We start from the raw sequence: 57,671 nt of genomic DNA on the forward strand, positions 1-57,671 counted from the left end.
CAGGCGCTGAACCTCACCCGTCCACTTACGGACGTCTGTGTTGCGCAGGGAGAGCGTCGCCATGCCCGCAAGCGAAGCGATGATAACAATCACCACCAGCAACTCGATCAGGGTAAACCCCCGTTGATGGCGGGCCGGGACGCGCATGTTTGCAATAAATCCTGAAATTACAGCTCAGCTGCGAAAAGATCCGCAGATTCGCCCTCACCGCCCGGCTTACCGTCAGCACCGAGGCTGAACAGGTCGTAGGCACCGGCACTGCCCGGGCTGATGTACTGGTACTCGTTACCCCAGGGATCTTTGGGGGCTTTTTTCAGGTAGGGTTCCACCCAGTTTTTCGCCTCAGGAAAACCGGACGGCTTGCTTACCAGTGCTTCCAGGCCCTGGTCAGAACTCGGATAAACGAAATTGTCCATGCGGTACATGTCCAGCGCGGTTGAGATAGCCCGCAAATCCACGGTCGCCGCTTTGATGCGCGCCTCGCCGGTACGCCCCATGATGTTCGGCACTACCAATGCTCCCAGCACACCGAGAATCACGATAACCACCATGATTTCGATCAGGGTAAAACCCTTCTGTGTACGCAAATTGCTCATTTCTCACCTCGCGTTTACAAATCTTGAAAACCCGCCCTACTTCAGGGACAGGTCATACCACTAATTGGTTCATGCTCATGATCGGCATCATGATGGCCATAACAATAAACAGCACTATGCCCGCCATTAACAGCAGCATGATCGGCTCAAACAGGCTGACAAATGCCGTCACCGCCCCTTGTAGGTCGCGCTCCTGGTTTTCTGCCGCGCGCACCAGCATTTGGTCCAGTGTGCCAGAGGACTCACCACTGGCAATCATGTAAGTCATCATCGGCGGGAAGTATTCGACGTCTTCCAGCGCCTTTCTCAGGCTGCCGCCTTCCCGCACAAACTTCTGCGCCACGAGCAGGCGCTCTTTCAGGTAGTCGTTCCCCATTACCCCGCTGGCAATGCCCATGGCCTGGACCAGCGGCACACTGCTGCCGGTCAGGATGGCGAGGGTACCCACATAGCGTGCGCTCTGCCCGCCACGCACCAGCCAGCCAATCACCGGCATTTCCAACAGGCGGTGATGGTAGCGGTAGCGGAAGCCGGGGCGGCGCAGCAACAACAGCCAGCCGACCACCAGCAAGACGATCGCCGGCGGAATCATCCAGCCCCAGGCGGAAATAAAGTCACTGATAGAGACCAGAATTCGTGTCGCCATCGGCAGAGTCTGCCCGGTACCGGTGAAGACCTCAATCACGTCAGGCACGACGTAAACCATGAGTCCGGTCACTACCAAAATGCAGATCACCACCAGCACGATGGGATAGATCAGTGCCAGCTGTACCTTCTGCCGAAACTGCTGCTGGCTCTCGGTGTAGTCCGCCAGCCGCTCCAGCACTCCGTCCAGATGGCCGGAGTGTTCGCCGGCCTCGACGGTGGCGCGGTAGAGCTTGGGAAATGCCCGCGGGAAGCTCCCCAGCGCTTGCGCCAGGCTGTGCCCTTCCAGCACTTTTGCGCGGATCGCCAGCACAATACGCCGTACCTTCTGGTTGCGGGTCTGGTTGGCAATCGCACTGAGGGTTTCTTCGAGGGGAATACCGGCGCGCAACAGCGTTGCGATCTGGCGAGTAAGAAGCGCCAGCGGCTTGATGCCGAGACCTGGACTGCCGCCAAACAGGCTGCCTGCCGCCTGTCCACTCGCCTCACCAGACGCCGCCGCCACTTCCAGCGGAATCAGCCCCTTGGCGCGTAGCTGCTGACGTGCCGCCTTCGCACTGTCGGCCTCGAGGGTGCCGCGATTCTTACGGCCACCACTGTTGAGCGCTGTGTACTCGAATGCACCCATATCAGGACTCCTGGGTTACCCGCAGCACTTCTTCCAGTGATGTTACGCCAGCCAGTACCTTGGCCATGCCATCTTCGCGAATACTCGGGCCCAGCTTGCGCGCTTCCTGTACCAGTGCGCTCTCAGAATCGCGATCGTGAATCATCTGGCGCAGTTTCTCGTTGACCGGCACCAACTCATAAATACCGACGCGGCCGAGATACCCACTGTTATTACATTTGTCGCACCCACCGGGGCGATAAATCGTTGCGCCGGCGCCCTCTGCGAGCCCGAGCACCTTGCACTCAAACGCATCCGCTTCGTGGGGCTGGCGACATTCTGGACACAGCACCCGCACCAGACGTTGCGCGAGTACACCGATCACGCTGGAGGACAGCAGGAACGGCTCGATCCCCATGTCCACAAGGCGGGTCACCGCGCCCAATGCCGTATTCGTGTGCAGGGTGGAAAGCACCAGGTGACCGGTCAAACTGGCCTGAATGGCGATCTGCATGGTCTCCAGGTCGCGAATCTCGCCCACCATCACCACATCCGGGTCCTGGCGGAGGATGGCGCGCAGACCGCGCGCAAAGGTCATATCGGCCTTGATATTGACCTGGGTCTGGCCAACGCCTTCCAGGTTGTACTCCACCGGATCCTCTACGGTGAGAATGTTCTTCTCGCGGTGGTTGATACTGGCGAGGCCCGCATACAGCGTGGTGGTTTTACCAGAACCCGTAGGGCCGGTAACCAGCAGGATGCCATGGGGGCGACTGAGCAGCTCGGTGATGACTTCAAGATCGCGCTCCGCCATACCCAGGTGGCGCATATCCATCTTGCCCGCCTGCTTGTCCAGCAGGCGCATCACCACGCGTTCGCCCGCAGAAGACGGCATGGTAGATACCCGCACGTCCACTTCACGGCCGCCCATCAGCAGCGAGATACGGCCGTCCTGCGGGATGCGTTTTTCGGCGATATCGAGCTTCGCCATCACCTTGATACGCGACACCAGCAGCGGCGCCAGGGCGCGACGGGGCTGCAACACTTCGCGCAACACGCCGTCCACCCGGAAACGCACTACAAGACGCTTCTCAAATGTTTCGATATGAATATCCGACGCACCCTGCTTCAGGGACTCGGCAAAAATCGCGTTAATCAGCTTAACGATGGGAGCATCGTCTTCCTGCTCGAGCAGGTCCTCGGTCTCTGGGAGCGAATCCGCGACGGCGGCGAGATCGAGGTCGTCTCCCAGGCTCTCGACATCGGAGAGGTTGCCCCCTTCCCGATTTTCGTACTCGCGCTGCAACGATTGCTGGAAAGTGTCGAGATCGACCGACGCCACACCCAGAGGGACTTCGCACAGGCGCTGCACTTCCGCCAGCACCGACGGGTTGAGAGGCGCAACATACTGGCATACCGGCGCACCTTCTACCTCGGCCAGCAACACCTGATGCCGTTTGGCAAAGGCGTATGGCAGGCGCTTAAGGGCGAGCTCCGTCATCACTTGGTGTCCTCAGGCTCCAGAGGAAATTCTTCTTGTACGTCTTGGTTTGTCGCCGCCGGCGGCAGCAAGTCAGGCAACACGTCGCCGCGGTTCCAGTCCCAAATACGGCTGGTACGGTCGCGCAGGTACAGCTGCTTTTCCTGCATGTCGCGGTAGCGGCGACGCGTCTCCTCGTAACCGGCAATCTGGTTGCTGAGAATCTTCGGACGGATAAACACCATCAGATTGGTCTTGTTGACTTCCTTAGCGGAGTTGCGGAACAAGCGCCCCAGGCCCGGAATATCGCCCAGCAACGGGACTTTCTGGTTTATCTCGGTGACCTTGTCTTCGATCAGGCCGCCCAGAACCAAAATGGCACCATCGTCGATCAGTACCTTGGTGCGGATTTCACGTTTACTGGTGACCAGGTCCACCGCTGGGCCGGTCACGGGCAATACGTTCTCGACCTTCTGTTCGATTTCCAGGGTGACCGAGTTGTTGTTGTTCACCCGCGGGATAACCTTCAGCTCGGTACCGACGTCTTCACGGGAAACGGTGTTAAACGGATCGGTGCCACTGCCTTCACGCAGCTGCTGCCCGGTGACAAACGGTACGTTCTGGCCCACCAGAATTTCCGCTTCTTCGTTGTCGAGCGCCATCACGGTTGGCGTCGACAAGATATTGGCGTTATTGGAAGACGCCAGGGCATTCAGCGCGACGCGCACATCGGTGCCGCTAAGAAAACCCAAATTAAAACCTGAGCGTATTAAATTTGCTGGGTCTAACGAGCGAGGATTCACCTCTACTCTGTCAACAATAACTCCGTTAGGATCAGTATTGTTAGGATCTGATGGAACTATGGCAACGTCATTTTCAAAGCCAGCAAATACATTGCCTTCATCACTGGCGATCCACTTGATACCCAGTTCGTTATCGGTGCCTTCAGTCACCTCGACGATGATCGCTTCGATCAGTACCTGCGCCCGGCGCACGTCCAGCTTGGCGATCACACCGCGCATGGTTTCCAGCAGTGAGGGCGGCGCGGTAAGAATCAGCGCATTCAGCTCTTCGTTGACCTGAATACTGACTTCAACATTGGCGATCTGCTGGTCTTTCTCCGTTTTCTGGATACTGCCACTCATGCCCTCAAGAATGGGCTTCAGTTCGGCCGCGCTGGCGTATTGCACATACACCACCGCGGTGTTGCCATCGCCGGAAAGCGGCTGGTCCAGGCGATGGATTACCTTTTTCAACTGGCTGCGGGTTACCGGGTCCCCGGTGAGCAGAATACTGTTGGAGCGCTCGTCGACAGCGATACGCAGAGGCTGGATATCGTTACCCGCCTGCTTGCCACCACCCTGCAGCAACTCGGTCATCACCTGCTTCACTTCCTTGGCGGACGCGAACTCAAGCGGCACCAGTTCGATATCGATGGCACCGGCGCGATCCAGCTGGCGGATTAAACGGACAATTTGCTCGATGTTGGCCGCGCGATCCGCGACGATAAGGGTATTGGTATCCGCGTAAGCGGCGAGATGACCAGTTTGCGGAATCAGCGGGCGCAACATTGCGATCAGCTGCGCCGCGGAAATGTTCTCTACCCGTACCGTGCGCACCACCAGTGCCTCACCGGGTGCCCGGCTGCCCTCGTCGACAACGGGAATGGCTTGCTGCTTGGCCAGGGAATCCGGCACCACTTTCCAGGCATCGCCCTGCTCGATCAGGCTAAAGCCATTCACCTGCAGCACCGACATAAATACATCAAACGCCTGCTGGTGGGTCATCGGGTCACCGGCGACCACCGTCACTTTCCCTTTTACGTTCTGGTGAACAATGATGTTCTTGCCGGTAAAGTCCGCAGCCCAATTGATCAGGTCGCGAATGTCGGCATTATCGAGCGACAGGGTCACTCTCTCCTGCATCGACTGAGCCAGCACCGAGAAAGACAGTAAAAAACCCAAGGCGACTGCAACTAGCCGTTGGTGAAACACGCTCATCATTATGATTTTGGCTCTAATTCTTTCTAATCAATAAAAGTTAGGTCTTGAACAAACTCGCAGGCCCCACAATCCCCACCTGCGCCGCCACATTCCTGGCGATTCACTATTCCTGCGATACGCTATTTCTGGCGACTCACTATTCTTGGCGATACGATCTCAACGGTTCGATTGCGCCGCTTGGCGTTCACGCGCCAATTCCCGCAGCTGCTTCAGGCGCTCGCGGATCGATTCTTGCCGGTCGCCGTCAGCGGCGCCCCGATTCGCGCCGATCACCTTCGCGGCCTGCCGCGCGTAATTCTCATACTGCTTGGGCACCGTCGGACGCCCATCTGCATCCGGGTAAGTCAGCTTTTCCATCTGGCCGTTTCTGCGCAAAATGATGTGGTCGACCTCCACCGAGTAGACTTCCGCTCCGCCCGGCAGTGACTGACCTACGTACACGCGCTCGGCCGGCTTGCCCTTTTGCGCAATCAGCGCACTCGCCTGTTCGGCGACACTGCTGCTCAAAACACCAGACAGCACCAGGTTCAGCTGCGTAATAGGAATATTGGCAAGGTCAATTTCCGGCTCCGCCGCTCGCTGGGCGGGGGCCACGCCGAAAAAGGCCGTGGGAGGTATCGAAGATGGAGTGTTGCGCGCCACAGCGCGGGTACTGCGCTCGGCCAACAGGCTGTCGGCGGCGTCACCGCCCGGCATCACCAGATCGCCATAGGCCAACATATTGGTCGTCAGCCAGGCGCCTACGACCGCAACAGTAGCCACCAGGCTGCGCTTTGCCGTGCTGGCAGCAGATCCTGGATTCTGCAGAGCAGAAGATAATGTGCGCTTGACCAAAGACATGATTGAACCCGTCTCTGCTGTACCACAAACAGCGTAATTCTCGTTATTGGGCGCCTATTCTCCGGGCTTACCCGTAGAAAGGCAATCTTCCCCATAAAACAGGTTAATAAACAACCAACCCGTGCGTACAGAAAGATGACGCAGCAGACATCTTATGCGACGCCCCAACAATCAAAAAAGGCGGCCAGAGGCCGCCCTTTCCGGAATGGAGTATATGAACCCAATATTACAATTTGGTTTCCAACTCCGGCACCGCATCAAACAAATCCGCAACCAGGCCGTAGTCGGCCACGGAGAAGATTGGCGCCTCTTCATCTTTGTTGATCGCAACGATCACCTTGGAGTCCTTCATACCCGCCAAGTGCTGGATGGCACCAGAGATACCCACGGCGATGTACAGATCCGGCGCAACGATCTTACCGGTCTGGCCAACCTGCATATCGTTCGGTACGAAGCCTGCATCCACCGCGGCGCGGGATGCACCCACCGCAGCGCCCAGCTTATCGGCAACCTTGTACAGCATTTCGAAGTTTTCACCGTTGCCCATGCCGCGACCACCAGAGATCACAACACTCGCCGCGGTCAGTTCCGGGCGATCGGACTCAGCCAGCTCTTCACCGACAAACTTGGATACATGGGCGTCGTCCACGATATCAACGGTTTCGACCGCCGCGCTGCCGCCTTCGGCCGCCACAGGGTCAAACGCAGTGGTACGCACGGATGCTACCTTGATCGCATCCGAACTCTGCACGGTCGCAATCACGTTACCGGCATAGACCGGACGCTTGAAGGTATCCGGGCTCTCCACGGCAATAATGTCGGAGATCGGCTGTACGTCCAGCAGTGCCGCGGCACGCGGCAGCATGTTCTTACCGGTGGTGGTTGCCGCCGCCAGAACGTGACTGTAATTCTTGCCCAGGTCGGCCACCAGCTTGCCGGTGTTCTCACCCAGCTGATGCTCGTAGGCCGCATTATCGGCAACCAGCACCTTGCTTACGCCGTCAACCTTGGCCGCCGCTTCCGCAACGGCACCACAGCCGCTACCAACAACCAATACGTCGATGTCACCGCCAATAGCCTTGGCTGCAGCGATGGTATTCAGAGTGGCGCCTTTCAGCTCCGCATTATCGTGTTCAGCAATTACCAGAATGCTCATCAGATTACCTTCGCCTCGCTTTTCAGTTTTTCCACCAGTTCCGCTACATCGGCAACCTTGATGCCTGCCTGGCGCTCGGCCGGCGGCTCTACTTTCAAGGTTTTGGTGCGCGGGGCGATATCCACACCCAGCTCATCAGGGGTGGTGACATCCAGCGGCTTGCGCTTGGCCTTCATAATGTTCGGCAGGGATGCGTAACGCGGCTCGTTGAGGCGCAGGTCGGTTGTTACCACCGCCGGCAGGGTCAGCTCAACGGTCTGCAGGCCACCGTCGATTTCACGGGTAACCTTTACGGACTCGCCTTCAACGTTCACTTCGGATGCGAAGGTGCCCTGCCCCATACCGGTCAGCGCAGCCAGCATCTGGCCGGTCTGGTTGTTGTCGCCATCGATGGACTGCTTACCCAGAATCACCAGCTGCGGCTCTTCCTTCTCTACGATGGCTTTCAGGCACTTGGCAACTGCCAGTGGCTGCAGCTCAGCATCGGTTTCTACCTGGATACCGCGATCGGCGCCCAGGGCCAGTGCGGTACGAATCTGTTCCTGGCACTGTTTCGGGCCCATGGAGACAACCACGATCTCGCTGGCTACGCCCTTCTCTTTCAGGCGAACCGCTTCTTCTACCGCAATCTCACAGAAGGGGTTGATGGACATCTTGACATTGGCAGTGTCCACATCAGAACCGTCCGCCTTGGGGCGAACTTTCACGTTGTAATCGACAACGCGCTTCACAGCTACAAGAACTTTCATGAAAATCCCGTCTCAGTAGTCTACATAAAAGCCGCAATCTGCCGCCTACCATGGCGCTGACCTGCGGCGTGGCTAACTCGCGTAGCCTCGCGGCTGAGTGTTTCGCGGCTCGGCCAAGCGCTCCAAGTGAGCGTCTTCGGGCCTCTGCGAGCCGACTTCGAGTTCAAACAGTTGTTTGACCGGGGCGTATGTTGGCCCTTTCACCAAGCAAAATCAATAGTTGAATAGCCAGCCTAACGGTCATTCACAAGATCAATTTCAGGCCATAAACCCTCACTATTCTAGACCGGTGAACCGGGCGAATTACGCCGCTTTTGCCAGCGGATATGAAAAGTTACGCAATTGGTGCGATTGGTCACGGACCGATATAATCGAGAAACCTAAAAGTTGCCTGTCATAATTCGGCGGGTGAATAAGTAAATCAGTTGAGGAGAGACCTGTGGAACGCGAGTCAATGGAATACGACGTAGTCATCGTCGGCGCGGGCCCTGCCGGACTGGCCGCCGCGATTAAGCTACGTCAGATCAATGAAGACATCGCCGTGTGTGTGGTTGAGAAAGGTTCCGAAGTCGGTGCGCACATCCTCTCTGGCGCCGTGTTTGAACCCACCGCCCTGAACGAACTGTTCCCCGACTGGAAAGAGCGCGGTGCGCCGCTGGAAACCCCGGTCGAAGGCGACGATATTTACGTGCTGCGCAGCCCGGAGAAATCTATCAAGGTTCCCGGCATGCTGGTGCCCAGCACCATGCACAACGAAGGCAACTACATTATTAGCCTCGGCAACCTGACCCGCTGGCTCGCCGAGCAAGCCGAAGCGCTGGGCGTGGAGATCTTCCCGGGCTTTGCCGCTGCCGAGGTCCTGTACAACGAAGACGGTTCTGTAAAAGGTATCGCAACCGGCGACATGGGCGTTGGTGCCAACGGCGAGCAAAAAGATAGCTACATGCCCGGCATGGAGCTGCATGCAAAATACACCCTGTTTGCCGAAGGCTGTCGCGGACACCTGGGCAAGCAACTGATTGCCAAATACTCACTGGACGCAGATCGCGAGCCGCAACATTACGGCATCGGCATCAAGGAAATCTGGAAAGTCGACAGCAGCAAGCACCAGCAAGGCCTGGTTGTGCACACTGCAGGCTGGCCGCTGGATGAGTCCGGTTCTTCCGGCGGTGGCTTCCTGTACCACCTGGAAGATGACCAGGTCGTGGTTGGCCTGATCACCGACCTCTCCTATAGCAACCCGCATGTGAGCCCGTTCGACGAGTTCCAGCGTTACAAGCATCACCCCGTGATCAAACAGTACCTGGAAGGCGGACAGCGCGTGGCCTACGGTGCGCGTGCCATTGTAAAAGGTGGCCTGCAGTCGCAGCCCAAGATGACCTTCCCCGGCGGCATGCTGATCGGAGACAACGCCGGCACCCTGAACTTTGCCAAGATCAAGGGTAACCACACCGCAATGAAGTCCGGCATGCTGGCCGCTGAGTCTGTGGCCGAGGCATTGGGTGCTGAACGCGGTAGCGACGAGCTGACCGATTACGCCGAGCGCTACAAAAACAGCTGGGCATGGAAAGAGCTGCACAAGCAGCGCAATTTCGGCCCAGCGCAGCACAAGTGGGGCAACATCTTCGGCGCGGCTTATGCGTTCGTGGACATCAACCTGTTCAAGGGCAAACTGCCGTGGACCCTGAGTGACAGCAAGGCGGACCACGCCCAGCTGAAACCCGCAGCAGACTGCAAAAAGATCGACTATCCGAAGCCGGATGGTGTGCTCAGCTTCGACAAACTGTCTTCGGTGTTTATCTCCAACACCAACCACGAAGAAGACCAGCCGTGCCACCTGACCCTGAAAGACAGCGACATCCCGTTGAACCACAACCTGCCGATTTACGATGAACCGGCGCAGCGCTATTGCCCTGCCGGCGTTTACGAAGTGGTAGAGGACGGTGACGGCAAGCGCTTCCAGATCAACGCACAGAACTGCGTACACTGTAAGACTTGCGACATTAAGGACCCCACCCAGAACATTGTGTGGGTGACTCCGGAAGGTGGCGGCGGCCCCAACTATCCAAACATGTAATTGCTGAGCAGTCAGTGTATGGGGCGCCCAATGGGCGCCCTTTTTTATTGCCTTGAATTTAACAGCCACCGATACGAAAAAAACCGGACACTGTTACCAGCGCCCGGCTCTTTAAGCATCCCTGTTGCTATAATACTTCCAGGTACTTTTTTGTTGTCGAAACCTTTCCGATCAGAACTTGTACTGAGCACTCAGCGCAAAAGACTGGCCGGGCTTTTCTTCGAATACGATCACACTGGCACGCTCAATTTCGATTGCCTCATCCAGCAGGTTCTGCATTTTAGCTTTGATGGTGATTTCTTCGGTCGGGTACCAAGAGTACGTCAGGTCCAGCGAGTGGAACGGCAGCTCATAGGCATCCGGGGCACCGTTACGGCCGGCAGCATACAGACGATCGCCGAACACGTTGTAACCCAGGGTTGCGGTGTGACCGCCATCTGGCGAGTCAAAGCCGACCAGCATGTTAACCACATACTCGGAAGCACCGGTCATTTCACGGATCGGATTGGTAGGCGCATCCGCTTCGGCACCGGCAACCAGCTCGGTTTCCTGGAATGTCAGGTTGCTCTGGACGAAGAAGCTGTCCATGAATTCACCCATAAAACCAAGGCCTTTCAGCGCCTCAATTTCCACACCTGTGATCTCACCAGATTCCGCATTGATAATTTCGCGCGCAACGTTGGTATCACTAGAAGCCAATTCAAAGAACTCGATCGGATCGACAATGTCTTTGTAGAATGCGGATACGGTCAGGTTGTCACCATTGTCGAAATACCACTCACCGCGTACGTCAAAGTTGGTAATCTCAGATGGGCGCGCGTCCGGGTTACCCTTCACCTGCTCGTCGGTAATCGGGTCGATGTAGATCGCCTCAGTAATTTCACGCAGGTCCGGGCGAACCGCGGTCTTACTGGCACCGAAACGCAGCTGGAAGGTCTCCGCCCACAGCGCACCCATGTAGGTCAACGATAGAGACGGATATACCGCATCGTCACTGTACGTCGAATCCCGGAGCACATCTTCATCTGCAGTGATCTGAGGGTCGTCAACGCTGTAACCATAGGGATTCCAGTCGAGTGCAACCTGGTTGTACTCTTCCCAGCGCGCGCCAGCGGAGGCGCGCCAGGTTTCACTCAGGGTCCAGTCAACCTTACCAAATACGGCATCGGTCAAGGTTGCTGCGATATAACTCTGGTTATTGGTACCAGCGCGGTCAAACGCGTAGTCATTGGCCGGGTCAGTGATTTGCGCATCGCCAAACACCTGGTCCAGGCTCCCGCCTAGTGTGGCAGGATCATCAACGTTGATCGCACCAATGCGGAATTCACTCTGCTTGTAGTAGCGCGCCTTTTCGGTACGCGCGAAGCCACCGCTCAACTCCAGTGAAGAACTGGAGAACTCCAACGGCAAGGTAGCGCTCCAACCAAAGTCTGCAACCTCATCTTCCAGCTCAGTAAAACGGAAACCGGAACTGTTTACGCCGTTGCTTACCGAAGAGCTCACTACTTCACCCAGACTGTTGGTCAGGGTGTCCGCATTGACGGTAACCTCATTCGGAATATCGGTCTGGGCCGTGGACTCGGAATAAAACCAGTCCACTTGTAGTTCTTCAGGCGCCCAGTCAAGCAGGCCACCTGGAACCATACCTTTCGTGGCGGGGCCTAGGGTGTGAGTGCCTTGCGCCTGATTCACCAGCAGATCGCGCTCTTCATATTTCAGTGCGTATTCACGGAAACCACGGCCGTCAGACAACTGGCGGTTTTCGTTGAAGTAATCGCGAATAGAAGTATCGTCATCGGTATTGCGCAGATACAAGCTGGTCAGAGTAACTTCGTGGTCGTCGCCATAGCGCACACCCAGATTGAGGTTACCGCTCAAATCTACGGAGTACGTCGAGGTGTTCTCAACATCCACAACTTCTTCCGGCAGACCATAAGAACGCTTGACGGTCTCTTCTTCACGCCAGCGATTCTTATAAGAAGCACCCGCCAGGAAACCTACTTCCAGATCATCGGTGATGTAGAAACGGTTGCCGACGCTGCCTTTGAAATCCATATCCGGATTGCTGGAGTCTTCCTCTACTGCGATGTCGCGGTTCAAGTGCAGGGCCAGCTCACGATTGAGCTGCCTTGCGGCCGCAATTGCTTCAGAGGCTGAGGCATATTCGTTGCCTTCCTGCTCCAGCACTTCGCGAATATCCTGCACACCCAGCTCACCTTTAAAGCGCTGCAGCGCTTGCTCGAGCTCGACAGGCAAGGCACGAGTGCCATCGTCGGTGCCGAAGTCGTCATCGTCACCGCCGCGGTATGACAGTACATCGCCATCGGTCTCGGTGTTGGTGCCGGTACCCAACTCAATTGAGTACGTCAAACCATCGGGGATGCCCTTGGTACGGATATTAACGTTACCACCACCAAAGGTTGCCGCCTGATCGGCAGAGTAGGACTTCTGTACCGCGAGGGAGTCCACCACGGAAGTCGGGAAGATATCCAGCGGGATTACATTACGGGTCAGATCTGGAGACGGGACAGTGGCGCCGTTCAGCGTGGTACTGGAGTAACGCTCACCCAGACCACGAACGTAGACAAACTTGTCGTTTACCAGAGACAGGCCAGCCACACGACGCAGTGCCGCAGCCACTGTAGAATCCCCTACCCGGCCAATCATTTCAGAACCGAGAATGTCGGTTACCACTTCCTCTTCCAGGCGCTCACTCACCAACATCTCTGCCGAGTCTTTCAGGCGCCCCTGAACCATGACTTCTTCAATTTGCTGAGCCTGTGGGCCAGCAATGTTATCCATTTCTACCTGCGCGAATGCGTTAGGAGCAATGACAGAGGCCGTGGCGATAGCCAAAACCAACGGCACTCTTTGAAACTTTTCGTTCTTATCCATTTCCCAGGCCTCTAATCGTTCCTGATCTCAAAATCAAACGAGGCGCCGGCTCCAGCGTGTGAAGGCGGCGCCTCTCAGTCAGAATCTATAAACCTGACCAGCTAAGCACTTACTGCTGCTCGAACCACAGCGCCTGAGCACGGCTGCCGTCGTGCAGGCCGTAAGTCCAGCCAACAGTCCAGTCGCTGTCACCAGCACTCAGAGCACCCAGGTAGGCGCGCTCGATCGGAGAGATGCCAACAGGCGCGTCGTTAACCATCATGCTGTCGGTGTCGATGGAGAATACAGACAGAGGACCTTCCAGCAGCTGCAGGCCAGTGTCGGCAGCGGCGGTCGGGTTCAGAGCGGCGCCGGCCGGCACATCGGCAAATACGTTGCCGTTCGCAACAGCCCAGGCTTCCAGTTCTTCAGCGCCAATCGGGCCACCTTTAGTCTTGTCAGCACAAGCAAAGATGTTGGAAGTGATGCTTGCTTCGGTACCAGCAGCCAGCGCAGCAGTGGTCTCGTCGCTCTCTACACGCAGACAGTAGTTACTACCTTCCACTCCATTTTCATCGGCGGCGAAGGAGCCGATAACCATAGAGTTGGTGATCGTCGGGAAGATACCTTCGCGGAAACGCCAGCCAGCGCCAGGATCGTGCGTACCTTCGCTCTGCGCGGAGATGATGCAGGTCAGACCGTCGATCACCGGACGGCTGTTCAGGCCGGCCTCGATCAGGGCGGAGTAGTCATTGGTATCTTTGTAAGAACCGATACCGTCAGACTCGATACAGTGGTTACCATCGGTTTCGCCCTGAATAACCAGTGCGTTAGTGATGGAGCCGCTCCAGCCTTCATCGATATCGATGGAGTCATCACGCACGTACATGGCCAGATAGTTTTCGAAGCTAACTGCACCACCAAACATTTCAATGCCGTCGTCGTACGTAGAGTAAACCTGCAGGTTCTTGACGATGGTGCCAGAACCAACAGAGCTGAAGGTGATGCCGTTCAGCTCGTCACCATTCGCAACTTCCGCACCGGTGTGCTTAACGCGCACATATTCCATATGGCCGGAGCTGTCACCGTTGTTGTCACCGCCGTAGTTGGACTGATCTTTACCGGCAGCGCCTTCGGCCAGTACGTGACACTCAGAGGTGTTCATTTCAGCATCGTAGGCACACTTGTTTGTGATACCGAAACCGTTGATCACCATACCACCCCACTGCTGTACGTCTTCAGGACCTACAGTGCCCTCTACGTCAGACAGAGAAGTGAAAGTAATTGGGTCTTGCGCAGTACCCACCGCAACCAGCTGGGAACCACGGTTTACAACCATGAACTTGGTGCTATCCGGGAATGCAACCGTTGCGCCGGCCTGCACAGTCAGCTGTGCGCCGTCACCGCCTTCAGCGATACCAGCAGCAGCCATGGTGGTGTCGTCGTCGTAGTTGTTACCAACGAACAGGCTACCTTCAAAAAGGTGCACACCGTTTTCCAGGGCCGGAATTACCAAGTCAACAGTCAACGGGTTGCCGGAATCGACGAACGCTGCGTTGTAGCTACAGTTACCAGTCTCAGCGTTGAATTCGCCCTGCTTAACAGAACCGGCTTTTTCATAAGAGGCACATGGGTTATCGACAACCGCGCCACCGTCACCACCGCCAGTGCTGTTATCTACGGAGTTGTCATTAGTTTCTGGAGCAATGGTAATACCGCCGCTGTCACAGCCAGCCAGAAGACCACTGATAGCAGCTGCCAGCAGCAGCTTCTTGGTTACGAGTTTCATGAATCCCCCTAACAAGGATGAAATGGATTTATCCGTAAATAATTTTTTTAACGGCCAAAGCAATTTGGACGAAGGGGAGTCTAGGAATGGAGTGTTGCGAAAATGTTACGAATGAAAGACGCGAATATGAAATCGAGAAAAATATTTCAAATATTTTGAAATATGAAATTTATGTGTCAGGGATATTTCTCCAATATTTCTAATCTATTTCAGTAAATATTATTCCGGATAAAAAATAATCGGATTTAATTTACGCGAAACATTGGATTGTATTAGTAAGAAATAAATTACAAGGCCGACGAGAGTGTGGCTGAAGATGCCCTAAGGAAGAGTTCAGTATTGGCCGAGCAAAAACTCTTCGCCGTTACTTTTTAACCAGAGCTGGCAGAGTTTGGCAGGAGGCTCATTTGGTTGACGCGGTTCCGCCCAGTCGATCAACTGATAATACACATCCCTCGACATACGCCCTTCAAGCCCATCGCGGACTTCTATATAGGGAATTGGCTGAGATGGCTCACCATAAGGCTTCAGCAGAAGCGGGTGCATTTTGTCTAACGGAAGCACATCCCCGGTATTCGTGGTGAGCAATATCTGCGCACTGTCACCTTCCCCTTCCCGCGCAGCCTGGGTAATTAAAAAAGGCACATCTTCCACCACAATGCGCCACTTCTCGACGGGTGTGACCAGAAAATAATCATCACCCTCTTTCTTGAGGATACTCGCGAACAGCTTTACCAGCGGCTTGCGCTCAATTTCTGTGCCTTCATGAATCCAGTGACCATCGGTCTTGATGATCATATCCATGTCGCCGCAGAGGTCGGGGTTCCAGGAGGATACCGGAGGGTATCCCTGGAACTCGTCCTGCAATTTCTGTAACTGCTGGAATAGTGGCTCAGCCAAAACTGCTACCCGGTGTGCCGGGCGTGTTTTGGGCAACGCCGGCGGGTTGATCCGACTCCTGGTGGCGGCGATTGGAAATGTCACCGATGTGCACACCAACATCCATGATGAACTCCATCAGTCCCTCGCGATCTTCAATAACATCAGAGAACGATTTGGAGTGATACAGTTCAACAGCGCCCTGTACCAGGGCCCAGTAGGTGGAGTAGTAAAAATACGGGGGGACTTTCTTCAGTACGCCCTGTTCCATGCGGCGCTCGAAGACGCGGTTGAGCGCCGAGGCGTTGGAATTACGCAGCGCATGGAGCTCAGCAATCATTTCGGGAGCCAGGTTCAGCGCAATAATCTTTTCTTCAAGCCGCTGAAACAGCCGGTCGCGCGCAGGATCTGCCATGCGCGACTCAAAATAAGCACGTGCCGGGGCGGTAATATCACCCTGCTCTGCAGTTGCCACGGCGCTCTTCAGGCGCTCTGTGAGGGACTTCTCGTAGTCCATCAGCAGGCGCATATAGATCTCGGTCTTAGAGATAAAGTGCTTGTATATGGTGCCTTTACCAATGTCGACGCGTTCAGCAATCTGCTCAACGGTCACCTTCTCTTCACCATGCTCGAGCAACAGCTCCAGCGCTGCGTCCAGGATACGCTGCTCGCGCGCACGGAACCGCTGAACCTTCTCTTTTGCCTTATCCATACTTCCGACCTTAACTGTCCGTAAATTTGGAGACTGAAATTGACTATCCATTCATGAATGATAGGCAATTCCCCTGCTTTGGAAAAGAAATTCGATGAAATTCGCGCCTATCACAGGATTTCGCCCCTCTCTCGCCAAGTTGGTAGAAAGAGATTCCTCAACCCGACTGACGGCAACATCAGCACTTCGGCCGGAGTTAACGGGATAACGGGGTAGCGGGATAGTAAGTCGATATAAAAAATGTAGCCGCAGCCCAAGGTCCCAGCCATACCCCGGCGGCTCGCGCATCGTATTGCTAGGCCGAATGGGAGAATGCGTAATGGCCAGGGCGCTTCGGCTTGCTATCATTCAGCGCGAACCAGACCGCGCCGCATTGGCGCTTCGTAACATTTGTTTTATTTGGGTCCCCTATGCAGGAATTTCTGAGCACGCTGCTCGACGTCGAACGATTAGATAGCAACCTATATCGCAGCCGCAGCCATGTAGAGAACTACAGAAAAGTGCTATTTGGCGGCCAAGTGCTCGGTCAGGCCCTGATGGCAGCAGCGCGGACGGTGGAAGACCGCCTGCCCCATTCTCTGCACGCCTACTTCCTGCGCCCTGGCTCCAGCGAAATGCCGGTAATCTACGATGTGGACCCCATTCGCGACGGCGGCAGCTTCACCACCCGCCGGGTGGTAGCGCGTCAGAACGGCAAAGCCATTTTCAATATGTCCTGCTCGTTTCAGATCGATGAGCCGGGATTCGATCATCAAACTGACATGCCCACCGAGGGCGTTATTCCCCCTGAAAAGCTGAAAAACACCCAGCAGCTGGCGGAAGAAGCCGGCATGAATGACCCTGCGCACAACCAGCGTCGCTACATGGTGGACTTCCGCCCGGTGGATCCAATGAGCTATTTTGGCGCCGCTGTGCGCGAGCCACGCTGTATGTTCTGGTTCAAGGTGGACAGCGAGCTTTCCGACGACCCGATCGAACACCGCAGCGCGCTGTGCTACGCCTCGGATATGGCACTGCTTGGCACCAGCCTGCAGCCGCACCCCATCAGCCTGTTTGACCCGCATATGATGCCGGCAAGCCTGGATCACGCCATGTGGTTCCACCGCCACTTCCGTGCCGACGATTGGCTGCTGTACGTGACCGACAGCCCCTCGGCGAGCGGTGCCCGCGGTTATTGCCGTGGCCAGATCTTTACCCGTGACGGCCGCCTGGTTGCGTCCACCACCCAGGAAGGCCTGATTCGCAAGATCGACCGCTAAGCCGCATCGTGCAAACCTGCCGCCCGCAGCAATCGCGGCAGGTTCGTAAATTTAATGAAATCAGTGGTTTACAGCCCGTGACCGGCTGTTATAATGCCGCCCGCTTTGCAACAAAGCGCGAGCAATTTGCTCGACCTAGTCGGTGAGTAGCGCAGCCTGGTAGCGCACTTCGTTCGGGACGAAGGGGTCGGAGGTTCGAATCCTCTCTCACCGACCATTTTCCCTCCTACCGCTTTCTCATTTTTACACTTCACTGATTGAGCCAGAATCTGCGGCACTGATACCCTTGTTTGTGGTCACAGACACCAGATTTAACCATTCGACATGGGTTTGAGTTCTACCAGTGCGTTTATTTTTACGATTCCTCCTGATTCTCGTCACCCTCTCCCCCTGGGTTACCGCCAACGCCAAGGGCGTGGATTACTACGATGTGCGCTATCAGGCAGCGCTCAAGCCTGAAACTGGCATGGCCGACGTCACCATTACTCTGTCTGGTGATGAACTGCCGAGTAAACTCACGCTGCACTTGAAGCCTGCGCGCCACCACAACATCGAGGGCGACGGTGATATCGAGATGGATGGCGACAAGGCGATCTGGACCCCCAAGGGGAAGACTTCCAGCATCCACTACCAGTTCAAGATCGATAAGAAAAAGGGTTCTGGTCATTACGATTCGCGCATCACCGATGATTGGGCGATTTTGCGCACCGACAAGTTGATCCCACCCATTTCCACCCGCGCACCGCAACGGCTGCACTCCCGCGCTACCCTGGAAATCACTACCCCGAAGAACTGGCGCAGCCTTGCGCCCTACCAAAAAGATGAAGCCGGAGTCTTTATTCTCAAAGATGACGGACGCCGTTTTATTCGCCCGAAAGGCTGGATGATTGCCGGTGACCTGGGGAGCCGACAAGAATTTATTGATGGCACCGACACCGTTGTAGCTGGCCCCCGTGGCAAGGATATCCGACGGCAAGATACGCTCGCCTTTCTCAACTGGACACTTCCGGAACTGAAAAAAGTCTTTCCATTGTTCCCGGACAAACTGCTGATTGTCATGGCGCCCGACCCCATGTGGCGTGGCGGACTTTCCGGTACCCGATCCCTGTTTATCCACTCGGACCGGCCACTCATCTCGGGGAACCGTACCAGCAGCTTGCTGCATGAGCTAATCCACGTGGGCACCGGTATTCGCGGTGACAAGGAAAGCGACTGGATTGTAGAAGGCATCGCAGAGTACTACTCGCTACAGACCCTGCGTCGCACGGGCGGTATCAGCGAGCGCCGCTACCAGGAAACCATGGAGAAACTCGCCGCCTGGGGCGAGGAATCCCCCGACCTCTTGGTGAAGCGCTCTTCTGGCCCAATCACGGCACGCGCGGCTGTTGTTATGGGGGAAATAGACCTCTACATTCAGAGCGCTAGCGATGGTGAACGCAGCTTGGACGATGTGGTAACCGCAATGGCGGCTGATCGCGGGGAAATCACCCTGGACCGGTTTCGCAAGCTCGCAGAAGAGGCCGCAGGCAGCGAAGTTCCCCAGCTAGACCGGACATTTCTTTCAGGCAAAAAAAAGCCCTGACGACGGGGGGGGGGGAGAGCGTCAGGGCCAAGACCATTAGGAGTGAAACTTGGAGGATTTCATCCTTACAACACACGGGGCACCCGTATGGAGGAAGGTGCCCGGCCGGCACTACTAAACACGACGTGGGGGGAGATGTGTGCTAGCCAGCTACTCTCAGTATTAGCCAGCCCCGCAGGATTTCCAGCATGATTCCAGATTCGTTTAGAACAAATCGCAATAGCAGTCCGCTTTTCATTCTGGCTAGTTATTATAGGAACCCGAAACATGGCATTTGCTTACTTTTCACTCACCGGTGAGAAGTTCGAGAAATTGCCTTGACTAATCCTTCGCAGGCCATAGAATAGCGCCCTCTTACACGCCCTGAGGCGCGTAAGTATCAGAAAACGCTGGGATTTTTGGCGATCATCCGCTAAACTCCGCGACGTTTTCATCGCTTGATGCGACACCTATGGCTAGGTGGCAGAGTGGTCATGCAGCGGACTGCAACTCCGTGTACGCCGGTTCGATTCCGACCCTAGCCTCCATATTTCTTGGTCAGCCTATTCAGGCTTGCCAGCATCACTGGCCAACAAACGAGCCAGCTGAGCATCCACTGGCCCGGGTGGTGGAATTGGTAGACACAAGGGATTTAAAATCCCTCGACTTCTGGTCGTGCGGGTTCAAGTCCCGCCCCGGGCACCACTCCTCCTCCCGCACCAAATTCTGAATCCTTATCTCGTTACTATCCGAGCTATTTCCCGCGCAATTTCCGGCCGTCTTTTCCGTCCCGGCTGCTACTGCCGAAACACCTCGACACAACTACACTCAAGAACAAACGGCAGAATATGAGTGTGCGCTGTGCGAAGACCTTACCAAAACCCAGATTTTCATACTCGCCTATCCGCTGTACGCGAGCCCCTTTTAAAGTTCGGCCTGCAACTGCTTTGTTTCATTTGTGTTGCTCTGCACCTGCACCCTGCTCACGGTACTGAGCCGGTAACACCCGAAAACTACATCCGTGCCGAAGTCGATTTCGCACTTGCTGACTTTCAAAAAAATGCTGGCGGCAAGGTGAATACGTTTTTCTACATCACGGAACCGACTCCTCTCGATAACCAAACTGTCGTGCGCATGAATCGCGACACGCTCTACGCCGGTGCCGTAGTTGACACCGAGGGTGGTGCCACGATCACCATTCCAGAATTTCCCGATGATCGATATTTCTCCGTGTACGTGGTCGACAATGATCACTATGCCGCTGCGGTGTATTACACCCCGGGCACTCATAAACTCCCGGAAGACACCAAGTATGCCGCGGTTATTCAGCGCATCCAGCTAAAAGATCCCAGTGACCCCAAAGATGTAGCCCTGGTAAACGCAATGCAAAAAAAGATCACGATTAACGCGACCAGCGCCGACCCATTTCCCACACCGTTGTGGGATAAAGATTCCATGCTCACCCTGCGCAAGGAGTACGAGAAAGAGTTCCAGCAATTTGATCAATACGAGCCCGACTGGATGGGACCCCGGGGAGAAGTCAATGAACAGACCCGCCATCTGGCCGTCGCTGGAGCCATATATTTGTTTCCGGAAAAAGACGCCGTATACATCAACTACACCGGCCCGCAAGACGGATCAAAGTGCTACCGGGCAAACTATGCGGTACCGGACAACAATGCCTTTTGGTCCATCACCGTGTACGGGGATGATGGATTTATGAAGTCTGGCAACAACATTATTAATGACCGCAATGTGACGCTGAATAAAGACAACACCTTTACCGCTTACTTCGGCAGTGAACAAGCTTGCGGCAACCAAGCAAACCGTGTGGATATTACTGATGGCTGGAACTTCCTGATGCGCGTCTATCGGCCTGGCCCTGCGGTATTGAAAAGGGAATACAACTTGCCACCGGTGCAGGTGGTGGAGTAGCGCATCGCAATGGCGGCATCAGTACCTGCAATATAATGCTCGAACTCATTGGCATAGCGGTCATTGCTGCAGTCTGTGTTGCGGCCTGTGTTGCGGCCTTCCGCGTCGTCGCACATCGGAGCAATGCCCAGAATCCACTCAGGCAGCCGCGAGAGGCATTGCGAGCAGTATTGGCAATGAGTGCAAAACTCGCTTGTTCTGCCCACAATATTTCCGGATTCTCCGCGACGCGGATACGCCGCGATCTATGCAAATACTCCCCCCTCTTTCGCCTTGTGACAATCCGCCACGACGGCCAGCTCACAACGGCAAGCCTCGGAAAACTCTTTACCGTGCGTGCGCGATATCGGCCGATGCTAGGCTCGGCGATATTTTCTCCCTTAAATGCCGGGTACGAACAACACCTTTCTACTTACGTGCCAGCGAATACAAATAGGCGGGACGTCAAATCACCTGGTGCCGGTATCCGGTACCAGAATAGCCAGCTGCAGCAGCTGTTATGCCAACAGGTACGGCTAGACAACCTTATGGGGCTGGACACGCGCGCAGTACTGGTAATGCGTGACTGGCGTATTCTTGGAGAAGCCTATGGCAGTGGGATTACCGCCACCACGCCACTGTTCGGCTGGTCATTAACGAAGAGCGTCATTGCCCTGCTCCTCGGCCGCATGGAAACCCTCGGCTTGATGGATAGACACGCTGGCGAGCTGTTCCCCGCTTGGTCTGGTGACGACCGCTCAGTGATTACATTGCATAACCTGCTACAAATGTGTGATGGGCTGCACTTCTGCGAAGACTATCGGCTGGGTAGCGACGTAACGCGTATGTTGTTCGGCCGCGCCCCCTGCTCCCGCTATGCGCTGGAGCGGCCCCTGCAGCATACGCCCGGCACGCAGTTCTCATACGCATCAGGGAGCACCAACCTACTGACACGCTGGATGCACGAGAGACTGGGTGGAACGGAGAAAGTTTTGCATTTTCTGCAAAAGGTATTCATAGAGCCACTCGACACACCCAGCGTATTGATCGAACTGGATGATGATGGCGTTCTGGTAGGCAGCTCCTATGGATACGGTACTGCTCGCGATTGGGCGCGTATTGGACAACTCTACGCCTCTTCCGGCGCGCTTGCCGGCACGCCTCACGAGACACCTTTTATTGATCCTCACTGGATCTCCCAGGCCGCTCAACCCAACACTAGCGACAACGACATTCGTTACGGCTACCAACTCTGGCTAAATTGCCCGGGACGCAGCCAAACGCCATGCCTACACCCACGCCTACCAGAAGACAGTCTTTTCATGCTGGGAAACCGCGAGCAGAAAGTCATGGTGTCGGCATCTCGGAATATTGTAATAGTCCGGCTCGGCTGGTCTGCAACGCCCTATCCTGTCGAAGAGCGGTTTGCAGAAATTCTCGAAGCCGTTGCGGACTAATCGCGGCCGCACACGGCTATCGGCCCTGCATCCATGACCCAGCGCCGCCTTCAACCTTTGCGAGAGTTCGCCAACATCGCCAGGATGAGCTGCGATTCATTGGGCTTTACCTGCAGACCATACTTTTCCGCAATACCCAGAAAACGGCGCAAGTAATATTCCCGGACCGGGCCGTAGGGCGGCATCCACTCATCAGGCCCCTTGTGTCCCTTGCTCTGATTGCGCCCGTCATCGACGAGCCACAGGTTATCGGGATCCTCGGCAAAAGCGCGCTTCTGCTCGCGCGACCACTGTGCCCCACCTCTTTCATGCGCCCATTTAAGCGGCACGATGTGTTCGACATCCAGGTCGGACGCCAACTCAAAAAACTGGCCGGTGTACGGGTCCATCCAGAGACCACCCTGTACCTGGCAACGGCGCGCATCGGCATACGTGATTGGAGCGAGCGAATAACGCTCAAGGAGTTCGTGACGGGTGTTCTGGCAATCGCGATCGGTATCCGACCACTTTGGGAGCCACTCTGCTCGCTTGTATTTGTTGCTTTCAGCGGCGTTAGCCCCGGAGCCAATACAGCATAGGGCAGCAACAAGGGTGACGATTGAACGTGTGTATTTTTGAGGGAAAAATAAGCGAAAAGGCACGATAACTCCATTGGCGCACAAATGCTCGAATGGAACTATCGTACCGAATTGATTGCGACCTGAAAATCCGCGTCTCTACACGAGACGCCAGATCTGTGAACGCGTTATAAATCGATTAGGAAGGGGACGAATCCTCGCCATTCAGCGCAGGCCAGGCCGCACGCAAATAGACCACCATCGTCCAAAGTGTCAGGGCAGCGGCGACATACAGCAGGATGTAGCCGATGGTTTCCATCACCGGGAACTCCTCCACATCAAAGGCCAGCAACACGATGATCGCGGCCATTTGCGCCGTGGTTTTAATCTTACCCACGTAGTTCACCGCGACGTTACCGCGCTGACCCAGTTCGGCCATCCACTCACGCAGGGCAGAAACCGCAATCTCGCGGCCGATAATAATGGCCGCGGCGATGGTAAATAGGCGGTGGTCATGCAGGTCAACCAACAGTACCAGGGCCGTCGCCACCATCAGCTTATCCGCCACTGGGTCCAGGAAGGCACCAAAGGGGGTACTCTGATTAAGCTTGCGTGCGAGATAGCCGTCAAGCCAGTCGGTCGCGGCGGCAATGGAGAAGATGAGAGCGGAGGCAACGTAGCTCCACTTGTAAGGAAGATAGAAAACCAGCACAAAAACCGGGATGAGCGCTACGCGCAGCAGGGTCAATTTGTTGGCGAGAGTCATGCTGGTCCTTTTACATTCGCTGAACACACTTCGTCGGCACTGCGTAACTTAGCAATCTAGCGGCGAAAAATAAACGCTAATGGGCGATGCGCCCCCAGTGCGGAATATTTGTACAACGCATTTATTCATTGTGGAGGGAGGAGTATATCTCTTGCGCCAGCTTCCGGCTCACTCCCTCTACGCTGGCAATCTGATTGACCGACGCCCGCAAGACCTCCTGCAGCCCCCCAAAATGATGGAGCAAAGCACGGCGGCGTGCAGGGCCGACACCGGGTATACCCTCGAGTGGTGATTCCCGGCGTTTTTTGTCGCGCCGCTGACGGTGCCCGGTAATCGCAAAGCGGTGGGCCTCGTCGCGCACTTGCTGAATCAAGTGCAGCGCCGGAGAGTCCGACTCGAGCACCAACTCGCGATTTTGCGCAACGACATGCAGAGTTTCGAAGCCCGCCTTGCGGGTTGTGCCTTTTGCGACACCGATAATCTGGACACCGAGCACACCGAGCTCATTCAATGTATCAATCGCCTGGCGAACCTGTCCTTTGCCTCCGTCCACCAGCAGAATATTTGGAAAGCGCCCCTCCCCCTTGGACAGTCGCGCATAGCGCCGCTGCAGTGCCTGCCCCATGGCTGCGTAATCGTCACCGGCGGTGATGCCGTCAATGTTGAAGCGCCGATAATCCGACTTGACCGGACCTCCGGTATCAAACACCACACAGGATGCCACCGTGGCCTCACCACTGGAATGGCTGATATCAAAGCACTCCAGCCGCTCGGGTAGCTCGCTGAGCTGCAGGATGCCCTGCAAGTCTTCAAATCGGTCCTGCAGCTTCTGCTGGGATGCCGTGCGACTTTGCAAATTCTGGCTGGCGGCCTGCTGCGCCATTTCTACCCAGGAGGCGCGATTACCCCGCAGGCGATTGAGCAGCTGTACGTCTTTCCCCGATTGCTCGGCAAGCGCATGCGCGAGCAGATCACCATCCTCCAACTGCTCGGGCATCAGTATTTCGCGTGGTATTTCCCGATTCCCCCCAAGGTAGAACTGCGGAACGAATGCCGACAACAGTTCGGAGGGCTCGAGCCCAAGCTTCTCATTGGGATAATAACTGCGGCTACCCAAGATGCGCCCCTGCCGAATAAACAACACATGCACACAACACAGGCCACCCGATGTCGCGGCGCCCAGAACATCGACATCACCACCGGCACTTTCCGCAACCTGATCCGATTGCAGCCTCCGCAAGGCGACTATCTGATCGCGCAGGCGCGCGGCTCTCTCAAACTCGAGGCTCGCCGAGGCCTTCTCCATCGCATCCGCCAACTCGCGAATGATGCTGTCACTTTTTCCGGCGAGAAACATTTGCGCGTGGCGTACATCCGCCCGATATTCCTCGGCGCCGATAAAGTCCACGCAAGGCGCGGTGCAACGCTCTATCTGGTATTGCAGGCAGGGACGTGAGCGATTCGCGAAGACGCTGTCTTCACAGGTGCGAAGCCGAAAGGTCTTTTGCAGGAAGTTGAGGCTGTCCCTGACCGAAGATGCATTGGGAAAGGGACCAAAGTAGTCGCCTTTTTTCCGTTTGGAACCACGATGAAAGGCAATACGCGGAAAGGTGTCTTTGCTGGACAGGAAGATGTACGGATAGCCCTTATCATCCTTCAGCATTACGTTATAGGGCGGACGCTGGGACTTAATCAGGCTCTGCTCAAGCACCAGTGCCTCAGTTTCACTGCGCGTAACAGTCACTTCAATGTCGGCGATCTTTTCAACCAGAGCCATGGTCTTGGCGGTCAGGCCGGTCGCACGAAAATAACTTGCCAGGCGGTTACGCAGATTCTTGGCCTTGCCCACATACAAGACCTTACCCCCGGCATCAAACATCTGATAAACACCGGGCTTGCGTGTGACCGTAGATAAAAACCGCTTACTGTCGAACATCGCAAATCATCAATTCAGAACCAAACCTGTATCAGTGCGGCGCAAACGGCACCAAAACGAAACAGGGGCCAGCAAGGGCCCCTGTTCTACATTTCTACGGAGAAACCGCTTCGCACCAGTGCTAGAGCGCCTCTTCGGGGTCCAGTACATGGTGCTTGACCGCCAGCAAGGTCAACTCGACATCCGAGTGCAGACCCAGCTTTTCAAAAATGCGGTAGCGATAGGTATTCACTGTTTTCGGGCTGACCGCAAGTGTATCGGCAATCTCGGCAACCTTGCTGCCATTGACGATCATCACCGCGGTTTGCAATTCGCGCTCAGACAGCTCATCAAAGGGCGATGAGCCGCCGCTGACACTGCGCAGCGCCAGCTTAGTGGCCATGGAGGAACTAATATACGTCTCCCCTGCCACCACAGAGCGAATTGCCCGCACCATCTCTTCCAGGTCCGCGCCCTTGGTGACGTAACCTTTGGCGCCCGCCTGAATCAAGCGGCTCGGGAACAAGTCGTCATCCAGTGCGCTAACAGCAATAACCCTGGACTCCGGAACACGGGCAATCAGTTTGCGCGTCGCCTCGAGACCACCCATGCCAGGCATGCGCACGTCCATCAGAACGACGTCAACCGGGGTTTCGCGCACGAAAGCGATGGCATCTTCACCGCTCTTGGCTTCACCGACCACTTCAATATCGGACACATCCCCCAGCATACGGGATATCCCCATACGCACGAGGTCATGATCGTCTACCACTAAGACTTTTATCAAATTAGCCCCAACCACGGATTTTCAATCAGCTTTCGCGATATTTTCCTACTGAATACAGTTCGCGTAAAACTAAATTTCTTGTTATTGCTCAGCAGGTTACTCCTGCAAAGATCCATCCACAGAGCCCATGGAAAACATACCAGACTAATGTCTTGATGCAAAGCAAGGTTTCCATAAGAAATTGAAGACAAATTCGGCGAAATTCCAACACTTATCAGAGATATGTGCCGGACATACGTGTATTTGCAAGAGATCGTTTTGCCGACAAATTGTGCAGACGGCGTGGTACGACTTCAATAGACTCGGAAGAGCTATCCGCCTCAGGGGGGCGGTGTGCTTGCTGTCCCTGCAGGCGCGAGGGGGTGTGCGTATGACGGGAGCATTATTTTTCAGCGACGTCATACTCAGCGCCGGAATCCGCCAGTACCGGCGCTTTACTCATATAAGCAGGCGGCAGGCCAAACTGCCGATCAGGGGTAAAAACGCGGCTCAGGCTCGAGTGTCACACCAAATTTGTTTTTGATATCGGCGGCGATTTCGCGGGCCAGCCCGACAACCTGCTGCCCACTGCAATGCCCGGGGTTCACCAGGACCAGGGCCTGACGGTCGTGGACACCGACACCATCGCGCTGGAAACCTCGCCAGCCGGCATTGTCGATCAGCCAACCGGCGGCTAATTTCCAGCGATCACCAGCGGCATAGGCGACGACACCGGGGTGTGACGCCTTGAGTGCCGTATATTGGGTTTCACTCACCACCGGGTTCTTGAAGAAGCTGCCGGTATTGGGAATTTCCACCGGGTTAGGGAGTTTACTGTTGCGGATCTCAATCACGGCATCGGCAATGGCCGCAGGCGTTAGCACATCCAGCGACTCACCCTTATCGGCAAAAAACTGCTGCAGCGCCGGGTAATCAACCCGCGGCTTCCAGGTGTTCGGCAAGCGCAAAACCACCTCGCAGATCAGGTAACGATCCTTACCGGCACCTTTGAAGATACTGTCACGATAACCAAACGCACAGTCATCTGCTCTAAACGTCACCAGATCGCCGCTGGAAATCTCAACTGCGGTCAACTGCTCAAAATAGTCTTTGAGCTCCACGCCATAAGCACCGATATTTTGAATAGGAGCCGCGCCGATGTTTCCCGGAATCAGCGCCAAATTCTCCAGGCCGCCAAATCCGCCCTCCACGCTGCGCATGACCAGCTGATGCCAGTTCTCGCCGGCAGCCGCAACAATGCGCACACCGTCTGCATCTTTCTCAAATTCCAGGCCACGCATACCCAAGTGCAACACCAGCCCAGGGAAGTCATCGGTAAGCACAATATTGCTGCCGCCGCCGAGGGGCAAAATGGGCAACGATCTCTCCCGGGCAAACGCAAGCGCCTCCCGCAATTCCTCAAGGGAAGTCACCGCGCAAAAGTGCTTGGCGCGCGCGGCTATCGTCATCGTATTAAATGGCTGCAGATCAATATCGGACTGAATCATGTACTACCAGTGCTTGAAGATACGCATGTGACGGATTTTACGGTCAGCGCTCCGGGAAACTCAGGCAAACTACTCACGCAAATAACTTAGGCACACTGCTCACGCAAACAGCGCACGCATTCGCACAAGGTCCTGCTCAGTATCGACGCCACCGGGTACTTCTTCGCAGGCATCGTCCACATGGATGGCATGGCCGTTGTACAGGAACCGAAGCTGTTCCAATGCTTCAAATTCCTCGATTGGTGCCATCGGCCACGCCACAAACAAGTTGAGCAAGGCTGCCCGGTAAGCATAGATGCCAATATGGCGGCGCGAATTCAGGCCTTCTGGCAAAGCGCCCTGCCCCGCGGCGAATGCGTCGCGCGGCCATGGAATTGGCGCTCGCGAAAAATATCGCGCCAGCCCCGAGCCCTCGCACACCACCTTGACGATATTGGGATTCAAAAAGTCTTCGACGGATTCAATCGGCTCCGCAAGTGTCGCCACACCGGCATCGGTATTGCGCGCCAGATTCGCAGCCACCTGGTTGATCACTGCCGGAGGGATCAGCGGCTCATCCCCCTGCACGTTCACCAGAATCCTGTCGTCGGCCAGGCCTAATTGCTGGGCCACTTCCTGCAAACGATCGGTACCCGACGCGTGCTCCGGGCTGGTCATGCAAACCTTGCCGCCGAATGCAGTGACAGTCTCTGCAACCCGCCCATCGTCCGTGGCGACGACCACCCGCTCTGCGGCGCTCTCTAGGGCGCGCTCATAAACACGCTGGACCATCGGCTTGCCGGCGATTTCCGCCAGTGGCTTGCCTGGCAGTCGGCTCGATGCGTAGCGCGCTGGAATAATTACGTCAAAACTGGGGGCGCTTGCAGAACTACTCGTACGGGTCATGCGGGTTCGAAGCTCTCAAGGTGTTGATGAATGCGCTGGTAAAAGGCTTGCGGCAACTGGGCGCGTGCTTCCAGCGCCCACCAGTGGCTTTGCCAGAAGTCCCGGCATTTCACCGCGTCTTTCATGGTCATGATAACTGGTGTAATGCCATCCAACTGCAGTTCCTGCGCACTGTACTGGTGGTGATCCGGGAATGGCAATTCCGTGACGGTATACCCCGCTGCGCGTAGGGCATTGAAAAAGCGCTGTGGATTTCCGATACCGGCAACCGCATTGCAAGGGCCAATGTCGGGCCCGGACTCCAGCTTTAACGATGAAGTCTGGTCCAGGTTGAACTGGTGCCACAGTGCCGGCTCAAGCTCCATGGTGAAGTCGAGCTTCTCGCCGCACTGGGACAGGGTCAATTCGCTCGGCAGGCCGTTGGCAACGACCATGTCGACGCTATCGAGTCGATCTACCGATTCGCGCAGCGGGCCACGGGGCAACAAATGGCCGTTGCCCAACCCCCGCTGCCCGTCCACCACACAGATTTCCATACTGCGCCACAAGGCATAATGTTGCAGGCCATCGTCCGACAGGATGACATCGCAACCGTGTTGCTCGATGAGGGCCTCCGCAGCTTCGAGACGCTTGGGCGCAACCATCACTGGCAGACCCGTCATCAGGTGCAGCATAAGTGGCTCGTCACCAGACTCTAACGGGTGGGATTGTGCGGTAACGTTGTAGGGGTAATGTTTGGCTCGGCCACCGTAACCCCGACTGATGATGCCGGGCTTGCGTCCGCGCTCTTGTAACCAGCGTCCCAGCTCGGCAACCAAGGGCGTCTTCCCTGCGCCACCTACGGTGATATTACCCACCACAATCACCGGTACCGGCAAGGGTGCAGGCTTATTCCGCTGCTTCCGCCAGCGGCTTCCGTGGCGAAAAGCCACCTCGAGCGGTGCAAGTAGCGGCAGTTGATGACCGCTGTCCTCGCCACCACTGGTGGCCGGATACCAGCGTTTGTTCAACCAGTCTTCTAGCGACATTTCGCCAAGCGCTCCCTATCCCTGTGTTGACGTATGCGATGAACAAGCCAATCAGCCTGTTCCCTCGGCATTTTGTTGTTGTAGCAAAAGTGCGTAGCGACCGCCGCGGGCAAGAAGCTCGCTATGGCTGCCCTGCTCTACGATACGGCCCTGCTCCATCACCAGGATACAGTCGGCATTCTCAATGGTGCTGAGGCGGTGGGCGATCACAAAGGTCGTACGGTCTTTCATGACCTCACCCAGAGCCGCCTGAATATGCCGCTCTGAGGTATTGTCGAGTGCGGACGTCGCTTCGTCGAGAATCAGTAGTGGAGAATCCTTCAGCAACGCCCGGGCGATCGCCAGGCGCTGGCGCTGGCCACCGGAGAGAATCTGCGCATTGTCGCCCAATACCGTCTGCTCACCCTCGGGCAATTCCTCGATAAAGCTGCGCGCGTGCGCCAGATCAATCGCCTGCTGCACTTCGGCATCAGGCTTTCCTTCCAGCTCACCGTAGGCAATATTGCGGTACACCGTGTCATTGAACAGCACGATACTTTGCGAAACCAGGCTGATTTGTTCTCTCAAATCCGCCAACGGCAACTGCGTGATGTCCACACCATCCAACAGGATGCGCCCAGAGGTTGGCTCGTAAAAACGGGACAGCAGGCTCACCAGCGTGCTCTTGCCGGAACCGGAAGAGCCCACCAGTGCGATCGTCTTGCCAGCTTCGACGGTAAAACTGATATCCGAGAGGACATCCGGCCCATCTTCTGAATAGCGGAAACTGAGATTGTCGAACGTCACCTGCCCGGTTACCGGCTCCGGCAACTGAGCGGTACCGCCGGTGGGCTCTTTTGGTGAATCGATCACATCGAAAATACTTTCCGCTGCCGCAATACCCTTCTGGATTTCTGCGTAAACCTCAGAAAGGTTACGAATAGGTTTGGCCAGCGACGCGGCGGCACCGATATATGACGCGAAGACCCCGGCGGTCATGGATTCCACCATTCCCGGCGCCAGTGCAAACCAGACCAGTAAAGCGGTGGCGAGACCAACGAGAATCTGGATTACTGAAACACTCGCGTTATCCGCCACCACCAGTTTCATAAACTGCTGGCGGTTGGCGTTACTCGCCGCTTGAAAGCGTGTGTTCTCGTATTTTTGCCCACCATACATCCGCACCACCTCATAGCCATTGATGGCTTCCTGAGTTACGTGGGTAACATCACCCATGGTGTTTTGGATACGGTGGCTGAGTTTGCGGAAACGCTTGCCAACAATGCCGACGATGGCAGCGATAATCGGAACAAACAGAAAAAACGTCAGGGTCAACTTCCAGTTCACCATCAACAAATAGGTCAAAAGACCGATCGCGGTGAACGAGGAGCGAAAGATCACTTTCAGCGATTTGGTAATGGAGTTGGTTACCTGCTCAACGTTGTAGGCAACCTTGGAAATCAAAAATGCACCGGTGTAGCGGTCAAAGTAGCTACTGGGCAGACGCCCGATGTGTGCGAACAGTTCGGTGCGCAACTGATGGATAACCGCACGCGCCACATACGCCAGGCCGTAACTCCCGATAAAGTTACCCAGCGCGCGCAGGGCCACGATTATCAGCATGCCCAGAGGTACTAGCCAGCGCGCGGTTTCCTGCGGCATGTGGCCACCGGGGAAAAACCCGGCGACATACTTGGACAGGAAGCCACGCCCGGCATCAATGCCCACACCCACCGCATCCAGCAGTAACTCGGTCACCGCAATCAGCGCCACCTCCATGGTGGAGAACAGCAGGAAACCAAACACCGCAAGGACAAACAGCGGCCAGTGCGGCGCCGCATACGACAGCAGACGACGGTAGGTCTTGGCTCCGTTCTTCGGCTTGCGTGGCGGTTGCGGGGATTTATCCATAAACAATCAGGTTGTGGCCATTCGACTCAACAGCTCAATCAGAGCCGAACACGCGGTCAGAAGCGCCGGAGCGCCAGTTTGGTACTCCGGTTTACACTTTATAGATTACTGTTCGCCCGGCTGCCGCGTGGTAATGCTGAGGTGTACGAACCCCAACTGACCAGCCGCATCCATTGCACGGACCACAGCCTGGTGCTCTGCGGTGGCATCGGCAGTAATGATCAGCGGGCGATTGTACTCGCCAGCCGACACTTCCGACAGTGCCGATTTGAGGGTGGCCAGCTTCTTGTTGATCAGCGCACGACCATCAACAGAATAGGAACCGTCTGCGTTGATAAGGATTTCGACCGTGGACGGCGGTGCCTCCGCCTTTGGCCCGGAGGCCTCGGGGAGGTTGAGTTTCAGGTGGCTTTCCTTGGTAAAGGTGGTAGACACCATAAAAAAGATCAGCAGCAGGAAGACCACATCGATTAGTGGCGTGAGGTTAACCCCATCCTGCTCTTGGCTTTGGCGGCGGAATTGCATCGAGCGCTCCTGAATCCTGGAAATTAAGCTCAGGCGGCTTCGATGCGGCGGTCGCTATGCAGCGCATCCACAAGTTTTACCGCTTCCTGCTCCATGGTCACCACAATGGAGTCCACGCGGCGCTGGAAGTAGCGATGGGCCATCAGCGCGGGAATCGCCACGCTCAGGCCAGCAGCAGTGGTGATCAGGGCCTGGGAGATACCCCCCGCCAGCACCCCGGCGTTACCGGTACCCTCCTGCATGATGGCGGTGAAAACCTGAATCATACCCAGCACGGTGCCCAGCAGGCCGATCAGCGGCGCGACTGCGGCGATGGTGCCGAGCACATTGAGGAAACGCTCCAGCTCGTGAACCACCTTGCTGGCCGCCTCTTCGATGCTGTCTTTCATGACCTCCCGGCCATGCTTGGAATTGGACAGGCCTGCGGCAAAGATCCGCCCCAGCGGGCTGGAATCGCGCAGCTCCTTGATCTTGTCCGAGTTCAGCTGATTGCTGCGCAGGCTACCCCAGACCTCGCCCAACAGGGCGCGGGGCGCGATTTTGCGCTCATTCAGGGTCCAAAGACGCTCGATGAAAATGGCGATAACAGCAACAGAACAAAGCAGGATTGGCAGCATCAGCCAGCCGCCGGATTTGATGATTTCTAACACGTTTGTGCCCCAGACTGCGTACGGGATTCTTATGGTATCTGTGTATAAATTCGGCACCTAATCAACGATATTCGATGCCGTGACCCGAAACTCTACCACAGCTATCAGCGGCAGCTAAGTGTCTGATTGTTATAATTTTTGTTGCTGTGACCCGCATACCAAAAGCGTCCTTCCGCGCGCGCCTCGTGAATCTCCAGCTGACTGGCCGAATCCCACGAAAATCGAACGGCCCCGCTATCTGCCGTATTAAGCTGCCCCACTCCGGCTTTTGTATACCGGGCGACGACGTCGTTATGCGGGTGCCCGAAGCGATGTTTATAGCCCGCACTGAACACCACACAATCCGGTCGCGCCCACTGAATAAAAGCATCCGATGACGAAGTACGGGAGCCGTGGTGTGGGGCTATTAATACATCCACCGGCAAAAAGTCCGGATACTGGCGGGCAAGCCGCTGCTCTACCCTGCGCGAGATATCACCGGTTAGGAGAATCCGTACATCTCCCCACTCCAGCAGGGCCACACAACTGTGATCGTTCTCCTCACCACTAAGCCGCGGAAGTTCTTCGCCCTGCCCCGCTACCGCTTCTGGCCACAGCCATGTCACAGTCAGGCCACCAAGGCTGTGCGATTGACCAGCCGCACAGCGTTTGCTGGCAGTGCTGCCAGGCAAACTGTCAGCCAGACGCCGTGCCAGCAGGCCGGGTGAATAGCTCTCGACGACCCCAAGTTGCTCCGATAGACCGGCCACGCCACCGGCGTGGTCCCGATCCCCGTGACTTACCACCAGTTGATCCACCGTATCCCTACCGAGCGCCCGAAGGTAAGGCGCGACCACCGCCGCGCCAGCGCTCCATCCCGCGGGGGTTGCGGCACCGGTATCAAAAACCAGCGTGTGCTCCTGAGTCATTGCGGTAACCGCCAAACCCTGCCCTACATCCAATACCGACAATTCAAGATAGGGAGATTGCGCTCGCTGTATTGGCAAAGCGCTAAACATAACCACCGGCACCAACAGCCAAGCCAACCCGCGCCCCGGCAGCCCCTTGGGAAGCAGCCAAATCACGCAACTCAAAGCTCCGAGCAAGGCCACCCAGGTGGAGGGAACCGGCAGCGCATACCAGCCGGGCACGGTGTCATCTACGGCACGCATAAATCCCAACAGCCATTGCAGTTGCACGTCTGCCAAATGCCAGAACAGGGTGAAAAAGGATTGAGGCAGCAAAGCCCCAAGAAGTATCAGCGGCAGAATGGTGAGCCCTACCCACGGGATGGCAACCAGATTAACGAGCAGGCCGGTCAGGCTAAGCCCGGAGAAAATCATGAGCGAAGGGATCAGCAAGCCAACCACAATTGCCAGCTGGCTGCGCACATTATTTGTGAAGCCGGCATACAAAACGCGCGCGCTGCACTCTGGTAACCCCTGCACATCCTCGCGCCCGGCGATCGCGCTCACCGGTAAACGGCCCTGAAACCGCAATAACAAAACCGCGACCGCAACAAAGGAAAGCCAAAACCCAGCATTCAGCACCGCCAGGGGCTGCCATGACAGCACCCCACATAACGCCAGGGCCAGCGCCAAGTGAGCATCAAGTCGGCGCCGGAGCATCAAAGTCAGGAGTGCGACCGCAGCCATAAGCAATGCGCGCTGCGCAGAAAGCGGCGCACCACTCAACAGGGTATACAGGGTAGCCGCAAGCAAGCCGATGGCTCCCGCCAGGCCCACCGGGTTGCGGAACAATCGCGGAGCCCAGGGGAGCAATCCGCCCAAACGGCCCAACAAACCGCCGATAACGAAAAAGCAGGCAGCCACCATACCAACGTGCAGCCCCGAGATCGCCAGCAAATGCGCGGTACCCGTCCGCTGCAGCAAGCCGCGGGTACTCTCATCGATACCACCGCGATCTCCCAGCAGCAGTGCCCGCATCAGCGTGGCCGATGCATAGCCATCTGCGCCGCCTCCACCAAGTCCATCCCGCAGACTCTCGCGCAGCGCATCGATGCCTGTCCCCTGAGCGAGTAACTTGGGCTGCTGGTCGCGGTCGCGCACATAGCCGGTGGCAAATACCCCCTGCTCCAGTAGCCACGCCTCGTAATCGAAGGTGTGCGGATTTGTGCTGCCGCGGGGCTGTTTCAAGCGGAGCCGCAGCTGCCAGAGACTACCCGCACGCAAGCCCGCCAACTGTTCTGGGACCATCCGATACCAGCCGAGCTGAACGACTCTATTCACAAAACGGGGATCGGCAGCGTTAGTAATACGGGCACGAAACCGCGCATCGCGGTAGCCGCGCGCGGCCGGTAACGGACCCCCGAAGTAAGACACAGCGGGCGCGTTTTGTGGCAGGGAGACCACCTGAACGGTGACATCGTGGTCCGAACCATGGAGGTCCGCAGGAAGGCGCTGCTCGAGCGACTGGAGATTCGCCGCCAGAGCCCAGCAAGCACCAAAAACAAACGGGAACAAAAGGCGGAACACCAGCGGCCGCAGGCCACCATGCGCGGTATCAGCGATACCGGTGACCAAAAGAGTGAGCCAGAGCGCCCCGAACAACAGCAAAATCTGGTCGGCCAGCACAGCATTGCCCGGCAGTGTCGGCCAGTAGGCGACCTGGCCGATGCCAAGCGCGCACATCCACAGGCTCACCGTGGGACTCGGTTGCCAGTTGCTCCCAAACCTCTTCATGACCGATGTCCGTTCGGTCCGTGCACCACATCCATGTTGCTCTTCCAAGTAGCTAGCCCAATTCTCTAGCCCAACTCACTAGCCCAAGTAACTCGTCCAATTAACTCACTTAACCGGAAAACCACGGCCCAAAGCTCCCACTCCCTGGAGTATTTCACGGTGCCGATTTACCAGGGCCGACCCAACTGGCCCGGAGGTCGAGATATTACAGAAATTTTCCCTCACACCCCATAAACGAGCAAAAAATAATCAAGGCTAAGCAAAATGGAGGAATTTTGGTCTCCAGCAAGATGATCCGATCAAGCCTCTGACTGTCATACGAAGCTCGAAATTCAGACAAAAACATCCTGTCTTTCCTGCCGGAGAGCCATATCGAGCAGCGCTTAGTCACATAACTTTCAAATATTTTTCATCTTTCACATGTTTGTAACATAAGTGCAGCAAACTGCGCGGCATCTGAAGAACACAACCTATTGCATCCATTTTCTCTACTACTTCGATATGAGAGCAGACATGAAAAAGACCGCTATCTCTCTGGCCCTGGTTGCCGCACTGCCTACCGTTGCCAACGCCGAAGAGCTCTTCGACTTCTACGGTAAAGCCAACGTTTCCTTCCAATCCAATGACGAAGGTGACGGCGCGGTTACCGACGTATCCAGCAACGCCTCTCGCCTGGGTGTAAAAGGTGAGCTGCCGCTGGATAGCGGTATCAAGGGCATCTACAAGATGGAATATCAGGTAAACATGGATGGCGACGGCGACACTTTTAGCCAGCGCAACATCTATGCCGGCCTGGAAGGCGGCTTCGGTCAGGCGATCGCCGGTAAGTTCGACTCCCCGCTGAAAGTTGCGCAGAAGAAAGTTGACCTGTTCAACGACCTCGAAGGTGATATCAAGAGCCTGGTTACCAAGAGCGACAACCGTCCGTCCAACGCGGTTCAGTACACCACTCCGTCTTTCGGTGGTTTCAAAGTAGCCGCTGCCTACATCAGCAACGAAGACGCTGAGATCCTGGACGACGCTGGTGAAGTCGTAGACACTCGCGACAACGGTACCTCCCTGTCTTTCGCATACGATAAAGACGACGTTTACCTGGCATACGCGTACGACATGGGCGTTGAAGGTAACGACTGGGATGTGGCCCGCATGGTAGCCCAGTACACCCTCGGCAACCTGCAGGTTGGCGGTCTGTATGAAGAACAGGAAAAAGCAGACAGCAGCAAGCAAGATGGCTGGATGACTTCTGTTGCTTACAAGATCGACAAGTGGACGGCAAAAGCACAATACGGCCAGTCTGACATTGTGAAGACTGACGGCGAAACCTTCAGCCTGGGTCTGGACTACAAACTGTCCTCCGCTGCCAAGGTTTTCACCTTCTACACCGACGAAACTGCTGCCGATGACTACTCCCGCAGCTACGTTGGCGTAGGTACTGAATTCAAGTTCTAAACCGAGCTTGAAGTCGACCCCCTAACTTGAGGGCGCAACTCCATGAGTCGCGCCCTTTTTTATTGCCTGCCGATTTATTTTGTGACAAGTCGCGTTAATCCACGCCATCTGCCCGCTATTTTTTCCTGCACACCACGGCGCTTGGTTCTCTATGCTAGGATCTGCAATCCAACAGAATAAAAAGGTCTTCTACCGCCATGCACCGCACAAAGATCGCCCTGATTTTCGCATCCGCAATTTTGGCCGCCTGTAGCAAAAGCTCTGACCCTGTTAGCAAAGAAGATTCCGCCAAGCTGGATACACCCAAGGCTGCTGTGCAGCAAGCGGCCCTGCCCGCCGGTGTCACCTTGGTAGAGACCTTCGATGGCAACGGCGCAGATATTGCGATTCCTTACGAGAAATACAAACTCGATAACGGCCTCACCGTTGTTCTGCACGAAGACCACTCTGACCCACTGGTGCATGTTGATGTCACCTATCACGTGGGTTCGAACCGGGAGGACCCGGGCCGCTCCGGCTTCGCGCACTTCTTCGAGCACATGATGTTTCAGGGTTCGGTGAATGTCGGGGACGAAGAACATTTCCGCATCATCACCGAAGCCGGCGGTACCATGAATGGCACCACCAATAGCGACCGCACCAACTACTACCAGACGGTGCCGGCCAACCAGCTCGAAACCGTGCTGTGGCTTGAGTCTGACCGCATGGGGGTGTTCCTGGATGCGGTTACCCAGGAGAAGTTCGAGGTACAACGGGAGACGGTAAAAAACGAGCGCGGCCAACGCGTCGACAACCGCCCCTATGGGCGTGCGCTTGAGACCATGTTCGCCTCAACCTATCCCGACGGCCACCCCTACTCCTGGCCGGTGATCGGCTGGCTCGAAGATCTGAACAAAGCCGACCTAAGTGACCTGAAGCGGTTCTTCTTGCGCTGGTATGGGCCCAACAATGCGGTCATCACCATTGGCGGTGATATCGACAGGGCCCAAACCCTTGAGTGGGTATCCAAGTATTTCGCCCCGATTCCCGCGGGCCCTGAAGTTAAAGACCTGCCCAAGCAGCCCGCCAAGCTCGACGCCGACCGCTATGTCACCCTGGAAGACAACATCCACCTGCCTGCACTGGCCATGATGATGCCCACCGTGCACTACGGCCATGCTGACGAGCCGGCGCTGGACGCTGCCGCCGCTATTCTCGGTCAAGGCCAGGACTCCATGCTGTACCAGCGCCTGGTGCAGACGGGTCGCGCCGTATCCGCAAGCGTGAGCCACTCCTGTAAAGAGCTCGCGTGTGAGATGTGGTTTATCGTGATTCAGAATCCGGCATCCGGTGAAACGCTCGCCGAGATGGAACAGGCAGTGCGTGACACCCTGACGGAATTTGCCAGCCGCGGCGTCACCGAAGACGACCTGGTTAAATTCAAAGCCGGTTACGAGTCTGGCCGTATCTTTGGCCTGCAATCGGTGTCCGGCAAAGTCTCCACGCTCGCCGCATTCGAAACCTTTACCGGCAGCCCCAAAGGCATCGACAAAGAAATTAATGCGTACCTCGCCATCAAAACCGATGACGTGACCCGGGTATTCGACCAGTACATTGCCAAGCAACCCTCGGTGCTGCTCAGTGTCGTGCCGAACGGCAAGCCCGAACTGGCTGCGGCGAAGCAAAATCACGAATGGACGCGCACGATTCCGGAAACCTATGCCGATCAAGGCCAGGAGCTGGCGTTGCGCCCGGTGAAAGATACATTTGATCGCAGTGTGCAACCCACCCCGGGAGTTAACCCCCAGGTAGAGCTGCCGACGATACAGGACGGCAAACTTGAGAACGGCATTCGACTGCTCGCCGTGCAGAACGACGAAACGCCCACGATTACCGTACGCGCGGTGTTCGATGTAGGTCAGCGGGACGAGCCCCGCGGCAAGGCGGGCCTGACCTCGCTGATGACCTCTCTGATGACCGAAGCAACCACCGAGCGCAGCGCAGCCGAATTCACCGAGGCACTGAAACGCCTGGGTGCCAGTGTCAGCGTGAGCAGCGGCCAATACGAAACAACGGTTACCCTGAATGTGCTGGAAAAGCACCTGGATACTGCCGTGCCGCTCATGATGGAGCGCATGCTCAAACCCGCCTTCAGCGAAGCGGATTTTGATCGCATCAAGCAGCAAACCATTGAAGGGTTGCAGCAAGCGCGCAAAACGCCACAAGGTCTGGCAACTCGTGCGGTAGGCGCGGTCATGCGCGGTACCGAGCACCCGCTTAGCTACCCCGGTAATGGCCTGCCGAGCACGGTGGAAAACATCACGCTCGAAGACGTGAAACAGTACTACAAGGCGCACTTCCCCCGTCACCTGAGCGGCATCACCGTAAGCACCAGCCTGCCTACCCCGCGCATCCTCGAATCGCTCAATGAGCTGGCAAAGCTGGAAGTATCCGAGCCGACCCGCGCAGCGATTGCCCTGGAGAAGCCATCGATTGATGGGCGTACCGTGTATCTGGTCAACAAGGAGGGCGCGGCACAATCCAGCCTGCGCGTGGGCCAGCATGGTTTACCCTACGACGCACTCGGTGATTACTACCTCGCCTACCTTGGCAACTTCCCGCTGGGCGGCAACTTCAATAGCCGCATCAATCTCAACCTGCGTGAGGACAAAGGCTATACCTATGGTGCCCGCTCCTATCTGATCGGCGAGCCCGAGGACGGCATGTACATGCTGAGTTCGGAAGTGAAGAAAGACGCGACCGCCGATGCCCTCAACGAAGTACTGACCGAGTTTGAAAACTTCGACAGCAAAGGCATGACCGAAACAGAGTTCAAGTACCTGCGCTCTGCCATCGGCCAGCAGGAAGCCCGCAAATATGAAACGCCAAGCAATAAGCTCAGCCTGCTGAACAATATCCTCCGCTACGACCTGCCGCTGGATTACCGCACCCAGCAGAACGCATTGCTAAAGGAAACCGATCGCGATGCCCTGAACAAGGTCATCACCGGCCTACTCGATCCACAAAATATGGCCATTGTGGTGGTAGGCGACGCCGCCAACATTCGGGATAGCCTTGAGGATCTGGAAATTCCGATTGTTGAACTGGATGAGGATGGGAATGTACGCAAAGCAGATCAAGCCGCAACAGCGACTGAGTCTGCCAGTGGCTAATTTCTAAGATTCTTGCCTCTGAATCTACCGACATAATGAAGCCCACCATTTTGGTGGGCTTTGTATTTTGGGCGACCGAAACCATCCCTTCCAAAATTTGCGTCATTGGGCATAATGAACGCCGAGTATTTCGCGGTAGCAAAGGCTGATGCAGGTAAATATTGAGTTTTGGGGTGTCGACCGCACCCCAGTAGTGATTATCGACGACCTGTACCCGGATGCTGAGCAATTAATCAGCACCGCCGAACATGCCCATTGGATTCGAGAAAACCCAAATTACCCGGGCATACGCGCACAGGTACCCGCAGATTACCTGAGCAAAACCCTGAAACTCGCCGCCGAGGCAATTCGACAAGCCTTCGGACTGGACCTACACAACGGCCTTGCCAGCGCCGCCATCCGTAACGCATTTTGCTGCTTCTCCCTGGTGACCCAGCCACCAGAGACCCTAAAACCTATCCAGTCACTACCGCACTTTGATGCTGTGACCGGCCAACAGTTGGCCATGCTGCATTATCTGTGCGATGAACCTTTTTCCGGAACGCGATTTTTCAAGCACAAGGAAAGCGGACTCGAAAACGTGCTTCATGAGCAGGCCTCAGCCTATCAGACTCAGGTCGGAACACTCCTCGGTTCGGTAAAGCCGGGTTATGCAAGCCAATGCAATGAGTGGTACGAGGCCATCGGCGACGTTGCGGCAAAGTTTAATCGTGTGGCCTTCTATCCCGCCAGCCTGCTGCACTCCGGCGTGGTGGATAATGGGGAACTCCTCTCCGACAGTGCGCGCCATGGCAGGCTGACAATTACTGGTTTTATTGATTTAGCATCGAAACTGGAATGGTAAGCTCGGCGTACCTGATTAACCTTCGCGCCGAGCCTTGTCTCTCAGAATCCAGATCAAAACCAATTCTTAGACATTACGAATAGGCCTTGTCCCGCGCTGCATGGAGTTTTTTATAGCTCTCGATCAGGCGCAGGTGCTTATCCAGTCCCTCGAGGCGCATATTGGTCGGCGTCAATCCATAAAACCGCACGCTTCCGTCGACGGACCCAACCACCGCGTCCATGGTTTCAACACCAAACATGCGTTGCAAATTGGCAAGGTAGTCATCAAGCGCCAGCGCATCATCCAGGGTGATTTCCAACACCGCCTGCACGGCGCGGTAAAACAGCTCACGCTCCACCGTGTTGTCGTTGTACTGCAAGAATGCCTCTACCGACTCCAATGCCTCCTCGTATCGCTGCAATGCCAATTGGATCAGAAGCTTCAGTTCGAGTACCGTTAGCTGGCCCCACACAGTATTTTCATCGAACTCGACACCTATTAGCGTGATGATGGTTTCGTAGTTGTCGATCTGGCTTTCTTCCAACCGCTCCAGCAGGTCTTCCAACTCCGCGTCTTCCAGGCGATGCAGGTTGAGAATATCTTCGCGGTAATCCAGTGCCTTATTGGTATTGTCCCAGATCAGATCATCTACCGGGTACACTTCGGAATACCCTGGCACCAGAATCCGGCACGCCGGTGCGCCCAGGTCCTCGTAGCTCGCCATGTAGACCTCCCTACCCATCGACTCAAGGATTCCGAAAAGGCGATCCGCTTCGGTCTCGTTGGAATCAGCGTGATTACCGGAGAAATCCCACTCGACAAATTCGTAGTCAGACTTGGCGCTGAAGAAACGCCATGAAACCACACCGGTGGAATCGATAAAGTGCTCGACGAAGTTGTGGGGCTCGGTTACCGCCAGGCTATTAAAGGTAGGCGCTGGGATATCGTTCAACCCTTCGAAGCTGCGCCCCTGCATCAATTCCGTGAGGCTGCGCTCCAGCGCAACATGTAAGCTCGGGTGTGCGCCGAAGGAAGCAAACACGCCGCCGTTGCGCGGGTTCATCAAAGTCACACACATCACTGGGAACTGGCCACCGAGCGATGCGTCCTTCACCAGGATCGGGAAGCCCTGCTTTTCCAGCTCATCAATCCCTTCAATAATATCGGGGTACTTTTCCAGTATGGAGCGCGGCACATCCGGCAAGGCAATTTCCTGTTCGAGAATTTCCTTCTTCACTGCCCGTTCAAAGATCTCAGACAGACACTGTACCTGTGCCTCGGCCAGCGTATTACCGGCACTCATGCCATTACTCAGGAACAGGTTCTCGATCAGGTTTGACGGGAAATAGACGGTCTCGCCATCGGACTTGCGGACAAATGGCAGCGAGCAAATACCGCGATCAATGCGTCCAGAATTGGTATCCACCAAATTGGAACCGGCCAGCTCACCGTCCGGGTTGTAAATCGGCAGGGTGTAATCATCGAGGACGCCTTCTGGAAGCGCATCGTCCTCCTCCAGTTCGAACCAGCGCTCATTGGGGTAATGCACAAAGGGCTGGTTCGCGATTTCTTCGCCAAAGAACTGGTCGTTATAGAAGAAATTGCAATTCAGGCGCTCGATAAATTCGCCCAGTGCAGAACACAGCGCGCTCTCTTTGGTGGCACCCTTGCCATTGGTGAAGCACATGGGTGATGCCGCATCCCGAATATGCAGGGACCATACGTGCGGCACGATATTGCGCCAGGAGGCGATTTCAATCTTCATGCCCAAGTCCGCGAGGATTTTGGTCATGTTGGCAATAGTTTGTTCCAGCGGCAGGTCCTTGCCTTCAATAAAGGTCTGATGCTCGGCATCTGGGGAACCCATCAACAGCGCCTGCGCGTCCTCCGCCAGGTTCTCGACCGTCTCGATCTGGAAGTCAGGGCCAGTCTGGATCACCTTCTTCACGGTGCAGCGGTCGATGGAGCGCAGGATGCCCTGCCGGTCCTTCTCTGAGATGTCTTCTGGCAGTTCCACCTGAATCTTGAAGATCTGGTTATAGCGGTCTTCCGGGTCGACGATATTGTTCTGGGAAAGGCGGATATTGTCGGTAGGTATATCCCGCGCCAGGCAGTACACCCGGACGAAATACGCGGCACACAGCGCCGACGACGCCAGGAAGTAATCGAACGGGCTCGGCGCCGAACCATCCCCCTTATAGCGGATCGGCTGATCAGTAATGACTGTAAAGTCGTCAAACTTGGCTTCAAGTCTGAGGTTGTCAAGGAAGTTGACGCTGATTTCCATGGGGAACTACCAGATTTCGACTGCTACTAAGCAAGCCTAGGAAAGGAATTCATTAAGTACGTATTGAGTAATTTTATCAGATACTGCTCAGTGGCCTGCATTCAAGAACAAATACAGGCCAGAGCATTAGCTTACGAGGCAGCAGAAATAGAACTGGTTTTAGAGAGGCGGGAAAAATCGGTCATTGCCATAATCTTGGGCTTTAGTTTCAGTGCATTTTTTTCTACAAAATGCCAAGAAACATATGCGAGTACAAATACAACCAAAGTCGCCACTACAGTATGACTGTATGGATTCAATCCCGGAAATGCCATTGCGACTACTTGCTGTACCGGCCATGCATAAATGTATACCCCATAAGAAATATCCCCCAAACTTTTATCTATACCTAAGTTTTTGGTCGCATAAGCCAAGTAGAAGATAATATAGGCAAAAAATGGAGGAGACACATAGAGATACCACCCCTCACCAAAAGAACTAACCAAAACAATAAGAGAAAAAATTGCCAGCTTTCCATTTACCGGAACTGAAGCCCGATTTAAATAGAAGAACACACCAACAATAAAGAACAAGCCCGGGCGACCCCATTTGTCATTGACTCCCAAAAGAGGAACGTCTGAAAAATTAAAATAAGAGAACGCCAGCACACCGAATATTGTAAGGTTTGCTAGAGCCCTTTTTCCGAGCAATCCGAAAAACCCAATACAAGCGAGCAGGAAATAGCAGTAAACCTCAACATTCAATGTCCATAGTGAACCATTCATGGATCTACGGCGATTATCCTCAAACACCCCCGGTAATGACCACTCCATTCGGAATATCGCAAATCCATTCTTTAAATATTCCCAAGTCTTTGCACTGGTCAAATACTCCACAAGCGGCAATGTCGTGAGCACAACCCCGAGAACAAATACACATATGAGCACACATAGCATCAAACCTGGTAAGACGCGAAGTGCCCGTGAAATGATGTAATCCTTCACCCCTCGGTTGAGCAGACTAGCACAAACAAGAAAGCCGCTTATTATAAAAAAACCATGAACAGCGAAACTTCCAATCCACTCCGACCCTTTGAAGATTGAATTCAACGGGTTTTTCAAACCATGGGTAGGCTGTATTGCAAAGCTGTGGCCAAACAGTACGAGCCACGCAAAAATTAGCCGAATTAATGTGAAATTATTTTCGCGATTGCCGTCGTATTCGACCAGCATTTTAGATTCGGGGGCTGTGCTCATAAACTACCTTTGCGAGCCTATCGGTGGTATTAGGCTTGACTTGCATTACCTAAATATTCGTTATCACGTCACACAATAAATGGAACCGGGAATTCAGCCAATTCGTATCAGGGCCAAGATATCGTGACGTAGAATTTCGAGCGAGATCTTAGCTTAAACTGCATATGAATCAAACCAATAGCCAAGCGCATGGCTAAGCAGACCCAGAAGAACAAATACCGATCAATTGGTTCACTTATTGAGCGCCAGAGATGTGGGCTTATACCTTAGGGGTAGGGTTTGAAATACGAGTGCTGCATCCGGGGGAGTTACTAGATCTCAGGGTTAACGCCAGAAACACGGCTTGAGGCGCGGCATTATCCAGAATTTAGGGTAGCTCGTCTTCCTCTGGGTAACCGAAGGCCAATCGGTACACAAGTGGAGCACCGCCAGTGCTGACATCCCCGCCAGACCTCACTTTGCCGCAGTCTATAACCGTGAAAATCAGAATTGTTATAGGATACGGGGGTACGCGGTATAACGATAATCATGACCCGGAGATGCTATGAAGCCCCAGATAGCCGTACTCGCTATGACAATGCTGGCCGCCGGCTGTGACAAGCCGACCGACGAAAACACCCCCTCCTCGCCTGATACCAGCGCCCTGGCTGCCAAAGTCGCCCCCCCTGTCGCAAAGAAAGTCCCACATAAGATGGAGATCCATGGCCACGAACGGGTGGATCCCTATTACTGGATGCGCGACGATTCCCGCAGCGATCCCGAGATGCTGGCGCACCTGGAGGCAGAAAACAGCTATGTCGACCAGGTCATGGAGCACACCAAGCCGCTGCAGGACGCCCTTTACGAGGAAATGGTTGGGCGGCTGGAAAAGGACAAGTCTTCGGTGCCGGTGAAGGTACGTGGCTACTGGTACTACACCCGCTATGAGTCGGATGGTGAATACCCGATCCACGCGCGTAAGAAAGACAGCCTGGAAGCCGCAGAAGAGGTTCTGCTGAACGTAAATAGCCTGGCCGAGGGCCAGTCCTACTTTAATGTGGCGCAAACCGCGGTCTCCCCAAACAACACCCTGCTCGCCTACCCGGAAGACACCGTCGGTCGCCGTATTTACACCATTCGCTTCAAAGACCTGAACACGGGCGAGCTGCTGGACGACCAGCTGGAGAATGCCGAAGGTACGGTAGTCTGGGCGAACGATAACCAGACCGTGTACTACATCAACAAGGACCCGCAGACCCTGCTCGGCTATCAGGTTAAGCGACACAAGCTGGGCACGCCGCAAAGCGAAGATGTAGTTGTCTACGAAGAGAAAGACAACACCTTTTACACCTTTATTTCCAAGTCTCGCGACGGTTCGATGGTCTATATCCATCATTACTCAACGTTGGTGAAGGGCGTCTCTGCACTGGATGCCAACACTCCGAACGGCGAGTTTCAGCCTTTGCACCCACTCGAACCCAGACATGAATATTTTGTGCAGAAGCTGGGTGATGCGTTTTTTATACAGACCAACTGGCAGGCAGAGAACTTCCGCCTGATGCAAGCAACCTTGGATACAGTCAGCGACAAATCCCAGTGGGTCGAGGTGATCCCGCATCGGGAAAATGTATTGCTGGAAGACTTCACCACCTTTGAAGGTCGGCTCGCCGTAGTCGAACGGGCCGATGGGCAGTCCGCATTACGTATTATCGGCCTGTCGAATGAAGATGATTTCGAAGTCGGGTTCAACGACCCCGTCTACCAGCTGTCTCTGAGCCGAAATCCGGAAGTATCCGCGGATGCGGTACGCATTTCCTATTCGAGCCTCACCACACCCAATACCATTTATGATGCGGACCTGCTGACCGGTGATCTCAAACTGTTGAAACAGGACAAGGTCCTCGGTGATTTCGATCGTACCCGCTACCAGGCAGAGGGTATTCGCATTACTGCGCGGGATGGCAAGGAGATCCCGGTATCACTGGTATACCGTAAAGATCTGTTCAAGAAAGACGGCTCCCACCCAATGCTGCAGTATGGCTATGGGTCCTACGGCAACACCATCGACCCGGTGTTTGTTCCCAGCATCTTCTCGCTGCTGGATCGCGGCTTTGTATTCTCCATCGCACACATTCGTGGAAGCCAGAAGCTGGGGCGCCCCTGGTATGAAGATGGCAAGATGTTTAACAAAAAGAACACCTTTACCGACTTTATCGATGTCACCAAGGGGCTGGTTGAGCAGAAATACGCCGCTTCCGACAAGGTTTTTGCATCGGGCGGTAGCGCGGGCGGCCTGTTGATGGGTGCGGTAGTAAATATGGAGCCCGACCTCTATCGCGGCATTACTGCCAAGGTGCCGTTTGTGGATGTAGTCACCACTATGCTGGACGAATCTATTCCACTGACCGTAAATGAATACGACGAGTGGGGTAACCCGAACAACAAGGATAGTTATGAGTACATGCTGTCCTATTCACCCTACGACCAGGTAAAAGCGCAAGATTACCCCAGCATGCTGGTAACCACCGGCCTGCACGATTCCCAGGTGCAGTATTTTGAACCCATGAAATGGGTGGCAAAGTTGCGCGATCTGAAAACCGATGATAACCAGCTCCTGTTCCATACCAATATGGAAGCCGGACATGGTGGTTCTTCCGGCCGCTTCCGCCGCAATAAAGAGCGCGCGCTCGAGTATGCATTCTACCTGGACCTTCTCGGGAAAGGTCAGCTAGAGAGCAGAGCGGTGGATACCAAGCAATAGTCAACTAGCTTGCCACAAGGTCCGATGCATACTGTGTATCGGGCCTTGCCCTCCTCGCTGTCCTTCCTTTTTTCCTACTTGCCTTTCCATAGGTCCTTGCCCCCTACTTCTTGGTCCCCTACTTCTTCGCCCCCGACTTCCCTCGATTTCTCTCCAAACCCTCACACCGAGATACACACTGCCGCACATTCGTGCGCAAGCACCATTGTGATGCAGCGCAATGCACCGTTTTACTTCTTTATCGATGGTTGGTCAGGCGTTCTACAACTTAGGCATGAGATACGAAGGTATCAGGGTAAAAAGACGTCGCAGGAATATAATGGCGCCCGCGATCATTGAGAGATTTCGCGTGCCTCAAAAGGGAAGCAAGATGGTAACCGAGCAACTCTGAAGCACACTAGCCCAAGCGACTGTCATTAAAAGGGAGTATGACATGCGATTATCTTTTGCGCTGTGCTTAATCTTTTCTGCCCAAGTATTTTCACCTCAGCTTACTGCTGAAACAGAGGCCACCCCGGTCTCACAACCGCTGCTCAGCCCAACCACAATTTCAGCAGACAACCTCGCAAACCGGCAACTTCTGGTGAAGTTTCGTGAGGGGTCGACCAGTAGCATCTGGAATCAGATTCTGCAGCCTTACGCGTATACCTCGACACAAACAATCTACTCGCCGGTAAAGTTTTTGCAGAGTTTCAACCAACAGCTTGCCGCATGGCAACTGGTTACCTTCGACACGGCCTCCGGCGCAGGTAACAGCTTCGAGGCGCTTAGGAATAATCCTGACGTTGAGTATGTAGCACCCAATTCGGCATTTCAGCTGCAGTCGCTACCCAATGACTACACCCCGTCCCAGTGGGGGCTACTCAATGATGGTGAAAGTGACGGTGTGCCCGGCGCAGACATCGATGCCGACCAGGGCTGGGCAATTCGTAATTCCGCAGAGGATGTGGTCATCGCCGTTATTGATACGGGCATCGACTACACACATCCCGATCTCGCTGGGAACATGTGGGTCAACGAAGGCGAAATCCCCAACAACAATATCGATGACGATGGCAATGGTTTTATCGATGATGTGCACGGCTACGACTTTGCCGATAAGGACGGTGATCCAATCGATACCGATAGTCACGGCACTCATGTTGCCGGCATTATCGGGGCAGAAGGCAACAATGGTATAGGTATTTCAGGTGTGGCCTGGAAAGCCAAGCTGATGGCAGTCAAGATTTTTGCTGACAATTCGAAAGTTACCTATGCATCCGACATTGTGAGCGGCATCCTTTATGCTGCGGATATGGGCGCACGGGTTTCAAATAACTCCTATGGTGGAGTGTTTAACGATGCTGTCGCCGAAGAAATTTTCAACCGTCCGATCGCTGATGCAATTCGCTACGCTGGTGAAGCGGACATGCTCTTTGTCGCTGCAGCAGGTAACAATGGGTTCAATGCCGACGCAATGCTCGGGGTAACCTCACCGGCAACGATCGACCTACCGAATGTAATTTCCGTCGCTGCGAGTACGCGCACCGATGAGCGCGCAAGCTTCTCAAACTATGGCGTAGTGGGTGCCGACATTGCGGCACCAGGCAAGGATATCCTCTCGACAATCCCCGGTGCTGAGTACGCGAGCTATAGTGGCACCTCGATGGCGGCGCCTTTTGTTGCTGGCGCGGCCGCGCTGGTTGCGGCGCAGTTCCCCGAACTTTCCGCAGAAGAATTGCGTGCAGTACTCATTCAGAGCGCTGAGCCTGCCGAAGCACTGGCCGGTGTCTCCATCTCCGGAGGCCGGTTGAACCTGCAGCGCGCTCTTACCCACATCCCGACAGGTAGCTGCCCAACCTACTCCGCCACACCCATGAACCATCACCTCGCCGGGCGCGCAGACTACTGTACCGGCAGTTTCGTAAACTTTTGCGCGGCGGGCAGTAATGAATACATCGGGACCAACTACGTGGTGGAGCCCGTGGTACTTTTCGAGTCCGACACAGGCTTCTACAGCACCAACAACCTCTGTGCCCCCAGCAATACGCCGCCATTACTCGCAGGCAATTCCCAACAGCAAGTCTTTTTGCGTGAAGGTGACATACCATCGGCCCCTCTGATCTCTGCCACCGATCGACAGGATGGCGACCTCACCACCGCGGTTGTCGATAGCGGCACTCCTGAAACTCAAACTGCCGGATTCTATCTACGGCACTTTCAGGTCGCCGATACCGGCAATCTCACTGCAGTACCCTGGGTACAGAAAATCAACGTGCTCGCAGAAGACGCGCCACCGCGCCTCGCTCTGCTCGGCCCGGCCTGTGATTTCTGGTGGTGCGATGTGGCTCTGCATGCTGTGGGTCAGCCTTGGCAAGATCCTGGCTACATTGGCTGGGACCTACTCGATGGCGATCTTACTGATGCCGTCACATACACCGAAGTAGACGTCAACTCCCTTGGTGTGCAGACGATCCGCTACGCGGTTTCTGACAGTGCGGGCAACACCTTCGAAAGTGCTGCATTTCGCCTCGTCGGCGTCGCCGACGCCGAGCTGCCCCTCGTGGAATTTGAAAACTCCTACAACAGAAAGTACCTGAACAACTCGGCAGCCTCTGAACGCCAAAACATTCGCACTTATCGTCGTGACGAAGGATTTTTCGACCCTAGTGCCTATGTGCTGGATCTGAAGGATGGTTTTCAATACCTGCCGCAAGAGGCATTCGATCACAATGTGGATCTTTCCCGCGACGGTCAATATCTGGTAACGGCGACCTTTACCGACACGGATAGCAATACCGTAGAGGCCGAGCAGTATGTTGAGGTAGTCACAGACACCCAGCCGCCGGTTTTGACGCTAATCGGGGCGTCCAGTATGGAGATCGAAATTGGCGATAATTACATTGAGCCCGGTTACCTTGTCGACGACGACCTTGACGCAAACCCCTGGGTCACACGTGGGGCTATGCCGGATACCTACACGGAAGGTGTTTACGCCAGAACTTACACAGCGCACGATGCAAGCGGCAACAGCAGCCCTGTCATTTCGCGCACAATTAACGTAGTGCGCAGCCACTGGGACCACACCCCAGTATGGCGAGGGCAAAGTTGGGGCGGAAATGCAGATGGGACAATTAGTGTCAACGCCAGGTTCTTTGATATCGATGACGATATCGAATCCATCGAACTCCTGTACAACGATGACAACCGACTGTTGCCGATCAATGGCATGACTTTCGATCCCGAGACTCATATCTTCGGCGCCAGTTTTTTACTGAGCGCGGAGCCCGGCGATTACACACTGGTGGTATTGGCCCGCGACACGAACGGCAACGAGGCGCGCTCACGTGAGTTTACCGCGACAATCCTGCCGGCGGCGCAACCACCGGTTATCGAATCATTGACCCTCACCGTGGTTGGCTATGAAGTCCAGATTAACGGCTCTATCAGTGATGCCAATGGTGACGCAGAACAGCTAAGCGTTAGTTCAGCGCTCAACTTCACATGCTCGGGTATTGCCGAGTTCGAATGCACCGCAACAGCCAGTGGCGCCGGCAACTATGGGATTCTGGTGCAGGCTATCGACAGTAAGGGAAATGCCAGTGCGTTAGAAAATCGTCAGGCACAGGTAACCGCAGCCTGCGAGACGGCAACAAACACGGCACACATCAGCGCCGGCCGCGCGGTCGAGTGTGGAACCCTGTTTACCTCGAGCGCCTGTGCGGTCGGCTCTGGCGATGCGCTGGGTTCGAGCTCACTATGGTTCCCTGCCACCACTACACTGTTGGAGACAGGCCCAGGCTATTGGGAAAAGGTCGCCAGCTGCCCTTGAGGCCTGCATGGTAGATGCTGTTTGGGCGGCTCTGCAAAGAGCCGCCCTAATTTATGCCTGCGGGTTTAGACACCGACAATACGTGCGCGAAAGTTACGCCCTTTCAGCTTGCCATCGGCAAGCTTTTTGAGCGCTTTTTTCGCAACGGGGCGCTCTACTGCGACGAAAGTGGAGAAATCAAACAGCTGAATTTTGCCAATCTGCTTACCGTCGATACCACCATCACCGGTCAGCGCGCCAACAACATCGCCGGCACGCACCTTCTGCTTTTTACCGCCATCAATCTGCAGGGTCGTCATGATGGGGCGCTTCGGTGCAAAACCCTGTGGTACTTCGGGCACATCCTGCAGGGGGATTTCCTGCCCCATTATCGTCTCCAGGCGCTCCAGCTTGTAGACTTCTTTTTTACTCACCAGCGAAATCGCCACGCCCTTCTGCCCTGCCCGTCCGGTACGGCCAACGCGGTGTACATGCACCTCCGGGTCGCGTGAAAGGTGGTAGTTCACTACGATCGGAAGTTCTTCAATATCCAGGCCGCGCGCGGCAACATCGGTGGCGACCAGAATTGACGCGCTGCCATTGGCGAAGAGCGTCAGAGTCCGGTCACGCTCCTTCTGTTCCATATCACCGTGCAGGGCGAGCGCGGCAAAGCCAGCACGCTTGAGTGCATTGGCGGCCTCATCGGTTTCCTTTTTGGTATTGCAGAATATCAGTGCCGATGACGCATCGTGAGTGGCGAGTAATTGATACAGGGCAGCGGGTCGCGCCTCATTGTTTTGCACCCGATAGTACTTTTGCTCAATCGTGCTCTTGGTGTGACCCGCAGCCACCTCTACCTTCACCGGATCGCTGAGCACGCGGCCAGCGAGTGCATCGATCGTACTTGGGTAGGTTGCAGAAAATAGCAGCGTCTGCCGCTCTCTCGGTAAGGTGGCAAGGATTTGGTCCAGCACCGCCTGGAAGCCCATATCGAGCATGCGGTCGGCTTCGTCCAGTACCAGAGTTTCCACACTGCCAAGGTCGAGATTACCCTTGCGCAAATGATCTTCGATGCGGCCAGGTGTACCGACCACAATATGGGCACCGTGCTTGAGGGAACCGATTTGTGGGCCGAACGGCATCCCCCCGCACAGGGTCAAGATCTTGATATTGTGAATGGCACGTGCCAGTTTCCGCAGCTCCCGCGCCACCTGATCCGCCAGTTCACGGGTTGGGCACAATACCAGTGCCTGCACGCGGAACTGCTCCACCCGCAGTTTCTGCAGTAGCCCGAGGCCAAACGCCACCGTTTTACCGGAGCCAGTCTTGGCCTGACCGATCACATCCTTGCCCGCCACCATCGCCGGCAACGCGGCCGCCTGGATTTCCGTCAGTTGCGCGTAGCCCAGATCCTTTAAGTTCTTCAGCAAGGCGGGCTTGAGTGGCAAGGACTGGAAATCTTTCGGGTATGTGTTTTCAGAAGTTGAGGAAGTCACGATATAGGCTCAAGTATTGGTAGGCACAAATATTGGTTCCGGGCGACGCGGGGGGCGCGCTGTAGGGAGGCGGCATATTGTAGGTAAGCCCGGCCCACTTTCCTACAACAAGTGATATCAATCGCCGTACCCGGTCATTTCCAGGTAGCCGGCACCATTGTGGCTGCCCTCGACGGTGACCGGTCCTTCCCAGTAGCGCATGGCGCCCGTATTCCAGTATTCGCCGGGCCAGGATCGCACATCGAGTTCGAGGCCTGCCGATGGCACTGCAAGCGCCCATGCCACAGGCACCTGGCCAAACTGGGTATTTCGGTGCTTTGTCGCGACGAGACTGAAATCGTCTGGTTTCAGCGCCACCGCAGTCCCATCCGCAGCCACCAGGGTGGCCGAGAAATAATCCTCCGCGCCACGCACACGAAACACCATCAAGTGGCGGCCGTCGTCCAGGTGCAGGGCCATCCAGTCCCAGCCTGTCTGGTCTTCTCTCAGATACTGACTGCTCCACTCCCGGTCGAACCAGCCCTGCCCGCTTACCGTAAAGGTTACAGTGTCTTCCTGATCCAGGATTGTTATCTCACCATCGATCGCCAGGTACGGATAGCTAAAATACATGGAGCCGCCGCCTCCTGCAGACTTAGCGCTGAAGCCCTGTTCACCATGGAAGATCGGTGGCAATTGCGGCTTGATGCGCAAACGGAAGCGAAATTCTGGCTCTGCCACTTCGAGTATCCAGTGGCCATCGCCATCGGATGCCATCTGCCAGTGGTCAATCCAAGCACGGAACGGATCGGCTACGACGTCGGCTTGTCCGTTCCCGCCCCTTGCCGCACGGTCGGCAAACCGGTGCTGTGTCGGACGACTCACCGCTGCGTGGGCGAACCACACTTCGTTGCGCTGCCAACCCAGCGTTTTGTCCCGCTCGTCATTCGCGTACGGGCCCGGTTTTATGCCATTGCGAAACAGTGTCCACTGCACACCGAATTGCTCGCCGTTCACACTCTCCAGATTCGCCGTCAGGTACCACCACTCCAGGCGATACTCCGGGTGCGGTCCCATATCTCGCGGGAACTCGATCTGCATGCCTGAATGAGCCTGTTTGAAGCCCTCCGGTGGATCGGTCAATGCCCGCATGGAAGAAGTTGACGGTTCATCGCTACATCCCAGGAGCGACATCGCCACCAACATCACCAGTGACTTAAGCCAGACAGAAACCAGCGCGCGGCTATTCATTCTTGAGCGTCTCCAGCCGTACCGGGTTCCCCGCGAGGAGGCCCACAGCCAGGCCAATCAACAGGCATACGCCCCAAACCTGCAGCCAAAAGCCAGGATAAACATGCAGTGGCAACGCCCAGCCAAAGGCCGCCGGGTTAACCCGCGCCACCAACACCCAACTCAAGAACAGGCCGAGTGGTACCGCCAATATCGCCAGTAGGCCAGTGACCAAAACACTATGCGCGATCAAGCGATGGCGCAGGCTACGCCGCGGCACACCGTTTACAAACAACAAGGTGTAGCTGCTCTGCCGCAGCCGAAAAATGACTAATCCCATCAACGCGAGCGCGGTGCCCGCCAACACAAGCGTCAAGCCATTGAGCAGTCGGGTCAGCTGAAAGGTGCGCGAAAACGCTGCACTGGCAGCGCGCTTGAGCTCCTTCTGGTCACGCAGATCAGTTCCTTTCATCCAGAGATATTGCTCTGGCCAGTCTCGCCAGCCCCCTCCGGCCGCATCCTTCAACCCCAACACGAATCGGGTATAACGCTCGGGCAACGCATCGCCCACTTGCGTGAGAGGCACCATCAACTCGCCCTGGGGCCGGCCATAGTCCGCGTAGATGGCGACAATCGGTCGAGACTCCGATTTATCGCCCAGCTTGAATGAAATTGTGTCTCCAAGCGTGAGCGATTCGCGCCGTGCCAGTTGTTCGTTGATCAACACACCGCCGCCGTCCAGTCGGCGCCACAAATCAGGCTCGGCACTGAGAAGTGGCCAGTCTTGCAATAATGGCGATTGCGGATCGATGGCAAACACATCTATCTGTTTCTCCCCTTCCGCAGACTCCAACACGGCACGCCCGCGTACCATCGGCAAAACTGCGGACACGCCGGGCAAGGCTTGCAGTCGCCGCTGCCATTCACTTGTATCCACCGACTGTCCCGGGTCGAGGTAAAGATCACCCTGCAGGCGTTGATCGAGCCAGCGATCAAAGGTGGACTCAAAGCCTGAAACCATCGCCTGCACACCGATGGCGGTGGCGATGGCGAAGGCAAGCGCCGTGAGCGGCAGACTCAGCAAACGGCACAATGCCCGCATCTCGGAAAAAGACCACTCCAGCAATGGCCGGCGAGTAGTATGCTCGGCAAACCCCAGCAAACCGTTCAACATTTCTGGCAGTAACACGCCACAACCGACAAGGCATCCCAAGGTCGCAGCAAAAATCAACCAGAGGCTATAGGTCGATAGCAATATAACCGCCGAGACCACAACCAGCAGCAACCCAGCCAGCACGCGCCAGTTGTATGCTGAGTGCCCCCATTTATTTCCTACACCTCGAACCGGCGCTGCCCGAAACGGGTTTTGGTGCGCGGTTTGCCTGCCTACAGAAACGAACAAGTCGAAACAGGCCCAGCCGACCACAAACAGCAGAATCAGGACCATGCCTAGCCATGACGCCACGGTAAGCCTGCTTTGTGCCAGCCCCCGCACACTGAACAGGCCGGTGAGCGTACCGGAAAAGCCATCGGCGAGCCCGGAAGCCAGGCGTTCCCCCAGCCACACACCGACGGTCCCGCCAACAAGCGCCACCAGCAACACCTCTACAGTCAGTGCAATACGCAACTTATCTTGGGGAATGCCGCAGCGCACCAGAATATCCAGGCTGCGTCGACGCTGTTCCAGAGCAAAGCGATACACACTGCGGACTAACAGCGCTGCCACCAACAGCGTCAACACGCCGAGAGCATTCAGGCTAAGCAGGAATGCGTCCACCAGCGGTGCCGGTTCGACGCCGTAATCTTCCACCTCGGTACGGTAGCCGGCCGGGAGTTTCTTGTCGTTTTGCTCTGCGGCGGGGAGCAACATAAGCAGGTCGGCGCGATTGCCCGCCGCAAATTCCTGCGCAACGGAAATATCCGCAAACAGCTGATTCCGCGGTACCCCCTCTGTAGCGGCGAACTCTATACCATCCGCGCTGGAAAGCCCCAAACGTGCCAGGCTGGCAAAGTCTTCCATTGCACCCAGCAACAGTGGTTCATCCCAGGCGTTGATTAGCTTCTCGACGACGCCTTCATCGGCAGTAGATTCGCTATTTCCCTCTTGATCCGACGCCCTGAACTGCCGCAAACAGCCTGCTGTAAATGGATCGATCCCAATGATATCCGGCGCTTCGCGGGCTACGAATTGCACCCGTAGTTGTGGGGCAACACATAGACCTGCCCGGCGCAAGGTTGCAAAGTCCTCTACCGTCAGCGGATGGCCGTCCTCACGCTCAATGCGCAACAATGGCTCAAGTAATTCGCTGGATTTTTTTGCAGCACTGGCGGCGGAATCGGTCAGTGCTCGCACCCCACTCCACAAAGTGGCGGCGCACACCAGAATCAGCAACAGCCCAAGTAGCTGTGCTGGATGGCGGCGGTAGTGGCTCAGGAAGACGGTGCCAAGTCCCATGGGCGCAGGGCTCCTTCGCGCAGCTCCAGTATCCGGTCACAGCGTTCCGCCAGTTCCGGATTGTGGGTGACAATCAATGCACCTACATTGCGCTCGCGGATAGCATCAAAGAACAAGGGGGTAACGCGCTGGGCGGTTGCGTAATCCAGGCTGCCTGTAGGTTCATCGGCGAGGATCAACTTGGGCTGCATGACAAAGGCACAGGCCAAAGCCACTCTCTGGCGCTGACCTCCAGAGAGCTGATCGGGATAGCGATGCGCAGTGTCGGCAATGCCCAGCTGATCCATCAGGGCGGCACCACCATTTTCTGCCAGCCCCGCCAACCCTGCACGAAACGCAATATTGCGGGAAACCGTAAGTGTGGAAATAAGGTTACCGTCCTGGAACAGGGTGGCGATTTGTGTGCGGCGCAACTCTGCCCAATCATTTTGCGAGAGCTGCTGTGAAGATTGCCCGAATATCCTTAGCTCGCCAGCTTCAGCGACCAGCAAGCCATTTAGAACATTCAATAACGTGCTCTTGCCGGAACCCGACGGCCCGACGATCGCAACAGCCTTACCTTGCCGCAAGGAAAACGAAACACCATCAAGCACTGGTACCGAAGTGGCACCATTGCGGTAGGTATGCTTGAGACCTGAAGCCTCTATGAGAAGATCATTCATTGACCTCAGATATACCGCACAAGTTGCATCTAGGCAGAGTTATGTTCATCGCAGCAAATAGATCTCGACGATAAGAATAAAGATGGCAGTTATCGTAACCGACCCGAGAAAATACAGAATGTTTACATCACGCTGGGCTGGAATTTCCTCACGCATTGCCGTAATGATTATCCCTCCCGCCACAAACATCGTCGAAAACTTAACAACGTCTGCGATTCCCTCTGCAGTCACTGACGCAATCCACCCCAACAACAACGACAGTGCAAATAACCACCGCAACGCCTTGGGGTACTTGACCGGGTAGCGCTTCCACAAATGAAAATTTATGCCAATAAAATGCAGACCAAACGCGCACACCAGTGGAAGATAACCAAAAATGTTAGCGCTGGGCCACTCACCGAGCAAAAAGCCCACTTGTGCGTAATACACACAAAACACACAGAAGACCGTCAGTTCGCCTAACGAAAGCTTGGCACCAGCCTGCCGGTCATCCTCGAAGAACCCTTTATTTGCAATGAGTAAAAACATGACGAAACCGGCGAGCGCCCCCAGATAGGCGTTCAGGGCAACCGGCAGTATCGTGCCATCGCCGCCACCCTCA

Annotated in this window: 40 protein-coding genes and 3 tRNA genes (2 of these 43 running past the window's edge); 13 read left to right on the forward strand and 30 right to left on the reverse strand. The window is 55.6% G+C overall.

Features of this window, described 5'->3' with window-relative positions:
* From AS89_RS0101355 to AS89_RS0101390, 8 genes are all read right to left on the reverse strand, one after another.
* Positions 1–147: the 5' end (the start) of a pilus assembly FimT family protein gene (locus AS89_RS0101355; protein WP_010130453.1), read on the reverse strand. It extends 471 nt beyond the left edge of the window; only the first 147 of its 618 coding nucleotides appear in the window; its start codon is at positions 145–147; its stop codon lies beyond the left edge, outside the window.
* Between the two features lie 20 nt (positions 148–167).
* Positions 168–596: a type II secretion system major pseudopilin GspG gene (gene gspG, locus AS89_RS0101360; protein WP_010130455.1), complete on the reverse strand. Its 429-nt coding sequence runs from the start codon at positions 594–596 to the stop codon at positions 168–170.
* A 52-nt stretch (positions 597–648) separates the two neighbouring features.
* On the reverse strand, positions 649–1,869 hold the full coding sequence (gspF, locus tag AS89_RS0101365) for a type II secretion system inner membrane protein GspF (RefSeq protein ID WP_010130456.1): 1,221 nt from the start codon (positions 1,867–1,869) through the stop codon (positions 649–651).
* Position 1,870: 1 nt separating this feature from the next.
* A complete protein-coding gene (gspE, locus tag AS89_RS0101370; protein ID WP_010130457.1) occupies positions 1,871–3,349 on the reverse strand; it encodes a type II secretion system ATPase GspE in 1,479 nt (492 codons plus the stop codon).
* On the reverse strand, positions 3,349–5,253 hold the full coding sequence (gene gspD / locus AS89_RS16570; protein WP_237709612.1) for a type II secretion system secretin GspD: 1,905 nt from the start codon (positions 5,251–5,253) through the stop codon (positions 3,349–3,351). The genes gspE and gspD overlap by 1 nt, the downstream gene beginning before the upstream one ends.
* Positions 5,254–5,487: 234 nt before the next feature.
* Positions 5,488–6,171, reverse strand: a complete 684-nt coding sequence (locus AS89_RS0101380) for a type II secretion system protein N (protein ID WP_010130459.1) — start codon at positions 6,169–6,171, stop codon at positions 5,488–5,490.
* 226 nt (positions 6,172–6,397) lie between these two features.
* Positions 6,398–7,327 carry an electron transfer flavoprotein subunit alpha/FixB family protein gene (locus AS89_RS0101385; RefSeq protein WP_010130461.1) on the reverse strand — a complete coding sequence of 310 codons (930 nt, stop codon included), beginning with the start codon at positions 7,325–7,327 and terminating at the stop codon, positions 6,398–6,400.
* Complete coding sequence (locus tag AS89_RS0101390; RefSeq protein WP_010130462.1) at positions 7,327–8,076, reverse strand: electron transfer flavoprotein subunit beta/FixA family protein; 750 nt, start codon at positions 8,074–8,076, stop codon at positions 7,327–7,329. Before AS89_RS0101390 ends, AS89_RS0101385 begins: the two co-directional genes overlap by 1 nt.
* Before the next feature lie 454 nt (positions 8,077–8,530).
* On the opposite strand from AS89_RS0101390, the gene AS89_RS0101395 reads away from it, so the two are divergent.
* Positions 8,531–10,153 (forward strand): electron transfer flavoprotein-ubiquinone oxidoreductase, encoded by a 1,623-nt coding sequence (locus AS89_RS0101395; protein ID WP_202798365.1) that lies wholly within the window; start codon positions 8,531–8,533, stop codon positions 10,151–10,153.
* Between the two features lie 171 nt (positions 10,154–10,324).
* Here the strand turns inward: AS89_RS0101395 and AS89_RS0101400 are convergent, their stop codons facing one another.
* The 4 genes from AS89_RS0101400 to AS89_RS0101415 all read right to left on the reverse strand — a co-directional run bounded on the left by AS89_RS0101400 (position 10,325) and on the right by AS89_RS0101415 (position 16,407).
* Positions 10,325–13,048, reverse strand: coding sequence for a TonB-dependent receptor domain-containing protein (locus AS89_RS0101400; protein ID WP_010130466.1), 2,724 nt, complete (start codon positions 13,046–13,048; stop codon positions 10,325–10,327).
* A 109-nt stretch (positions 13,049–13,157) separates the two neighbouring features.
* Positions 13,158–14,816, reverse strand: a complete 1,659-nt coding sequence (locus AS89_RS0101405) for a hypothetical protein (RefSeq protein WP_010130467.1) — start codon at positions 14,814–14,816, stop codon at positions 13,158–13,160.
* 333 nt (positions 14,817–15,149) lie between these two features.
* On the reverse strand, positions 15,150–15,716 hold the full coding sequence (locus tag AS89_RS0101410) for a DUF1285 domain-containing protein (RefSeq protein WP_010130468.1): 567 nt from the start codon (positions 15,714–15,716) through the stop codon (positions 15,150–15,152).
* Positions 15,709–16,407, reverse strand: a complete 699-nt coding sequence (locus tag AS89_RS0101415; RefSeq protein ID WP_010130469.1) for a TetR/AcrR family transcriptional regulator — start codon at positions 16,405–16,407, stop codon at positions 15,709–15,711. Before AS89_RS0101415 ends, AS89_RS0101410 begins: the two co-directional genes overlap by 8 nt.
* A gap of 410 nt (positions 16,408–16,817) precedes the next feature.
* On the opposite strand from AS89_RS0101415, the gene AS89_RS0101420 reads away from it, so the two are divergent.
* The 7 genes from AS89_RS0101420 (at position 16,818) to AS89_RS18740 (ending at position 22,598) form a co-directional block, all read left to right on the forward strand.
* A complete protein-coding gene (locus AS89_RS0101420) occupies positions 16,818–17,666 on the forward strand; it encodes an acyl-CoA thioesterase (protein ID WP_010130470.1) in 849 nt (282 codons plus the stop codon).
* 140 nt (positions 17,667–17,806) lie between these two features.
* A tRNA-Pro gene (locus AS89_RS0101425) sits at positions 17,807–17,883 on the forward strand.
* 126 nt (positions 17,884–18,009) lie between these two features.
* Positions 18,010–19,248: a hypothetical protein gene (locus tag AS89_RS16575; RefSeq protein WP_010130471.1), complete on the forward strand. Its 1,239-nt coding sequence runs from the start codon at positions 18,010–18,012 to the stop codon at positions 19,246–19,248.
* 453 nt (positions 19,249–19,701) lie between these two features.
* Positions 19,702–19,775: transfer RNA gene (locus AS89_RS0101435), tRNA-Cys, on the forward strand.
* 71 nt (positions 19,776–19,846) lie between these two features.
* Positions 19,847–19,932, forward strand: a tRNA-Leu gene (locus AS89_RS0101440).
* Between the two features lie 369 nt (positions 19,933–20,301).
* Positions 20,302–21,162, forward strand: coding sequence for a DUF1214 domain-containing protein (locus tag AS89_RS0101445; protein ID WP_202798358.1), 861 nt, complete (start codon positions 20,302–20,304; stop codon positions 21,160–21,162).
* Between the two features lie 527 nt (positions 21,163–21,689).
* On the forward strand, positions 21,690–22,598 hold the full coding sequence (locus AS89_RS18740) for a serine hydrolase domain-containing protein (RefSeq protein WP_158217328.1): 909 nt from the start codon (positions 21,690–21,692) through the stop codon (positions 22,596–22,598).
* A 50-nt stretch (positions 22,599–22,648) separates the two neighbouring features.
* On the opposite strand, the gene AS89_RS18360 is transcribed toward AS89_RS18740, so the two are convergent.
* The 11 genes from AS89_RS18360 to AS89_RS16580 all read right to left on the reverse strand — a co-directional run bounded on the left by AS89_RS18360 (position 22,649) and on the right by AS89_RS16580 (position 35,769).
* Positions 22,649–23,239, reverse strand: coding sequence for an HNH endonuclease family protein (locus AS89_RS18360; RefSeq protein WP_237709613.1), 591 nt, complete (start codon positions 23,237–23,239; stop codon positions 22,649–22,651).
* A 115-nt stretch (positions 23,240–23,354) separates the two neighbouring features.
* The gene (gene pgsA, locus AS89_RS0101460) at positions 23,355–23,921 is read right to left on the reverse strand and encodes a CDP-diacylglycerol--glycerol-3-phosphate 3-phosphatidyltransferase (protein ID WP_010130477.1); all 567 of its coding nucleotides are present in this window, start codon (positions 23,919–23,921) and stop codon (positions 23,355–23,357) included.
* Positions 23,922–24,042: 121 nt separating this feature from the next.
* Positions 24,043–25,857, reverse strand: coding sequence for an excinuclease ABC subunit UvrC (gene uvrC, locus AS89_RS0101465; protein WP_010130478.1), 1,815 nt, complete (start codon positions 25,855–25,857; stop codon positions 24,043–24,045).
* Between the two features lie 121 nt (positions 25,858–25,978).
* Entirely contained in the window at positions 25,979–26,623 is a 645-nt protein-coding gene (locus AS89_RS0101470; RefSeq protein ID WP_010130479.1) for a response regulator, read from the reverse strand.
* 470 nt (positions 26,624–27,093) lie between these two features.
* Entirely contained in the window at positions 27,094–28,110 is a 1,017-nt protein-coding gene (gene murB, locus AS89_RS0101475) for a UDP-N-acetylmuramate dehydrogenase (RefSeq protein ID WP_010130480.1), read from the reverse strand.
* Positions 28,111–28,209: 99 nt separating this feature from the next.
* On the reverse strand, positions 28,210–28,995 hold the full coding sequence (gene kdsB, locus AS89_RS0101480) for a 3-deoxy-manno-octulosonate cytidylyltransferase (RefSeq protein ID WP_010130481.1): 786 nt from the start codon (positions 28,993–28,995) through the stop codon (positions 28,210–28,212).
* Entirely contained in the window at positions 28,992–30,023 is a 1,032-nt protein-coding gene (lpxK, locus tag AS89_RS0101485) for a tetraacyldisaccharide 4'-kinase (RefSeq protein ID WP_010130482.1), read from the reverse strand. Before lpxK ends, kdsB begins: the two co-directional genes overlap by 4 nt.
* Before the next feature lie 51 nt (positions 30,024–30,074).
* Complete coding sequence (msbA, locus tag AS89_RS0101490) at positions 30,075–31,913, reverse strand: lipid A export permease/ATP-binding protein MsbA (protein ID WP_010130483.1); 1,839 nt, start codon at positions 31,911–31,913, stop codon at positions 30,075–30,077.
* Between the two features lie 105 nt (positions 31,914–32,018).
* Positions 32,019–32,438, reverse strand: a complete 420-nt coding sequence (locus AS89_RS0101495; protein WP_010130485.1) for an ExbD/TolR family protein — start codon at positions 32,436–32,438, stop codon at positions 32,019–32,021.
* 29 nt (positions 32,439–32,467) lie between these two features.
* Complete coding sequence (locus tag AS89_RS0101500; RefSeq protein WP_010130486.1) at positions 32,468–33,088, reverse strand: MotA/TolQ/ExbB proton channel family protein; 621 nt, start codon at positions 33,086–33,088, stop codon at positions 32,468–32,470.
* Between the two features lie 104 nt (positions 33,089–33,192).
* The gene (locus tag AS89_RS16580) at positions 33,193–35,769 is read right to left on the reverse strand and encodes a DNA internalization-related competence protein ComEC/Rec2 (protein ID WP_081475639.1); all 2,577 of its coding nucleotides are present in this window, start codon (positions 35,767–35,769) and stop codon (positions 33,193–33,195) included.
* 513 nt (positions 35,770–36,282) lie between these two features.
* Here AS89_RS16580 and AS89_RS0101510 point away from each other — a divergent pair.
* The 3 genes from AS89_RS0101510 (at position 36,283) to AS89_RS0101525 (ending at position 41,214) form a co-directional block, all read left to right on the forward strand.
* The gene (locus tag AS89_RS0101510) at positions 36,283–37,218 is read left to right on the forward strand and encodes a porin (protein ID WP_010130489.1); all 936 of its coding nucleotides are present in this window, start codon (positions 36,283–36,285) and stop codon (positions 37,216–37,218) included.
* A 197-nt stretch (positions 37,219–37,415) separates the two neighbouring features.
* Entirely contained in the window at positions 37,416–40,370 is a 2,955-nt protein-coding gene (locus tag AS89_RS16585) for a M16 family metallopeptidase (protein ID WP_010130490.1), read from the forward strand.
* Between the two features lie 148 nt (positions 40,371–40,518).
* A complete protein-coding gene (locus AS89_RS0101525; RefSeq protein WP_010130491.1) occupies positions 40,519–41,214 on the forward strand; it encodes a DUF6445 family protein in 696 nt (231 codons plus the stop codon).
* Between the two features lie 73 nt (positions 41,215–41,287).
* On the opposite strand, the gene AS89_RS0101530 is transcribed toward AS89_RS0101525, so the two are convergent.
* Positions 41,288–43,483, reverse strand: a complete 2,196-nt coding sequence (locus tag AS89_RS0101530; protein WP_010130492.1) for an OsmC domain/YcaO domain-containing protein — start codon at positions 43,481–43,483, stop codon at positions 41,288–41,290.
* Between the two features lie 131 nt (positions 43,484–43,614).
* A complete protein-coding gene (locus tag AS89_RS0101535) occupies positions 43,615–44,718 on the reverse strand; it encodes an acyltransferase family protein (RefSeq protein WP_010130493.1) in 1,104 nt (367 codons plus the stop codon).
* A gap of 544 nt (positions 44,719–45,262) precedes the next feature.
* Between AS89_RS0101535 and AS89_RS0101540 the strand changes: the two genes are divergently transcribed.
* On the forward strand, positions 45,263–47,458 hold the full coding sequence (locus AS89_RS0101540; RefSeq protein WP_029249691.1) for a S9 family peptidase: 2,196 nt from the start codon (positions 45,263–45,265) through the stop codon (positions 47,456–47,458).
* 682 nt (positions 47,459–48,140) lie between these two features.
* A complete protein-coding gene (locus AS89_RS18040) occupies positions 48,141–51,269 on the forward strand; it encodes a S8 family serine peptidase (RefSeq protein WP_158217329.1) in 3,129 nt (1,042 codons plus the stop codon).
* Positions 51,270–51,334: 65 nt separating this feature from the next.
* Here the strand turns inward: AS89_RS18040 and dbpA are convergent, their stop codons facing one another.
* The 5 genes from dbpA to AS89_RS0101575 all read right to left on the reverse strand — a co-directional run.
* Entirely contained in the window at positions 51,335–52,744 is a 1,410-nt protein-coding gene (gene dbpA, locus AS89_RS0101555) for an ATP-dependent RNA helicase DbpA (RefSeq protein ID WP_050901622.1), read from the reverse strand.
* 117 nt (positions 52,745–52,861) lie between these two features.
* Entirely contained in the window at positions 52,862–53,974 is a 1,113-nt protein-coding gene (locus AS89_RS0101560; RefSeq protein WP_010130498.1) for a lipocalin-like domain-containing protein, read from the reverse strand.
* The gene (locus AS89_RS0101565; RefSeq protein ID WP_010130499.1) at positions 53,967–56,408 is read right to left on the reverse strand and encodes an ABC transporter permease; all 2,442 of its coding nucleotides are present in this window, start codon (positions 56,406–56,408) and stop codon (positions 53,967–53,969) included. The genes AS89_RS0101560 and AS89_RS0101565 overlap by 8 nt, the downstream gene beginning before the upstream one ends.
* Positions 56,384–57,070 (reverse strand): ABC transporter ATP-binding protein, encoded by a 687-nt coding sequence (locus AS89_RS0101570; RefSeq protein ID WP_010130500.1) that lies wholly within the window; start codon positions 57,068–57,070, stop codon positions 56,384–56,386. Before AS89_RS0101570 ends, AS89_RS0101565 begins: the two co-directional genes overlap by 25 nt.
* Before the next feature lie 45 nt (positions 57,071–57,115).
* Positions 57,116–57,671 carry the 3' portion of a hypothetical protein gene (locus AS89_RS0101575; protein ID WP_138976346.1) on the reverse strand. Its footprint extends 77 nt past the window's final position, so the window shows 556 of its 633 coding nt (coding positions 78–633); its start codon lies beyond the right edge, outside the window; the stop codon is at positions 57,116–57,118.

It is taken from the genome of Microbulbifer agarilyticus S89 (genome assembly GCF_000220505.1).
Classification (GTDB): domain Bacteria; phylum Pseudomonadota; class Gammaproteobacteria; order Pseudomonadales; family Cellvibrionaceae; genus Microbulbifer; species Microbulbifer agarilyticus_B.

Excerpts from the sequence above, each read along its gene's own strand:
- pgsA (WP_010130477.1), bottom strand. The coding sequence starts at position 23,921 with ATGACTCTCGCCAACAAATTGACCCTGCTGCGCGTAGCGCTCATCCCG.
- AS89_RS18740 (WP_158217328.1), top strand. The coding sequence starts at position 21,690 with ATGGGGCTGGACACGCGCGCAGTACTGGTAATGCGTGACTGGCGTATT.
- AS89_RS0101570 (WP_010130500.1), bottom strand. The coding sequence starts at position 57,070 with ATGAATGATCTTCTCATAGAGGCTTCAGGTCTCAAGCATACCTACCGC.
- AS89_RS0101420 (WP_010130470.1), top strand. The coding sequence starts at position 16,818 with ATGCAGGAATTTCTGAGCACGCTGCTCGACGTCGAACGATTAGATAGC.
- AS89_RS0101415 (WP_010130469.1), bottom strand. The coding sequence starts at position 16,407 with ATGGATAAGGCAAAAGAGAAGGTTCAGCGGTTCCGTGCGCGCGAGCAG.
- AS89_RS16585 (WP_010130490.1), top strand. The coding sequence starts at position 37,416 with ATGCACCGCACAAAGATCGCCCTGATTTTCGCATCCGCAATTTTGGCC.
- AS89_RS0101565 (WP_010130499.1), bottom strand. The coding sequence starts at position 56,408 with ATGGGACTTGGCACCGTCTTCCTGAGCCACTACCGCCGCCATCCAGCA.
- AS89_RS0101530 (WP_010130492.1), bottom strand. The coding sequence starts at position 43,483 with ATGGAAATCAGCGTCAACTTCCTTGACAACCTCAGACTTGAAGCCAAG.
- lpxK (WP_010130482.1), bottom strand. The coding sequence starts at position 30,023 with ATGTCGCTAGAAGACTGGTTGAACAAACGCTGGTATCCGGCCACCAGT.
- AS89_RS0101385 (WP_010130461.1), bottom strand. The coding sequence starts at position 7,327 with ATGAGCATTCTGGTAATTGCTGAACACGATAATGCGGAGCTGAAAGGC.
- AS89_RS0101405 (WP_010130467.1), bottom strand. The coding sequence starts at position 14,816 with ATGAAACTCGTAACCAAGAAGCTGCTGCTGGCAGCTGCTATCAGTGGT.
- AS89_RS0101560 (WP_010130498.1), bottom strand. The coding sequence starts at position 53,974 with ATGAATAGCCGCGCGCTGGTTTCTGTCTGGCTTAAGTCACTGGTGATG.
- AS89_RS0101380 (WP_010130459.1), bottom strand. The coding sequence starts at position 6,171 with ATGTCTTTGGTCAAGCGCACATTATCTTCTGCTCTGCAGAATCCAGGA.
- AS89_RS16580 (WP_081475639.1), bottom strand. The coding sequence starts at position 35,769 with ATGAAGAGGTTTGGGAGCAACTGGCAACCGAGTCCCACGGTGAGCCTG.
- gspE (WP_010130457.1), bottom strand. The coding sequence starts at position 3,349 with ATGACGGAGCTCGCCCTTAAGCGCCTGCCATACGCCTTTGCCAAACGG.
- AS89_RS0101510 (WP_010130489.1), top strand. The coding sequence starts at position 36,283 with ATGAAAAAGACCGCTATCTCTCTGGCCCTGGTTGCCGCACTGCCTACC.
- AS89_RS0101390 (WP_010130462.1), bottom strand. The coding sequence starts at position 8,076 with ATGAAAGTTCTTGTAGCTGTGAAGCGCGTTGTCGATTACAACGTGAAA.
- gspF (WP_010130456.1), bottom strand. The coding sequence starts at position 1,869 with ATGGGTGCATTCGAGTACACAGCGCTCAACAGTGGTGGCCGTAAGAAT.
- gspG (WP_010130455.1), bottom strand. The coding sequence starts at position 596 with ATGAGCAATTTGCGTACACAGAAGGGTTTTACCCTGATCGAAATCATG.
- AS89_RS0101535 (WP_010130493.1), bottom strand. The coding sequence starts at position 44,718 with ATGAGCACAGCCCCCGAATCTAAAATGCTGGTCGAATACGACGGCAAT.
- kdsB (WP_010130481.1), bottom strand. The coding sequence starts at position 28,995 with ATGACCCGTACGAGTAGTTCTGCAAGCGCCCCCAGTTTTGACGTAATT.
- uvrC (WP_010130478.1), bottom strand. The coding sequence starts at position 25,857 with ATGTTCGACAGTAAGCGGTTTTTATCTACGGTCACACGCAAGCCCGGT.
- msbA (WP_010130483.1), bottom strand. The coding sequence starts at position 31,913 with ATGGATAAATCCCCGCAACCGCCACGCAAGCCGAAGAACGGAGCCAAG.
- AS89_RS0101495 (WP_010130485.1), bottom strand. The coding sequence starts at position 32,438 with ATGCAATTCCGCCGCCAAAGCCAAGAGCAGGATGGGGTTAACCTCACG.
- AS89_RS0101525 (WP_010130491.1), top strand. The coding sequence starts at position 40,519 with ATGCAGGTAAATATTGAGTTTTGGGGTGTCGACCGCACCCCAGTAGTG.
- gspD (WP_237709612.1), bottom strand. The coding sequence starts at position 5,253 with ATGCAGGAGAGAGTGACCCTGTCGCTCGATAATGCCGACATTCGCGAC.
- AS89_RS0101540 (WP_029249691.1), top strand. The coding sequence starts at position 45,263 with ATGAAGCCCCAGATAGCCGTACTCGCTATGACAATGCTGGCCGCCGGC.
- AS89_RS0101400 (WP_010130466.1), bottom strand. The coding sequence starts at position 13,048 with ATGGATAAGAACGAAAAGTTTCAAAGAGTGCCGTTGGTTTTGGCTATC.
- murB (WP_010130480.1), bottom strand. The coding sequence starts at position 28,110 with ATGATTCAGTCCGATATTGATCTGCAGCCATTTAATACGATGACGATA.
- AS89_RS0101395 (WP_202798365.1), top strand. The coding sequence starts at position 8,531 with ATGGAATACGACGTAGTCATCGTCGGCGCGGGCCCTGCCGGACTGGCC.